Genomic DNA, 57,671 nt, shown 5'->3' with positions numbered 1-57,671 from the left:
CTTTTTTGAGCCGGTACAGGTTAAGGTAGGTCTGGCAGATGGCCAGGTCATCGGCGTGGTCGAAGCGGCGGCCGGGCTGCCAGTGCGTGCGCTCGCCCAGGGCGAGCAGCGAATCGAGCAAAAGCCGGGAGTGCGTGGCTTGATACGCCGCAAACACGCCCGAGTAAAACGCCGCGTTGGTCCAGTCGGTGGCGCCGTGGCGCGGGTGGGCCAGCTGCCATTGGGCAGCTTTAAGCAGCTGGCCCTTAATGCGCTTGGGCTTGAAATAAGCGGCATCGGCTGGCGCTACTTGCGCCCGGGCGGTAGGAATACAGGCCGCGGCCAGCAGCAGGCTGCCAAGCAGCCAGGTAGGGCGAAAGAAGCGAAACATGCCAGGGAAAAGGGTGGGAAAGATGGCTGCCCCAGACCCGTGCCGCCAGGCCCAGGTTGGAAATACAACTGCAATACTAGCACGACCAGCCGGCTTGGCTAGGGTATGCGCCGCCGCGCTAGGGCCCCTGGCCGCGCTACCGTTGGGCCAAAACAGCGGGGCGCCCGGCGTAAAAAAAGAATGGGCTAGCGGATTCTTTCGGCCCCAGGCGCGAACTTGCCGGCTCAACACAATCGATAATGTTGGCCAAGTGCCACCTTTACCTCCCCACCCAATGACTGTTTTTCGCTCCTTAGCTACGGCGCTGGCCGTGGCGGCCCCACTGCTAGGCCTCGGCCAAACGGTGCAGCTCACCGTGCAGCCTGGCAATCCTAAGCTGCTCATTAGCAAGCATATTCAGGGGCAGTTTGCCGAGCACCTGGGGCGCTGCATCTACGGTGGCTTTTGGGTAGACCCTAGCCTGCCCGTGGCCAAGCAAGGGCGCATCCGGCTCGACATTGTGGAGGCGCTCAAGAAAATCCACGTGCCCAACCTACGCTGGCCCGGCGGCTGCTTTGCCGATACCTACCACTGGCACGATGGCGTGGGCCCCGCCGCCCAGCGCCCCAAAATGCTGAACCTATGGTGGGGCAATACGCTGGAAGACAATAGCTTCGGCACGCACGAGTTTCTGGAACTGTGCGGCCTGCTGGGCACCGAGCCCTACCTGGCGGCCAACGTGGGCAGCGGCACGGTGCAGGAAATGAGCAACTGGATGGAGTACCTCAACTCGAACGAGGACACGCCGATGGTGCAGGAGCGCAAAAAGAATGGCCACCCCGAGCCGTACAAAGTGAGCTGGTGGGGCATCGGCAACGAAAGCTGGGGCTGCGGCGGCAACATGACGGCCGACTACTACACCAACGTGTACAAGCGCTACGCCACCTTCGCCCACGACTACCCCGGCACCCAGCTCAAGCGCATCGTGAGCGGCGCCAATGGCGACGACGCCAACTGGACCGAGACGTGCATGAAAAACATCGGCCCCGACAAAATGTGGGGCCTCACGCTGCACCAGTACACGCTGCCCACCGGCAGCTGGAGCGGCAGCAAAGGCAAAGCTACAGGCTTTGGCGAGGACCAATACTTCAGCACGGTGCGCAACTGCCTGAAAATGGACGCGATAGTGGCCAAGCACGCGGCCATTATGGACAAGTATGACAAGGACAAAAAGGTGGCGCTGCTCGTGGATGAGTGGGGCGTGTGGACCGACGTGGAGCCCGGCACCAACCCCGGCTTCCTGTATCAGCAAAACACGCTGCGCGATGCCCTGGTGGCCGGCACCACGCTCAACATCTTCAATAATCACTGCGACCGGGTGAAGGGCGCCAACCTGGCCCAGGCTATTAACGTGCTGCAAGCCTTGGTGTTGACGGATAAGGAGAAGATGCTGCTCACGCCGACCTACCACGTATTTGACCTCTACCAGGTGCACCAGGATGCCGAGTACCTGCCCGTGCAGTTTGCTAGCCCCGACTATACGTTTGGGGGCGAGAAAATCCCGGCGTTGAATGCCTCCGCCTCGCGCGACAAGAATGGCGCGGTACACATCTCGCTCGTCAACCTCGACCCCAAGCAAGCCCTGACTATTGAAACTGCCTTGCCCGGCGTGAGCTGGAAAACTGTGAGCGGCCGCATCCTGACCTCGGCCAGTGTAAGCGATTACAACACCTTCGACAAGCCTAATACCCTTAAGCTAGCTGCCTTTAGCGGGGCCAAAAAGCGCGGCGATAAGCTGGCCGTGGCCCTGCCGCCCAAGTCGGTGGTGGTGCTGGAGCTGAAATAAGCGCCTTGGCAAAGAGAGGAGGGACGGAGATTGCACAAACGTTTGCGCAATCTCCGTCCCTCCCCTTTTTAATAAGTAAAGGTTTCCATGAGCCGCCGCGAGCACTACAAGAGCGTGCCGCCCCCTAGCGGTACGCTCTCGGCCACGGCCGCAAATACCTTTTCGGCCGGCAGGTCTTCCATGCAGCTGGTGCCCAGGCGGCAGGTGCCCCGGTAAAAGCATACGCACTGCTTGTCGGGCCCCACAAGCTGGCCCCGGCCGTAGAGGTCAAATTCGTGGGGGTTAAAGATGTTGTTCATCAGGATGGTAGGCTTGCGCAGCGCAATGCTAATGTGCATGCCCATCGTCACCTGCGTCACGATGCCCTGCATCTGGTTCATCAGGTTGATGAACTGGGGCAGGGGGAAGGTGCCCAGGTAGGTGGCGCCGGTGGCAGCCTGCAGCTCCAGGTTGCGCGGGTGCTCGGCCTCGCCGCCCAGCAGCACGGGCGCGTAGCCGGCGGCTTGCAGCTGCTGTATCAGGGCTATCCACTTTTCGGTGCTCCAGAGGCGGGTGGTCCAGCGGTCGCCGCAGCCAGTGTTGAGACCAATACGCGGGCCGGCGCTGGGGGCGGGCAGGGCCGACCAGTTGTAGCCCTTGTCGTCGTGGGTGTCGAACACGTATTCTTCACCCCGAAAGTCGAAGCCGCAAAGCTCAAAAATCTCCTGCACGTAGGGCTTGGTATTGCCCAAGCTCAGCTGGTCGAACACGCCGGTGAGGTACTTGTGGTCGGCCAGCTCGTTGATGGGCCAGGGCACGCCGTCGTAGGGCCGCAGGGTGTAGCCCAGCTTGCTAGGGGCCTGCACGTTGAGCAGCAGCGCACAGGCTTCTTTCTCCTTGTCGAGGTTAATGGCGATGTCGAACTGCCGGGCTTGCAGCTGCAAGGCGCTGGCGTAGTCAAATTTCAGAATCTCCTCAATCTGGCCCTGCGGCAGAATGGCCGGCGTGAGCGTGAGCCACGTGATGTAGCAGCCCGGGTACTCCTGGCGCAGCCGGCGCAGCAGCGGCGTGGTGCGAATAACATCGCCAATGGCCCCGAGCTTGATGAGCAGAATGCGCTTGGTAACGGGCTCATACACTGGGCAGTCGCCGCACATATAGCCGTGCTCTTTGTTGGGGCGGCAGGGCAGGTCGCCGCGGTAAAAGCGGCAGTCGGGGCAAACGGGGATATCGTGGAGCAGCTGAGACACTAGGCAATCGAAAAGGGCAAGCGACAAAAATAGCCGGCCCCGGCCATAAGTCGGGTGCTCTTGCCGCCGGCGGCCGCCCGTCCGGCGCCGGCAAGTAAGCAGGCAGCCCGGGCGCTTGCCCCGGCTGCCTGCCCGCCCGGCAACGAGCGTCTTCATAGCTCAGAAAGCCCCTAGCAGTGCGGAAGGAGAGTAATAGGTTGGTGTTGGTAAAGGTGCCAGCCAGCCACCGCCGGTGAAATACCCAGAATCAGGTATTTTGCCAGTGCGCCGAAAAAAGCAATAGTGCCGGGCGCCGCCCGGGCCGCTGGGTCAGGCTATGAGCAAAGCTGAGCGGCTGGCCGGCAACTAAATCAGATAAGGTCGAAGGCGCGGGCGTATTGCCCTAGCTCAAACGCCGACTCGGCCTGGAGCTTGCGGCGCAGGTTGCGGCGGTGGGTTTCGGCCGTTTGGGGCGAGATGAACAGGCGCTCGGCAATCTCGGGCGCCGATTCGCCTAGCACCACGCCGCGCAGCACCTCGCGCTCGCGGGCCGTGAGGGTGGCAAAGCGCCCGTAGTGGGCCCGCAAAAACGTGTTTTCGTCGAGCAGCCGCTGCACCTTGTGGCTGATGTGGCTGGCCGGGTCGATGGCCTGCGCCAGGGTGAGCAGCAGCAGCGGCTGCCCCTCCACCGTGCGCCCGATGAGGCGCGAGGCACTCAAGTACCACTCAAAAGAGCGCCCCGGCCCGGTGCGCACCTGCTGAAAAAACGACACGGTATGAGCTAAGTCATTCAGCTCCAGTAGCTGAAATAGCTTGGGCACGTACTCGTGGGCTTCCTGCGGATTGAAAAAATACTCCAGGTAGGCCGGCCCCATCGCGTGCAGCTCGCCTTGGGTAACTTGCAGCAGGGCTAGCCCGCGCGCTGACATGTACTCGACCCGGTTCAAAACACAATTGTGCACGATAACGACGCCTGGGTAAAGGTCGGCGGAGGCAGCAATTTCCCGGACTTTCTGCGCTATAAGGTAGTCGTTGGTCATAAGCAGGGCGCCAGGCACTGTTTCACAAGCCATTAGTGCCTTGGCGCCCGCTAAATAGTGAAGAAAACGTGAATACTTTACCCGCTAGGCTACCTAGCGCCCCACGTAGCCGCCGGGCGTGAGCGCCCGCAGCTCAGCTTTCACGCTTTCGGGCACCGCCAGCTCGTTCACGAAGCGGGTCAGCGTGGCGGCCGAAATGGCTTCGCCGGTGCGCGTGAGCTGCTTGAGGGCGTTGTAGGGGTCGGGGTAGTTTTCGCGGCGCAGAATGGTCTGGATGGGCTCGGCCAGCACGGCCCAGTTCTGGTCGAGGTCGCGGGCCAGGGCGCTTTCATCGAGCGCCAGCTTGCCCAGGCCCCGGCTGATGGCCCCCAGCGCAATCAGGATGTGCCCGAGCGGCACGCCCAGGTTGCGTAGCACCGTCGAGTCGGTGAGGTCGCGCTGCAGGCGCGAAATGGGCAGCTTGGCCGCGAAGTGTTCGAGCAGCGCGTTGGCCACGCCCAGGTTGCCCTCGGCATTCTCAAAATCGATGGGGTTCACCTTGTGCGGCATCGCCGACGAGCCGACTTCCCCAGCTTTGAGCGTCTGCTTGAAATAGCCGAGTGAAATGTACTGCCACACGTCGCGGCACAGGTCCAGCAAAATGGTATTGAGCCGCTTCCAGCCATCGCAAAAGGCCGCCAGGTTGTCGTAGGGCTCGATTTGGGTGGTGGGGAAGGTGCGGGCCAGCCCCAGCGTGTCATTCACAAACTGGTCGGCAAAGCCGTGCCACTCAATGGCGGGGTAAGCCACAAAGTGCGCGTTGAAGCCGCCCGTGGCCCCGCCAAACTTGGCGGCGTAGGGCACCTGCTGCAGCAGGGCCAACTGCCCGGCCAGCCGCGCCAGAAATACCTCCAGCTCCTTGCCCAGGCGGGTGGGCGAGGCCGGCTGGCCGTGGGTGCGGGCCAGCATGGGCACGGTGGCCCAACTGGCAGCCAGGGTGGCTAGCTGCTGCTGCAAAGCCGTGAAGCGCGGCAACAGCACATCGGCCATGGCCTCCTTTAGGCTGAGCGGGATGGCCGTGTTGTTGACATCCTGCGAGGTCAGGCCAAAGTGAATAAACTCCAGGTACTCACTCAGGCCGAGCTTTTTAAACTCGTCGCGCAGGTAGTATTCCACGGCTTTTACGTCGTGGTTGGTTACGGCTTCGTGGGCTTTGATAGCCTGGGCCTCGGCCTCGCCAAACTGCTCGTAGAGGCCGCGCAGTGCCGGAAATACTGAGGCTGGCGCCCCTGCCAACTGCGGTAGCGGCACCTGGCAGAGGGCAATAAAATACTCGACCTCTACCCGCACCCGGTAGCGCATCAGCGCCAATTCGGAGAAATACGGACCTAGCGGGGCAGTTTGGCGCTGGTAGCGGCCGTCGAGGGGCGAAAGGGCAGAAAGCATAAGCGGAGCGCGGAACAGGTTTGCGCCCGCAAAACTAGCGGGCAGCCGGCCGGCGTTAGGCCGCCGCTACCCGGGCAACCCCGAATCAACCCTAGCCAGGCGCTAAAAACCGGGGTCAGGAAGCCAAAAGCCGGAACCAGAACCGGCTGGCCGGGTAACTTTGCGGGTATGCGCGTATCCGCCCTTGCTAAAAAACGAATTTCCTACGTCCTGGGCGGCCTGCTGGCGGCGCTGCTGCTGGCCCTCATTATCTTTCTGTGGAAGCGCCAGCAGCTGCTCAACTACGCGCTGGTGCAGGTAAAGGCCAAGGTCGAAGCCAAATATCCGGTGGTGCTTACGCTAGGCCGGGCGCGCTTCACGGGCCTCAAAACCGTGGAGATAGCCGGCCTGAGCCTCGTGCCCACCGCCGGGGCCGGCCCGGCCGCCGCCGGCGATACCCTGCTCACGGCCCGCCGCCTGCAAGCCGGCCTGAGCTTGCGCTCGTTGTTTGCCGGCCGGCCGGTGTTCAGCGAAGTGCAGATTGACCAGGCCCGCCTCACGGCCCGCAAGGATGCGCGCGGCGGCAATAATTTTTCCTTTTTACTAAAGAAAAAAACGCCCGCCCCGGTGGCGCGCGACACCGTGCACGGCCGCAACTACGGCCTGCTGCTGAACCAGGTGCTCGATGCGGGCTTCGACAATGTGCCGGGCGCCGCCGATTTCCGGCAGTTTGTGGTGAGCTACGCCAGCCCCCACCACCGCGTGCAGCTCACTATGCCGAGCCTCAGCATCGACGATGGCGAGGTGCAGGGCCGCCTCACGGCCAGCGTCGATTCGGTGGTGAACGAGCTAGGGGTGAGCGGCACCATCGAGCCCGGCGACGATGCCCTCAACCTGCGCCTGTTTGGCGTAGGTGCTTCGGTGCAAGTGCCTTACGTGGCGCGCAAGTTTGGCGCGCTCGTCTCGTTCGATACCATTCGGGTGCAGCTGACGGGCAAGGACTTTGTGGCCGATGACCAGACGGGCGGCAAGCTCACGGTGCGCGGCTCGGTGGCGGCCCGCAATTTCAGCTTCTTCCACAAGCGCCTCTCGTCCGAAGATATTGTGGTGCACCGCGGCCAGCTCGATTTCGTGGCCACGCTGGGCCGCGGCACGGTATCGCTCGACCCCGGCACGCGCGCCGTGCTCAACCAGCTCGTGTTTCACCCCGAAATCGCGGTGCGCCTCAAGCCCAAGCTGGCCGTAAACCTCAAGGTCGACTCGGACCCCACATCCACCAACGCCTTTTTCAACTCGCTGCCCGAAGGCATGTTCGACGTGGTGGCCGGCACGGCCGGCACCGGCACGCTGGCCTACCACCTAAAGGCCGATGTAGATTTGGCTAGGGTAGACAGCCTGCACCTAAGCTCGTCATTGCAGCCTAGCAAGGATTTCAGCATTACGCATTTCGGCGCCGAAGACCTGAGTATGCTGGAGCGGGAGTTTCCCTTTACGGCCTACAACGACAAGGGCGATTCGCTGCGCACGTTTATGGTGGGCCCCAGCAACCCCGATTTCACGCCCTTCAACGAGGTGTCGCCCTTCATGCCGGCCGTTATCCAAACTACCGAAGACCCGCAGTTCTTTCGGCACCACGGCTTTATGGAGAAGGCTTTCGTAAATGCCGCCATCGAGGACATTAAGGAGAAGCGCTTCGCCCGCGGCGGCAGCACGCTGAGCATGCAGCTGGTTAAAAACGTGTTTTTGAGCCGCGAAAAAACCGTAGGCCGCAAGGCCGAGGAAATGCTGATGGTGTGGCTGATTGAAAACTGGCTCGTGGCCCGCACCCACACCCTCACCAAGCAGCGCATGTTCGAGATTTACCTCAACATTGTGGAATGGGGCCCCACCGCCTACCGCTGGCCCAGCGGCAAGCGCGGTGTGTACGGCATCCACGAGGCGGCCCTGTTTTACTACGCCAAGCGGCCTAGCGAACTCAACCTGGGCGAGTGCATTTACCTGGCCAGCATTATTCCCAAGCCCAAGTACTACCGCGAGTCGTTCAACGTGTATGGCGAGTTGCGCGGGCCCACGCGCTGGTTTTTCCGCTTTATCGCCAACATCATGCAGGATAAGGGCCTGATAACGCCCGGCCAGCGCGATAACCTCAACTATTCAGTGAGCCTGAAGGGGCCGGCCAGCAAGTACATCGTGCGGGCGGTGCGCGACACGGTGCGCGCCGTGCAGCCCGGCGATACCGCCGAGCTAGCCCCCCTCAACCTGGTAGATTTGCTTAATACCGGCGCCGCGCCCGCCCCGGCGCCCGCCACGGGCAATACCCCCCCGGCCCCGGCGCCCGGCACGCGGCCCTAGCGGCGGCAAAACCTCCGGCCCGGTTATTGGTTATCAGCAGCTTTCACGCCTTTCCTACCCTCCTTTTTTATGAAATTTCCCGTTCTCGCTTTGGCCGCCGCGTCGCTCGGCCTGGCCTTCACCACCCACCGCCCCGCGCCCATGCACCCCACCGAAACTGCTGCCACCCCCGGCACGGTGTACGACTACACCGTGAAGACCATCGACGGCAAAGACGTGAAGCTGAGCAAGTACAAGGGTAAGAAAATCCTCATCGTGAACACCGCCTCCAAGTGCGGCTTCACCCCGCAGTACAAGGAGCTGGAGGAGCTATCGAAAAAGTATGCCGGCAAGGTGACCGTGCTGGGTTTCCCCAGCAACAGCTTCAACCAGGAGCTGGCTTCTAACGAGGAAGTTGCCTCGTTTTGCGAGAAGAACTACGGCGTGACGTTTCCGCTGTTCTCGACCGTGGCCGTGAAGGGCGACGATGCCACGCCGCTCTATAAGTTCTTGGCCGACAAGGAGAAGAACGGCGCAGTAGGGGAGGCGCCGACCTGGAATTTCTGCAAGTACCTCGTCGATGAGAAAGGCCACGTGGTAGCCTTCTACCCATCCAAGGTGAAGCCTAGCGACCCCGAGCTGGTGGCGGCCATCACGAAGTAGCATTTCGTTCTTAGCACACAAACCGTCATGCTGAGCTTGCCGGAGCATCTTGCCTGTACCGCTAGGGTTGCATCCTGGCGTTTCCTGCCAAGATGCTTCGGCAAGCTCAGCATGACGCGTTTTTTGTGAACTGTTCACTGATAACTGAACTCATGTCTCCCTGGATTTCCGCGTTTCGCCCGCGCACGCTGCCGCTGGCCCTGGCTAGCATTCTCACGGGCGGCTTTTTGGCCAAGGCTACCGGGCACTTCAATGGCCCGGTGGTGGCGCTGGCGGCGCTCACCACCATCCTGCTCCAGGTTTTGAGCAACCTGGCCAACGATTACGGCGACTCGCAAAACGGCGCCGACAGCGTGCACCGCCAGGGCCCGCTGCGCGCCGTGCAAAGCGGCGCCATCACCCCCGCCCAGATGAAGCGCGCCATGTGGGGCTTTAGCGCGGCGGCTTTGCTGAGCGGCATTGCCCTGCTGCTGCTGGCGCTGGGGCTGGCGGGCGCGTGGGTGCTGCTGGCGTTTTTTGGGCTGGGGCTGGCCGCCATTTGGGCGGCCGTGAACTACACGGCGGGCAGCAACCCCTACGGCTACGCGGGGCTGGGCGATGTGTCGGTATTCCTTTTTTTTGGCATTGTGGGCGTGTGCGGCACTTACTTTCTGCAGGCCTATTCGCACGAGCATGCCCTAGCCCAGGCCCTGCCCCCGGCGGTGCTACTGCCCGCCGCCGCGCTGGGCTGCTTTGCCACGGCCGTGCTGAATGTCAACAACATCCGCGATATTGTATCGGACAAGCTGGCTGGCAAAATCACGGTGCCGGTGCGGCTGGGGCCGCAGCACGCGCGCCGCTACCACTGGCTGCTGCTGCTGCTGGGCGTGGGCTGCGCGGTGCTCTACGTGGCGCTCACCTACCACTCGGCCTGGCAGTGGCTGTTTGTGCTGAGCCTACCGCTTTTTCTCTTCAATGGCCGGCAGGTATGGAGCCGCCAGGAGTCGATGCAACTCGACCCGCTACTCAAGCAAATGGCCCTGAGCACGCTCGTATTTACGCTGCTTTTTGGGCTGGGGCAGGTTATTTAAGAAAAAGCACACAGTTCTCGACCACCCGCCTGACGCGCTGCGTAAGTGCGCCAGGCGGGTGGTCGAGGACTGTTTCATATCAGGCAAGCGGGCTAAAAGTCAGCATCTAACCCTAGTCGCTGCTTCATTTCCTGCAGGGCAGGGTACTTTTCGGCCAGGTAGGCAAACTTGTCGTTGGAGGTATACAGCTTGCGGCCAGTGGGCGCGGCCGTAGCTACCTCGGTTTGGACCGTAAGGCCCGGGTGGCCGGTGCGCCGCCGCAGCTCGGCCATAAACTCGGCCCGAAAATCGTTGAACTGCACCACCTGCACCGGGTTGTCCACGGTGAGAGTGATAACGTGGTCGGCGCCGGCCACTACTGGTCGGTTCAGCACCATAAACTCGCTCATTTTCTCCTGGGCGCGGCGCTCTTCGGCCAGCTGCTGCCACACGCTTTGGAGAAGCTCGGGCGCAATGGGTGCCAGCGGGCCGGTGGGCGTGGGCGGTGCAAGCTCCGCAGTTGGCGCGGCAGGCCGGGCTACGGGCTCGGTGGGCGTGCCCACGTCGCGCAGGCCCGGCAGGCGGCTGCCCAGGCTCGGCAATTTGGGTATGGCCAGCGGCGGCGCGGCAGCCGAGGGCGCCGCAATGGTGCCGGGCCGCACGTCGGTAGGGCGCTGGGTAGGCTCGAGGCCCTGCATGCTGGGCCGGCCGGTTTCGACGTGCGGCAGCGTATCGCGCACCTGGTGGCGCGGCGTCACGGGCTCGCTGGGCTCGGGCTCGATGCTGGGCGTAGCGTGCAGCTCCCGCACGCCGTTCTCGACGGGCAGCGGCTCGGGGCCGTCGGCGGGGGCGTTGGTTTGGGGCGCCTCGTAGGCAGGAGTAGGCGCGGGCGGGGGGCTGGCGGGCGCCGGCCGCGAGCCGGCGGCAGGCGCGGCGGCTAGGGGACTAGTTTTTTTTTTAGCCTCGCCGTTAGAGCCAGGGGTCAGGTCGCGCACAAACTGCACGGCGCCATTAAGATACGCCAGCTTCATGAGCGTAAGCTCGACGTGCAGGCGCTGGTTTTTGGCTTGCTTAAACTCGCGGTCGCACTGGCTTACCAGGTTCAGGGCCGAAAGCAGGAAAGGTAGCGGCGCGGCCTGCGCCTGGCGCACGTACTGCTGCCGAATATTGTCCGACACCTCCAGCAGCTGCACCGTTACGGGGTCTTTGCACACCAGCAAGCCCCGCAGGTGCTCGGCGGTGCCCACCACAAAATTGTGAAGGTCAAAGCCTTGCTGCATCACCGAGTCGAGCAGCAGCAGCGCGCCCGACAGGTTCTCGCGCAGTAGTGCATCTACCAGCCGGAAGTAGTAGTCATAGTCGAGGATGTGCAGGTTTTGCACCACCTCCTTATAAGTCAGGTTGTTGCCGGCAAAGGTCACCTGCTGGTCAAACATCGACAAAGCATCGCGCAGGCCGCCGTCGGCTTTCTGGGCTAGCAGGTGCAGCGCGTCGTCGTCGGCCGTTACGCCTTCGCTCGTGGCCACGTAGCGCAGGTGCTCCCGAATGTCATCGACCCGGATGCGGTTGAAGTCAAAAATCTGGCAGCGCGACAGGATGGTGGGGATAATCTTGTGGCGCTCGGTAGTAGCCAGGATGAAAATGGCGTAGCTCGGGGGCTCTTCCAGCGTCTTCAAAAAGGCATTGAAGGCCGCATTCGAGAGCATGTGCACCTCGTCAATAATATAAATCTTGTAGCGTCCCTGTTGCGGCGCGTAGCGCACCTGCTCTACCAGCGAGCGAATGTCTTCTACCGAGTTGTTGGAAGCTGCATCCAGCTCATGCACGTTGAAGGAAGCGTTTTCCTGAAACGCCACGCACGAGCTGCACACGCCGCAGGCCTCGGCCTCGGGCGTGAGGTTGGTGCAGTTGATAGTCTTGGCCAGAATGCGGGCGCAGGTGGTTTTGCCCACCCCGCGCGGCCCGCAGAAGAGAAAGGCCTGCGCCAGGTGCTGGCTCTGAATGGCATTTTGCAGGGTGGTAGTGACGTGCTGCTGCCCCACCACGCTACGGAATGTGGCCGGACGATACTTGCGGGCCGAAACAACAAAATTTTCCATACGCGATACACTACAAAGATACCCTAGCCCCGCCGTCGGCTAAGCCCCGGCCCGCCGAAAATTGGTAGCCGGGCGGGCTAATCCCCTGCGGCGTAATCGGAACAAAAACCCGCCCCAAAACATTTACTACCCGAAGCGCGTATCTTTGCGCCCCGCCTTTCTTCGGAGCGGCGGACCTCGTTCTTTCTAAATTGGGGATGACCGGAATTGACAGCTTGCGCAAGTTGCGGGTAAGCGTGCCGGGAGTTGATGGAAGCTCTCCCGCCAAAAAATCTATCAAACAACAATCGGCGACTATTCGTACGCCATGGCTGCCTAGTTTAGAACTACGCACTGCCATCGTGCCGCCCGGGTAAGTTTTTACACCTGGGAGTTCGGCGCGTCGTAAGTAGAAACTAGCCTTCGAAGAGCTGTGATTCGGGGGCGAAAATCAACTGCAGCTAAGGGAGTTTCAAGGGCCTGATGTGCGCCTGGAACGCCTCGAAAATCCAAGCATAGATACGCACGTAGAAAGCACGTTGACTTCCTTGTCTGGACCAGGGTTCGAATCCCTGCATCTCCACTGAAAACCCGCTCAGAGTTATTCTGGGCGGGTTTTTTACTTTTTTTGGTGAAACAGCCGTAAGTATGACCATCTAAACCCGTGCCTACGTTGGCGAAACCTCCACGACTGTCCCGGCTTGTCTTTAGCCTTGAATAGGCGCCTGTGGATGGGCTTGTTTTTGCTCGCGGTCCAACCTACTATTGTGGGTTGGGTTATTGGCGTGTTTATCGCCCAGAAAAACCTACGCCGCCAGCGGCGGCGGCATCGTAACGCATCCGAACAGTAGGTAGCGATTAAGGGCTAGTATATGCCGACCTAGGTAGGAATCGTATGTGCGGAAGCAGAAATAAAGAAAGCCCGACTAGTTGGTCGGGCTTTCCGCTGCCTGAGTGAACTGCTAAGGTGGCTACAGAATAGGCTAAGAAGGGGGCAGCAGGTACACTCATTTGCTTAGCAACGGGTAGATAGTCTTTGTATGTCCCCTATCTTTGCCTTGTACAAGTCTTTCTATCTTAATACAAGCGTACTTAATACAAGCGTACGAGTTTATGCCTACCGTTCTCATTAGTCCTGTATTCAAGAAACCGATAGCTACTTATTTTCCTGCCCTGACAGGGTTACGTGCCTGTGCAGCCTATCTGGTATTTTTATTCCATTACAATCCTTTTCAATCAAACACTTGGCTAAATAGGTTTTTTAATGAGGGACATATAGGTGTGACATTATTCTTTGTTTTGAGTGGCTTACTTATTTGTCTTCGCTACATAGACCGTGTTGAACTGTCAGGTCAATGGCTAAGTAAGTATTTTAGGAACCGTATAGCTCGTATTTACCCGATGTACTTTTTGGTGACCTTACTCACCTTTTTTCTTACATGGTTACAGCCAGGAAGGGATATATCAGGTCATTGGCTGAAGTCTTCCTTGTTTGAAAAGGTGTTAACGGTATTTCTAAATATTACGCTCTTGCGTGGCTTTTTTCAGGATTTTATAGCAACAGGCGTCTTGCCTGGTTGGACACTGACAGTAGAAGAGACATTTTACTTCTTAGCCCCTTTGTTACTTGTCGGTTTAGTAAGAGTTAATAGCCTTAATAAATATGTTCTCCTTTTACTTTATGCACTTGCTATACTTGCCGTAGGTTTTACTTTAGTAAGAATAGCGCCTCACAAATTTGGCTTTTTTATTAGCAACGGATACATGCTAAATGTTACATTTTTTGGTAGATGCTTTGAGTTTATTTCTGGTATGGCACTTGCCATCTTTATGCGTAATTCATCAAGCGAACCAAGAACTGGTATTAGTTGGGCTACTTGGCTAGGATTAGCTTGGATAGGGGCTGCCATGTACGTTGCCATGCTTGGGCTAGCAGGAGAAACCCCTACAGACCAAGGAGCAGGTATTACTAGTTTTGGAAGAAATATTTTGAACAATTTCTTTGTGCCACCTGGAATTGTATTACTATACTGGGGCTTGATATATGAGAAAACTTGGCTCCGTTGGCTATTATCTTCAAAGCTATTCGACTTGCTGGGGAAAAGCTCGTATGTATTCTACTTGATACATATGGGTGTCTTTTCAATGGCTATCGGCCGCTACGTGTCACATAATCAATTAGTTATTTTTGTATTGTTAGTCCTTGCATCCATAATGATGCATAAGTTTATTGAAGAGCCGATGCACAAACTGATAGCACGCCGAAAATAGGCTGTAGTATATAATAGAAAGAGCTTCAGCCGCAAGGCTGGGGCTCTTTCAGGCTATCTAGACGAAATATTTTTCAGCTTGTTATGTGTTTGTGCTATAGACTGGTATCTGCACACTGAGATTGTATTTTCCGTGTTAGGTGAATATACGAGCAAGTTATTGGCATTGATTGGTCTTTACAGCTACAGTCTCTATCTTTTTCATCAGCCGCTACTGATGCCTTTAATCAGATTTCTGAGTTTAAATTTTTATAATACCCCCTTAGTAGCACTTGCTATGCTACTTGCCTTTATGGTCATCTTAGCACTAGCCTTCCTTTCTTACCACTTGCTAGAGCTGCCTTCTATTAAGTTTGGTACTCGGGTGTATGAAAAGCTTTTTGATAAGAGCGCCCGGAAATCTTCACTTAGGGGGTCTGTATAAAAGGGCCCGGTACTTAATAACCAGTTCTTATTCGCACTTATCTTTCTGGCTGCCGCACGGCGCTAACAAAAAGTTAAGCTTTACCCAGGCGACCCAGGCACACCGGAAATGATACTAAAGGGTAATACAAGCGCCGTTGCGCTTGCACATTCACCATAATTCGCCCAAGACTATGCTGGGCGGGTTTTATATATCATCTCTGCGTGGTGACTTTTGGCTGGTGAGCCTGCTAGCCTACCAGAAAGGGTCGGGGCAGGCGGGGCGCGGTCTCTTCTTAAGCTTGAGGCCCAGAATGACTTCGTGGCTGCCCCATTGGTAGGAGGCTATCTGGGAGGTGCTGGCGTCGTAGGAATAGCTGAGGCTGCCGAACTCGCTGAAATTGACGCCCACCATGCCGATGAAGGAATCGGTGGCCCGCCACGAGGCGCCCGCCCACAGCAGGTCGCGGAACTTAAGCTTGAGGTTGAGGTCGACGGAGGTGGGCGCCGGCGCCATGTATTTGACCAGCACCGAGGGCACCAGCGAGAGGTCTTCGGTGAGGGGCAGGCGCCCGCCGGCCGTGATAAAGTAGTGGCGCTCAAGCTTGTTGCTGTACACGAGCTGATTGACGGGCGAGTAGGCCAGGTCGAGCTGATTGCCCAGTATCTGGGCCGACGAGGCGCCAACGTAGAAATCGGGGCTATAAAGCCACAGGCCTACCGTGGCGTCGGGCACCCGCGAGGCCTGGTTGGCGGCAATGTAGCCGCTGTGAAACTGGAGCTGCGAGCCATCGACGGCAAACTGCTGCATACCCGCCGACACGCCCATGGCCAGGCGCAGCGTGCGCGAGAGGGCCAGGTTGTAGGTGTAGGAGCCGTAGATGCCGGTGCGGCTGGTGGGGCCCGTTACGTCGCTGTACACGATGCCGCCCACGGCGTGGAAGCCGCGCTGCCAGTCGTGCTTCGTGCGCCTGCTTTGCGAGCGCAGGCTGCCCAGCGACGAGTTGACGCTGGCGTAGTACGTTTTGGGTGCTCCATCGAGGCCGGCCCACTGCGCCCGGTAGCTGAACTTGAGGTCGATATAATCGTCGGTGCCCGCTACGGCCGGGTTCAGGATGTAGTTGTTGTTCATGTACTGGCTGTACTGTGCCAGTTGCTGGGCCTGCCCCGGCCGGCTGAAGCCCACTGCCAGCAGCAGCCCGAAAAGAACGCCCGGTAAGTTTTTTTTCACTGAAAATAGCGGCTAGGTAATCAGTTGGAGGGAAAGCCAGCCGCTGGGAGCGGCGCCCGTGCGGGCGCCGCCGCTCCCAGCGGCCATTGCGTAGAATTAATATACCACCGTGAGCGGCCCGCTGTACGAGTGGCCGTTGCCGAGCGTGATAACATAGTAGTAAGTGCCTATCGGGGCGGGCTGACCGCTGATGGTGCCGTTCCACTCGTTGCTGCGGCCGTAGCCCGAGGCATCAAAAATCTTGCTGCCCCAGCGGTTGAACACTAGCACATGGTTGCCGGTGTAGGCCCCGATATTGTCGATTTCCCAGGTGTCGTCCACCCCATCGCCATTGGGGCTGATGGCGGTAGGAATGCGCAGGCGCGGCGTCACGGTCACGGTTACGGGGCTGCTATCGGCGCAGTAGCCGGTGCCGGCCGAAAGGGTATAGGTGGTAGTAACGAGCGGGGCCGCCACGGGCCGCAGCGGGTCGCTACCAAAGGTCAGGCCCAGCGAGGGCGTCCAAGCTACCGGGTAGGTGCCATCGGCCTTGCCTTCGAGCGTCACCTGCTCGCCCGCCATTATTTCCTTGTTGGGGCCGGCATCCACATCCACGGGCGGGTTGATTATGGCGCGCACCGCATTGGACACCACGGTGAGCGAGCCGCAGACGGTGGCGGCTTGCAGGGCTACCGTCACGAGCTGGCCATTGCGCAGCGTAGTAGTGGTGAAGACTGGGGTGGTGGCGCCAGCCACGGCCACGCCATCAACCCGCCACTGGTACTGCGGGCTAGGGCCGGCATTCGTCACTTTATCAACACTAAAAGTGACCGGCGCGCCCGAGCAAACCGGCAAAACGGTCTGGGGGCTGATGGCCACCGTGGGCAAGTCGACGAAGGTGCGGGTTATCGTAACGGTAGCCGTGGCCGGGCCGCTGGTGCACAAATCGGGGCTGGGTAGCAGCTCCACGCGCACCTGGTCGCCGGTAGCTAGGGTGGCGCTAGTGTAGGTAGGGCCGGTGGCAACCTGGGTGCCATTCACAAACCAGCGGTAGGTGGGCGCCGAGCCGGCATTGGTTGGTACCGGGCTGAAGGTGAGCGCCGTGCCCGCGCACTGCGTAGGGGGCGTAGCCAGGGCCACCCCCGTTACGAGCGGCTTGAGCAGCTGCACGGCTACCACATTGGACGCGGCCGTGCCGCAGGTAGCTGCCGTGGCCTGGCGCCGGTAGTAGGTAGCAACCGCAACCGGGCCCGCAGCATACGTGGCATCGGTAGCACCCGGAATGGCGGTCCAGGTAGCGTTATCAGTTGATAGCTCCCACTGGTAGGTATACGTGCCGGGGCCGCCGCTAGCCCCGGCCGTGCTCGTGAAAGCGGCCGGGCTGGAGCCCGGGCACACCGTTTGGCTGGCGCTGATGGTGCCGCCCGCCACGACCGGGTTGACGGTAACGGCCACGGTGCCAGTGCCCACGCAGCCCGTAGCCGAGTTGGTTACCGTGAGGGTGTAGGTCTGGGTAGTAGAAGCGCTGCTGGTATTGGTAAGCGTGAGGGTAGGGTTAGCCACGGTGCTGCTGCTCAGGCCGGTGCTAGGGCTCCAGCTGTAGGTGTAGCCCGCCACCGGAGCATTGCCGAGCTGCACGGGGCTGCCCGAGCAGCTCGTTACGGCTGCGCCGGGCGTGGCCACGGGCAGCGGGTTCACCGTTACGGCCACGGTGCCCGTGCCGGTGCAGCCCGCGCTGTTCGTCACCGTGAGGGTATAGGTCTGGGTGATGGGAGCGCTGGTAGTATTGGTAAGCGTAACGGTAGGATTAGCCACGGTGGCGCTGCTCAGGCCCGTGCCAGGGCTCCAGCTATAAGTATAGCCCGCCACGGGGGCTGCCCCCAGCTGCGCCGAGCTGCCCGAGCAGATAGCCGCCGCCGCGCCCGGCACTGCTGCCAGCGGCGGGCTCACGGTAACGGTGACGGCGGCAGTAGCTACGCAACCGGCTGCGCTGGTAGTAGTCAGGGTATAGGTTTGGGTGATGGGAGCGCTGGTAGTATTGGTAAGCGTGGCGGTAGGGTTAGCCACGGTGGTGCTGCTCAGGCCCGTGCCAGGGCTCCAGCTATAAGTATAGCCCGCCACGGGGGCCGCCCCCAGCTGCGCCGAGCTGCCCGGGCAAATGGTAGCCGCCGCGCCGGCCACGGCCACGGGCAGCGGGTTCACCGTTACCGTCACCGTATTGGTGGTTTGGCAGCCGGTAGTATTGGTTTCGGTTAGGGTATAAGTGGCGGTGGTGGGGGCGCTGGTGGTATTGCTGAGCGTAAGGGTAGGATTAGCTACGGTGCTGCTGCTCAGGCCCGTGCCGGGGCTCCAGCTGTAGGTGCTGCCGCTTACTGGGGCCGCGCCGAGCGCGATGGCCACGCCCGAGCAGGTGCTAGGGGCAGCCGGACCCACATTGGCGGCGGGCGAGGGCAGTACGGTTACCGTTACCTGGCCGGTAGCCCCGCAGGTATTGGAGGCGGCGGCACCCGTAATAGTATAGGTAGTAGTGGCCGTAGGGCTGATGGTGAACGGGCCCGCGCCGGTAATAACGCTGGGGCCGCCACTCACGGTGTAGGGCGCTGTGCCCCCCGCCACGGTAAGCGTAGTGCTGCTGCCGCGGCAAATGCTGAGGTTGCCCGTAGCGGTGAGGGTAGCGGTTTGCGAGATGGTTATCGTGCGCGTCACGGAGTCGGAGGGGCAGCCGTACTGGCTGCGGCCGCGGGCCACGAGAGTGCCGGTGCCGGCGGCGCCCCACTGCACCTGCACCGGGTTGGCGGTGGGGCTGCCCACGATGGTGCCACCCACCACGCGCCAGCTCACGGTGGGGGTGGTGCCCCCGCTGGCAGTGTAGCTGCGCGTAGCGTTCAGCCCGCACACCAGCAGGTCGCCGCTGATGGCCGTCGGCCCTTTAGGCTTCACTACCGTGATGTGCAGCACATCGGCCACGGTTTTGCCGGCGCAGCCATTATCCTTCACCGTAAAAGCTACGTCGTAGGGCGTGGCGCGGGCATCGGCGCAACTGGTAGCGAATACGAAGTTGCCGGTAACCACCCCGGTGGCCCCCGATACCACGGCCGTGCCGGTGGGGTTGCCGGGGGCCACGGTGCCGGGGTCGCCGTCGAGGGTGGCATTATAGCCCCCCGCGCCGTCGAGCAGCACGCTGTTCAGCGTCATGGCCAGCGGGTGGCCATCGGCCTGCGTGGCCGTGATGGGAATGGTGAGCGTGCTGCCGGCCTCTATGGTGTAGTCGCGCGGGGTTACGGCAATGGGCGGCAGCACCGGCGCCTTGGTAGTGGGGCACGAGGCCACTACCAGCTGCAAGTCGCGCCGGGTGGTGCCAATGAGCACTTCCTGCCCGGCTATGGTGCGGTATTCCTGCACATCAACGGCCACGGCGTACTTGCGCCCCACCGTAGCGGCCCCGTACTTCGCTAGCCCCGTTGAGGGGTTGAGCAGCGCAAAATTGCCCGCCGAAGTGCCAAAAGGCGTGGTGGGGGTGTACCCGGCCCCCGAGCTATAGTTGGCCAGGGGCGGGGGCGGGTAAAAGAACGTAGTGGGCAGGATGGCTAGCCCCCCGGTGGCCGCGTAGGGCTGCCCAAACGAGTACACGAGCCGGTCGCCATCGGCGTCCACGGCGTTGTTGAGCAGAAAGGTGGTGTCGTTGGCGCAGATAATGGCCACGGCGATATCCGAAAAAACCGGCGAGTGGTTGGGTATCTGCGGCGGGCTCAGGGCCACGTACAGCGTCATGGCCTGCGCGCCGGGGTCGTAGAGGTTGGTCACGTCCACGTTGCGGCTACCGTCGGTAAACAAGGCAAAGTAGCCTTTCGAGGTATTGGGCAGGTTTACAACGGCGATAAACTTTTGCAGCCGGTAGGGCTGCGACACCCCGCTGATGAGGCAGCCCGGCGGGATGGGCGGCGAGATGCATTCCGAAAGCGACGTCTGCGGAATGCTCATCATGCCAGTCTGGCCCACAAACGTGGTAGTAAAGGCATAATTGGTAGCCGTCAGAATAATCCGCGCCCCGGTGGCCTGGTCATAAATACCCACGCTGGCCGACGCCCGCGGCGCTGTAATACCCGTGCTGCCGCAGTTGTTATACACCGTCACCGTTAGCTCATAGCGCAGCGGCGCGGCGGCCGGCCCGTTGTTATCGAGGTAGCGGTACGTCATTTCCCCCCCCAGCAAGTGCGTAGCCAGCGCCGGCCGCCCGGCCGCCAGCAGCAGCAAAAAAAGTACTAGCCCGGGTAGCAAGCCTGCACGACGAAGTAAAGTTGAAAGCATAGCCAAATGAAAGGGGGCCAAAAAAACGCCGGCCGGCGGCCAGCTGGCCAGCCATGCTGGGTAAAAATATCGCCGGGTGGGTAAGCGACTTGACTGCTGAAAAAATAGCGAAAGAAGGCGGTACTGCGGCGGCCGAAAATCTGCGGAAGTAGCAAAAGAGCCAGCCGCTGCAAACTATACCATCCACTCGCCCGAAAGCCAGCGCTAGCCCCGGCCGGCTAACTCAGCCCGGCAAGCAAAAAAAGCCTGTAGAAAGAGCGGCAAAAGCAGTGTGAAAATACATGTTTCCCAGGTAGTTTATAGTCTTCCCAACTTGAGGCAGCAAGAAACTTACTAAACTACCAGAAATGAAAGCTTTTCAATAAAAATTAGGAAGTATTTACTTGAAGAGTGCAAATTATAATGGGTGAGCCTGCGCGCATGATTATTGGCAAATGCCTGTTTTTCTGTGCTATAGCTGCTGGCCCATACCAGGGCTATCCAGCGCCGCTGACCAGGGTATGAGAAGCCTGCGCAGGCCATTTTTCACTAAAAATTTAGAAGGAGCACCTACTTCCCCAAGGTGGTAGCACTGAGCGCGTGAGCCTGCGGTAATGTTGGGCTTAAGCCCGGAGGAGTAAGAAATAGACTGATAATCAGGCAACAATAATAGGTAAGGGGCCCGTATAAGTCCCTGAAGGCGCCACCACCATACGGGTAGTGTTCCACCCATCTTCACTTATACTCATATGAAATCCACGTCCCTTTTCCTCGCCGCTGCTTTTGCTCTCTGCACTACTGCCGCTTTCGCTCAGACTACGCCGGGCAGCACCACGTCGGGTACTACCACGTCGGGCACCATGAACCAGACGCCCAGCACGGGTACCATGAATAATGGCACCATGAACAACGGCAGCATGAATGGCACCGGCACGATGGGCAGCGACCGCAGCACCATGCGTAGCAACCGCCGCGCCGCCAAAGGCAGCAAAATGAAGTCGAAAACCTCGACCGACGGTACTACCAAAACCACCATGTAGTAGCCTTTTGGCTGCTGCCTGCGTAAGGCTTCAAAACTGGCTGGTCTGTATAGGCTGGCCAGTTTTTTGGTTACAAACCTTTGCCATCGATTACCATGAAACGCGTTTACTTGTTGCTAGGCAGCGTGTTGGCCCTCCAGGTGGCCCATGCCCAAACCGTGCCCTTTGATGCGACGACCCCCATGCGCGGCGGCTCGCAAAACCAGACTTCTGTGCCGCCGGTAAACCCGGCCCTGAACCAGAGCACCATTCAGGGGCCCTCGCAGGTGCAGCGCACCACCACGGGCTACGATGCCCAGCCCAGCCGCCTGCCGGTGGGCACCGCGCCAGTGGCCGGCACACCCGAGCAGTCGCCCACCTCCCTGCCCGATGTGCGCGAGCAGCCACTCATTCCGCAGCAGCGGCGGCGGCAGTCGAGCGATGTGGTGCCCAACCGCAGCTCCAGCTCCAGCAATGCCCTGCAGCGGCGCAACCCGCAGCCCCTGGGCACGCCGGCCACTACCCCGCCCCAGCCATAACCCCGGCCGGCCTTTTGCAGTAAAAGCCTGACCAATTCGCCCTATTTTTTCTCTTGTATGAAAGCCTCTCTTTTTTCTATTGCTCTTTGCCTGCTTACGCTAGGGGCCGCCTCGGCCCAAACTGCCCCTACCCGCCCGGCCCCGCCCGCTACCACGGCCGCACCCAACACGGCGCGCAGCGACGAAAGCGAAGCTTCGCGCGGCGTAGGCACGCTCGTAACCGACCGCTCGGAGTCTGACAAGCAGCGGATGCGCAACGGGCAGCCGAAGATGAAAACCAAGAAAATGAAGTCGACGATGCCCGATGGCAGCGGCAAAATGAAAACCAAGATGTAATCACGGGCCAGGGTGCTTCGCACCTGAGTCCTTAGCCTTGTCTCAGCCATGTCTTTTTCGAAATTACTGCTTGCCGCTTGCCTGCTAGGCAGCAGCGCGGCTTTTGCCCAAACTACCCCGACTTCTAACCCCAGTACCACCCGCAGCACCAATACGGTGGGCCTGGGCGGCACGGTAAGCGGCACGCCTACGGGCGGCAATGCCACCAATGGCGCACCCGTGCGCTACGACGACCCTAATTCGGGTATGCCCTCGCAGGTGCAGGTAAAAACCAAAGGCACGAAAACCAAAAGTGAGAAGCGCAGCCACAAAATGAAGAGCACGATGTAGCTTTTCGCGTTGGCACTGCCTTCCAGCAAAAGAGCTGGCTTCCTGCCTGGAAGCCAGCTCTTTTGCTTTTACTAGGGTGCTAAGCCAGCCTGTGGGCTACTTGGCCGCGTGCTCCAGCAGCTCGTGGCCGTGGCGGCGCAGGGTATCGGCCAGTTTCAGCAGGTCGGCTTTGAGGTCAGCGGGCGCGCTGTGGCTGATTTGGCTGGTCTGGTCGCCGAGCATGTTCAGCGAATTGCCGATGGCGGTGGCGCTCAGGCTGCCGCTGCTGAGCAGCGATTGCAGGTTGCCCATCTCGCGGGCAATGTCTTGCAGCTCGGGCAGGCCGCTCTGCAAAAATTGCTGCTGCCAGGTTTCCGTATTATCCATGGCGGAGCCGAGCGGTAAGCTGGTCAGGCCGTTTTGCAACCCCGACAGGGTGGCGTTCAGAAGGTCATTCATCGGTAAAAAGGGAAAAGGAAAAACGGGTCAGGTCGCCGCCGGGGCCTTGGGCTTGGGCGTGCGCTTTTTGGGCGGGGCGGGGGCGGGCCGGTCGGCAAATACCGGCGGCTCGTAGCCAGCGGGCGCGGGCGGCAGCAGGCCCGCTGCCCGCAGCAGTTGCGCGCCGCGCACGGCGCTAGCCTCTTTGTCTTTGATTTCGAGCATCATATCTACATCTAGCCCATCGAGGTCGGCTAGGAAAGCCTGAAAATACTCGGGTACCAGCGTATCGGTGTGCTTGCCCTTGCGCTCGCCGGGGGCCTGCGAGCTGTAGTCCATCATCAGCACGCCGTCGTGGGTGGGATGCCAGGTGGCGGCGGCCAGGCGCAGCGCCTCGCGCATGGGCTCGCCGTGGTTGAGGCACTCGTGGTGAAAATTATCAAACAAAATAGGCACGCCCGTGCGCCCGTGCAGGCCCAGGCATTCGCGCAGGCTGTAGAGGCGGTCGTCGTTTTCGACCACCAGCCGGGCCTTCACGGCGTCGGGCAGCATGGTGTGGAAGGTATGAGTCCAGCGGGCCAGCGCTGCGTCTTTGTCGCCGTAGGCCCCGCCGGCGTGGATTTGCAGCTTGGCCGTCGAGTCCAGCTCCATCAAATCCAGCATCGAGCCTTGGTACACCAACTCGGCAATGCTGCGCTGCACAATGGCCGGGTCGGGCGAGTTCAGCACCACAAACTGGTCGGGGTGAAACGAGATGCGCAGGTTGTGCTGCCTGATGTAAGCGCCTAGCGCCTGAAAATCAGCCTTGAAGTGCGCCTGCCAGGGAAAGGTATTAACCTCGTGCGAGCCAAACGGCACAATGCCCGAGCCCATGCGGAAAAAAAGCAGGCCCTGGGCCACATTCCACTCCAGAATTTGCCGCAGGCAGGCCAGGTTGCCGGCTACCGTAGCCACCAGCCGCTCCTCCGAGTAGGAGGCTAGCCGAAAGGTGCCGGCCGCGCTGCAAGGCAGCGTTTCGTTCACGCAGGGATATCCAATTTTCATCTTCTGAGCTTACGCCAGAAGCACGCTCCGCGTTTTAGTTTGGAGTTGAGAAGGGGGCATGAGCAACTACCGGTCTGCTCGCCAGCTCATGCCTCCTGCCTGCTGCTGTCGCCAACTTGAAACTCACTCGTAGCCCCGATTGTCGCGGAAAGCCTTATTGTATTCGGCGCGGCGCTGGCGGGCTTTTTCGGCCGCATCGCGGGCTTTCAGCTCTTCTACCTTGCGGCGCTCCTTGCCCTGGCGCGAAAACTGGTCGTAGAGCCAGTCCACGTTGGAGCCGCTGATGGTGGGCGCCTCCGCCTTCGGGGCTGTAGAATCGACGGCGAACAGGGGCTTGGGCTTGGGGGCGCGCTTGGGTACTTTCACCACGGGCGGCGTGGGCCGCTTCATGTTGCGCAGCGCCCGGTTGATGAGGGCACGGTCGGGGCGGTCGGCCACTACGCGCACCTCGCCCAGCTGAATAGAATCGCGCACCAGCCGTATTTGCAGTACCAATTGCGAAATGGTGGTGCCGCTGAGGGCCAGCCGGTGCTGCTTATAGCCCACGGCCCGAAAAACCAGCGTATCGGTGGGCAGGGCAATGATGAAAAAATCGCCCTCGGCGCCGGCCGCTACGCCCTGGCGGGTGCGCCGAATCTGGACGGTAGCCCCTGGAATGGGCTGCTTGTTTTCGGCTGCCGATACCCGGCCGCTTATCCGCACCGTGGGTGAGGGGCTACCGGCCTGCGCCCGAGCCTGCCTGGCTGCCCCGGCAGCCAAGAGCAGCAAGCCGATAACCAGCCAGCTGCGCTTGAAAAAGAAAGGAACTGCCGGCAATAACACGAATCGTATAACGCAACTTTTCTGTAAAGCTGCCACTAAATGAGCCAAAAAAAACCCGCGCCGTTGCAGACGCGGGTCTTTTGCAGATAAACAGGCTGCTTTCGCCGCCCAAGTGCCTACATTTTGGATTTGTTGCCGGCAGCATCCTTCACTTTTACGGTGCCGTCGTTTTTCACTTTCACTTTTGAGCCATCAGTCATTTTCGACTTGCCCTTGGCCACATCGGCCCCGCTCATGGTGCTAGGGGCTTCCTCGGTGGTGGTAGTCGTGGTTTCGGTCGTGGTGCTGCTGCTCATCGAGCTGCTGTCCGAAGGCATGGTAGCGCTCGAAGCGGCGGCCGACTGGTCGTTGATATCCAGGTTGTTGGACTCGTCGTAGTCCGGCCGCGACGACTCGTAGGCGCTGTACTGCGCGGGCACCACCAGAATGGTGCGGAATTCCTTATCGGTATCGGCGTAGTACTGGCGGCGGGCGGCGCCGAAGCCAGCCGTATCGGCCTTATACTGGGCCATTAGGGCATCGTAGCGCTTGGCGCGGTTGTAATAGGCCTGGCGCAGCTTTTCGCGGGTAGCGGCATCGCTGATTTTCATTTTCGTCGCAAAGCGGTCGGCCATACGGTTGCCACGGGTGTGGTAGGCCGCATCCGTCATGGGGCCGGTCGAGGCCGTGCTGGTAGTAGTTGTAGTGGCCGTCGAGTCCGACGGCGTGCCGGTGGTAGTCGTGGTAGAAGTAGAGTTCGACGAGCACGAGCCCAGCGAGAAGGCAGCGGCGCTGGCCAGCAGCAACAAGGCATTTTTCATGGGAAAGGGAAGATTTAAGGAGAACAGGTATTTTGGTTCCGCGCTTTAACGAAAATGCTCGGCCAGGGGTTACTGCTAGCCCCTGGCACTCAGCCCACGCCGGCTAGGCCCGGCGCAGCTCCAGCACCGTTATTTCGGGCAGGAAGCCCGCCCGCATGGGCACGCCCAGGTAGCCCAGGCCCACGTTTACGTACAGTTTCTGGCGGCCTTGCTCGTACAGGCCGGCCCACTGCGGGTACGAGTACTGCACCGGGCTCCACTTGAAGAAGGGTAGGTTGATGCCGAACTGCATACCGTGCGTGTGGCCGCTGAGGGTCAGGTCAATATCCTTATAATCGAGCACCTGCGCTTCCCAGTGCGAGGGGTCGTGCGAGAGCAGCAGCTTGAAGGGCGCGCTGCCGCTCGCGGCGTGGGCCTGCGCCAGCTTGCCGTGCTTCGGAAACTGCGGGTGGCTGCTCCAGTTCTGTACCCCTAGCACGGCCAGCTCGTCGGCGCCCCGCCGAATGGTGTGGCTCTCATCAAGCAGCAGCCGCCAACCAATTTTGGCGTGGTTCTGGGCCAGGCGCTGCAGGTTGGCGCGCTTGGCCGCCGGGCTTTCCCACTGCACGTAATCGCCGTAGTCGTGGTTGCCGAGAATAGAGAAAATCGGCAGCTCCGAGGTAATGCCCGCCAGCGCCGCAATGTGCGGCTCTACCTCGGTGGCAATGTTGTTGACGAGGTCGCCGGTCATCACGATAAGGTCGGCTTTTTGCGCGTTTATCAGGGCCACGGCCCGCTCCATGGGCTCGGTGTTGCCATTGAAGGAGCCCGTGTGCAGGTCGGATATTTGCAGAATCTTAAAGCCCTCGAACGAGGCCGGCAGGTTGGGGTAGCGCAGCACCACGCGGCGCACCGTGTAGTCGGTTTTGCCGCGCACCATGCCCCACAGCATGGCTAGCAGCGGCACCAGGCCCAGGCCCAGCGCCAGCCGGCTGATAAACTGGCTGCGCGTGAGCGCCTGCCCGCTCGCCGCCGGCACCGGGCTGCTGAAGCCCCGCGCTGCCCACCGCCCCAGGCGCATCGCATCCTCCAGCAGCAGCGGCAGAATAACAACAAACTTGGCCACCAGCAGCGCCAGCGGCAGCACAAACAAGTAGCTTTTCAGCTCGCTTTCGCCCTTGTGGCGCGTGGCAATAGCCCAGATGCCCACCGCCCAAATACCCAGCGTGAGTACCCAGTAGCTGAGGGCAAAGCCCCGTCGGCCATCGGGCGTGGTGGGGGCAAAAGCAGTGCGAACGGCCACGTAGCCATACACTTCGGCCACCAGAATGGCCAGTAACAAACTCCAGAGAACAACAGGATTGCGCATACGAACAGCCAAACGGCCAGCCGCGCGTTTAGTTTGCCAGCGGCCCGGGCCGGGCGGGCTGACGTGCGAGCGGCGGCTTTACTTTACCTTGCGTTGCTATAATTTAGCCTCCCTATGCTGCCTAGCTCCTCTTTGCCTGCCGATTCCGACGATGACTTTCTGCCCGCCGCGCCCTACGCGGCCCCGGCCAGCTTCGGCATCAAAAGCTGGGCCGAGGAAGACCGCCCCCGCGAGAAAATGGTGCAAAAAGGCCGCGCCGCCCTTTCCGATGCCGAGCTGATTGCCATTCTGCTGGGTTCGGGCACCACCAAGCTCACGGCCGTCGATGTGGGCATGCTAATGCTGCAAGCCGTTGATAATGATTTGAATGAGCTAGCCCGGCTCAGCATCAAGCAGCTGTGCCGGCACCCCGGCGTGGGGCCGGCCAAGGCCATTTCGGTAGTGGCGGCGCTGGAGCTGGGCCGCCGCCGCAAGGAGGCCGGCGCGGGCCGCCGCACCACCATCGGCAGCTCGCGCGACATCTACCAACTGGTGCGGCCGGCCCTGCAGGATTTGCCGCACGAGGAGTTCTGGGTTATCCTGCTCAACCGCGCCAACGTGGTGATGCGCCAGGAAAAAATCAGCAGCGGCGGCGTGGCTGGTACCGTGGCCGACCCCAAGCTTATTTTCAAGCACGCCCTCGAAAACCTGGCCAGCAGTATTATTCTGGTGCACAACCACCCGAGTGGCAACCGCCAGCCTAGCAGCGCCGACATCAGCCTGACCAAGAAGCTGAAAGAGGCCGGCAATTTTCTGGACCTGCCCATCCTCGACCACCTTATTTATACCGACAACGGCTACTTCAGCTTCGCCGACGAGGGCTTGCTATAAGTAGCGCGAACTTTGTAGTTCGCTGCCCCGCGCCAGTCGCATCTCTCCGGGGCGCGAACTACAAAATTGGCGCTACTGCTATGCGTAAAATTCTTTTGCTAATGGGCCTGCTAGCCCTGGTGGGGCTGTTGGTCTACAGCTTCTCGGGCAGCCCGGCTAGCCCTCCCGCCGAAACCACGGCCGCCTACGCCGCCCAGGTGCGCCAGGCCCGGGCGCAGAAAGACGCGGCCTTTCGCACCGCGCCTACTTCGCCCATCCCGGTAGCCCAGCGCCCCGCATTTGGCGGCCTGCGCTACTTCAAGCCCGCTGCGGCCTACCGCGTGGTGGCGCGCCTCACGCGGGCCGCCGGGCTGGCGCCGCTGCCGCTAGCCCTCACCGGCGGCGCGGCCGATGCCTACGTGCGCTGGGGCACGGCCGAGTTTGCGCTGAGCGGCCAGCCCCAAAAGCTGATTTTATTGCAAAAGCAGGGCGAAAGCAAAGAGTTGTTCCTGCCCTTCACCGACCCCACCAACGGCCAGCAGACCTACGGCGGCGGCCGTTACCTCGACTTGCCCGTGCCCGCCCCCGAGGCCACCGAGATGACGCTGGATTTCAACGCGTCCTACAGTCCGTTTTGCGCTTATAATCACGACTATAGCTGCCCCAAGCCGCCCGCCGACAACCGCCTCACGGTGCCCGTGCTGGCCGGCGAGCAGCTAGCCCCGCAGTAGCTCCGCGGCCGGGGCTAGCTGCTAAATGTGTCGGGGCATTTCCTAAATAACCTAACTACTTGTGAACAGCCGGTAACTTTGCAGCCAGCGGCCGGCCCATCCAGCGCCGCCGCTTTTCCGCATGACTATCTCTTTCGACTGGCTTAAAACGCTCTTCCCCACCACGCTGCCCGCCGACCAGGTGGCTGCCCTGCTCACCGGCTCCGGCCTCGAAGTAGAAAGCCTGGAAGACCTGGAAAGCATTCCGGGCGGCCTGCGCGGCGTGGTGCTAGGTACCGTGCTCACCTGCGAGCGCCACCCCGACGCCGACAAGCTGAGCCTCACCACCGTGGCCGTGGGCGACGATACCCCGCGCCAGATTGTGTGCGGAGCCCCCAACGTGGCCGCCGGCCAGCGCGTGGTGGTGGCCCTGGAAGGCGCCACGCTGCACCCTAGCCAGGGCGAGCCGTTCAAAATCAAGAAGTCGAAAATTCGGGGCGCGGCCTCTGAGGGCATGATTTGCGCCGAGGATGAAATTGGCCTGGGCCAGTCGCACGCCGGCATTATGGTGCTCGATACCGACCTGCCCGATGGCACGCCGGCCGCCGAGTACTTCGGGCTGGGCTCGGATACGATTATTGAAATCGGCCTCACGCCCAACCGCGCCGATGCCGCCTCGCACTACGGCGTGGCCCGCGAGCTGCGCGCCCTGCTGGGCCAGCCCGCGCACCTGCCCGACGTGAGCGCTTTTGCGGCATTGGAAAAAAACAGCTTTCTGGATGAAACCATGAAGTCCTTGAATGAGGAAGCTGGTTCGTTCCCTACCGTAAGCGTAACCATCGAGGACGACCAGGCGTGCCCGCGCTACGCCGGCTTGCTGCTTGATAACGTGCGGGTTGGTCCCTCGCCCGAGTGGCTGCAGCGCCGCCTGCGCAGCATCGGCCTCTCGCCGATAAACAACGTGGTGGACGTCACCAACTTCGTGCTGCACGAGCTGGGCCAGCCGCTGCACGCCTTCGATGCCGACCAGATTACGGGCGCCGCCATTCGGGTAAAGCGCGCCGCGGCCGGTGAGAAATTCGTGACCCTCGACGGCGTAGAGCGCACGCTGCTGGCCGACGACCTCGTGATTGCCGATGCCCACGGCGCGCCCATGGCTTTGGCCGGCGTATTCGGCGGCAAGACCTCGGGCGTGCACGACACGACCACCCGCGTGTTTTTGGAAAGTGCCTACTTTGCGCCGGCCGTGGTGCGCCGCACCAGCCAGGCCCACGGTCTCAAAACCGACGCCTCGTTCCGCTTCGAGCGCGGCACCGATCCGTATATGGTGCCCACGGCCTTGCAGCGCGCCGCTTTGCTGCTGCAAGAAGTGGCCGGCGCCTGCATTGCCGCGCCGGTGGTCGATGTATTTCCGCACGCCATTCCCAACAACCAGGTGCGCCTGCGCCTCGACCGCGTGGCTAGGCTCATCGGCCAAGAAATAGGGGAGGAGCGCATCCGCGAAATTCTGACCGGGCTTGGTATCCAAATTGAGCAGCAAACCGGCCAGGAGTGGCTGCTGGCCGTGCCGCCCTACAAGGTGGACGTGACCCGCGAGGCCGACGTAATTGAGGAAATCCTGCGCATCTACGGCTTCAACAATGTGGCCTTGCGGCCCCACAATTCGGCCTCGTTTCTCTCGCCCTTCCCCAACCCCGACCCCGAGGTAATTCGCCAGAAGGTGGCTAGCCTGCTCAGCGGCCAGGGCTTTTCGGAAATCATCACCAACTCGCTCACCAACTCGCAGTATTTCGAGAAGGCCGACGCGCCGGTAGAGTCCTTGGTGCGCATTCTCAACTACAACAGCCAGGACCTGAACGTGATGCGCCCCGCATTGCTGCACTCGGGCCTCGAAGTGGTGCGCCATAACCTCAACCGCCGCCAACGCGACCTCAAGCTCTACGAGTTTGGCCGCACCTACCAGCGTACCGCCGCCGGCAAGTATCAGGAAAAGACGGTACTTGGCCTGTGGCTAACCGGCGCTGCCACCGCCGAAACCTGGCAGCACCCTAGCCAGAAGGCTACTTTCCACGATGCGGCCGGGGCCGTGCAGCAGGTGCTGGCCGCGCTGGGCCACGCCCAGCCCGCGCCGCAGCCCACCCAGCACTCCTACCTGGCCGGCGGGCTGGCCCTGCTGGTGCAAAACCAGCCCGTGGGCAACGTGGGTGCCGTTTCGCCGCAGGTGCTCAAGCGCCTCGACGTGAGCCAGCCGGTGTGGTACGCCGAACTGGACTGGGACTGGCTGCTCAAAAAATATAAGGCCAGCCTCGTGGCCCGCGAGCTGCCCAAGTTCCCGGAAGTACGCCGCGACTTGTCGCTGGTGGTTGATAAGGCCGTGACCTTCGAGCAGTTGCGCACCATTGCGCAAAAAACAGAGAAGAAGCTGCTGCAAGGCCTCAACGTGTTTGATGTGTATGAAGGCGACCGCCTCGAAGCCGGCAAGAAGTCGTATTCGGTCAGCTTCACGCTGCAAGACCCTAGCCAGACGCTCACCGACCAAGCCATCGACCAGGTGATGCAACGGCTTATTCAGCAGTTTGAAAAGCAGGCGGGCGCGCTTATTCGGAAATAAGTATAGAAAATGAGGGCTTGGTGTAATGCCGAGTGCCTGGGCGCGAGTAACATTGTAGGCCAGTTGGACCCGATAAGGCATTGCCTTTTGGGCTGACTGGCCTTCTCACCTTTATTGCTGTTATGAAATCAACTTTTGCCTATCCTTTGCTACTGAGCCTAGCAGTAGTTGCGGCCCCGGCGGCGGCGCAGAAAAAACCCGCCACCACGAAGCCCGCTACCATAAAGGCAGCCCCCACGGCTACTGCGGGCAGCGCCCGCCTAGTCGAAAAAGTGACGGCCAAGCCCGGCGAACTCGTCATTCCGTACGAGAAATACGTGTTGCCTAATGGCTTGACTGTCATCGTAACCGAAGACCATTCTGACCCGCTGGTGCACGTAGATGTGACCTACCATGTGGGCTCGGCCCGCGAGCAGATTGGCAAGTCGGGCTTTGCCCACTTCTTCGAGCACATGATGTTTGAGGGCTCCGACCACGCCCCGAAGGGCACCTTCGACAAGCTGGTGCTCGGCTCGGGCGGCACCAACAACGGCAGCACCAACCAGGACCGCACCAACTACTACGAAACCGTTCCGAACAACCAGCTCGAAACGGCCCTTTGGCTCGAAGCCGACCGCATGGGCTTCCTGCTCGATGCCGTAACGCAGGAGCGCTTCGAGATTCAGCGCGCCACGGTGAAGAACGAGCGCGGCCAGCGCGTGGATAACGCTCCTTATGGCCAGGCCAACGAGTACGTAGTCAAAACGTTGTATCCGTATGGCCACCCGTACTCGTGGTCGACCATTGGCTACCTCAAAGACCTCGACAACTCGAACGTTAACGACCTCAAGAACTTCTTTCTGCGCTGGTACGGGCCCAACAACGCGACGCTTACCGTGGGTGGCGACGTGACGGCCGCTCAGGTGCTGAAGTACGCCGAGAAGTACTTCGGCCCCATCAAGCGTGGGCCGGCCGTGCCGGTGCAGAAGCTGCCCGAGCCCGTGCTTACCGCCGACCGCTACGTGAGCTACGAAGACAACGTGCGCTTCCCGATGCTGCAAATGGTGTTTCCGACGGTGCCCAACGGCCACCCCGACGACATCGCCCTTACGGCCCTGGCCGATATTGTGGGCAGTGGCAAAACCTCCTTGCTCTACAAAAACCTGGTGAAGCCCCAGAAAGCGGTGCAGGCCCAGGCCTACCAGCGCAGCTCGGAGCTAGCCGGCGAGTTCACGATGGTGGCGCTGAGCCTGCCAGGCAAAGGCCTGGACAGCACGGAGGTTATCATGCGCAATACCCTCAAAGAGCTGGCTGGAAATGGTATTACCGATGAGCAGGTGGCGCGCTTCAAGTCAAGCACCGAGGCGCAGATTATCAACAGCCTGAGCAGCGTAAGCGGCAAGGTGAGCCAGCTGGCCTCCAACCAAACGTACTTCAACAATCCCAACCGCTTGGCGCTGGACCTGAAGGAGTTGCGCGCCCTCACGAAGGCCGATGTGCAGCGCGTCTTCAATAAATACATCCAAGGCAAGCACGCCGTTATCCTGAGCGTAGTGCCCAAGGGCAAAGCCGAGGAAGTGGCGGCTAAAGACAATTACACGGTGTCGCCGGCCGGCTACGTGGCCCCCAACTACGGCTACGATGGCTTGAAATACGTGAAGGCCACCGACACCTTCGACCGCAGCCAGTATCCCAAGCCCGGGCCCAACCCGGTGGTGAAAGTGCCCGCCATCTGGCAGGACAAGCTAGCTAATGGTCTGAAGGTCATTGGCACGAAGAATACTGAGCTGCCCACCACTACCATGCAGCTCACCATTGAAGGCGGGCGCCGCCTCGAGCAGGCCAACCCCGGCAAGGCTGGGCTAGCCTCGCTCACGGCGCTGATGCTGAACGAGGGCTCGGAGAAATACACCGGCGAGCAGTTTGCCGCGGCGCTCGACCGCCTGGGCAGCGTTATTCAGGTAATACCCGGCGACGACAACACCCTGGTGTACGTGCAGACGCTCACCAAGAACCTGCCCGCCACGCTAGCCCTGCTCGACCAGCGCCTGCTGCACCCGCGCTTCGACGCGGCCGATTTCGACCGGGTGAAAAAGCAGACGCTGCAAAATATTGCCAACCAGGTAACGCAGCCCGTCGCTATCGCCAACAACGCGTATAGCCGCCTGCTGTACGGCGCCAACGATATCATGGGCGTGCCGGCGCGCGGCACCACGGCCAGCGTTACGAGCCTCACGCTCGACGACGTGAAGCAGTTTTACCAGCAGTACTATTCGCCCAGCGTGAGCTTTCTCACCGTAGTGAGCGACCAGGACCAGGCGGCCCTCAAGCCCGCGCTAGCCCCGCTCAATGCCTGGGCGGCCAAGCCCGTGACCCTGCCCGTGGCCAGCGCCCCCGTGCAGCCCGATAAAACCAAGATTTACTTCATCGACAAGCCCGGCGCGGCGCAGTCTGAGATTCGGGTGGGCTACCTCTCGCCGCTGGCCTACGACGCTACCGGCGACTACTACCGCGCCTACCTCTCCAACTACCTGCTGGGTGGCGGCTTCAACTCGCGCATCAACCAGAACCTGCGCGAGAAGAAGGGCTACACCTACGGCGCCAATTCGAGCTACCGGGCCACCCGCTACGCCGGCCCCTACACGGCCCAGGCCGGCGTGCGCGCCGATGCCACTGCCGCCTCGGTGAAGGAGTTTATGAGTGAAATCCAGAATTACCGCAACGGTATTTCGGATGAGGAGCTAGGCTTTCTGCAAACGTCGGTGGGCCAGAGCGATGCCCTGCGCTACGAAACCGGCCAGCAAAAAGCCGGTTTCCTCTCGCGCCTCGTCGAGTATAACCTCCAGCCCGACTATGTAAACCAGCAGGCCGCCATTCTGAAAACCCTGAAGAAGGAAGACGTGCAAGCCTCGGCCCAGAAATACCTGCCCGCCGACAAGATGTACATCGTGGTGGTGGGCGACCGCGCCAAGACCTACGGCGACCTGGCCCAGCTTGGCTACGAGATGCAGGAGCTGGACATGAATGGCCAGCCCGTGGCGGCGGCCCCCGCCAGCCAGGTCGGCACGGCTAGCCCCACCAACGCCATGCCGGCCATGCCCGACGGCAAAACCAAAACCGAAACGCCGGACGGCACCAAGGTAAAAACCAAGAAAAAGCGCGGCGAATAACCGCGTGGAATGAATTTTGCCCGGAAAGCCCGCCGCTTCGGTGGGCTTTTTTGCAGCCCCTTGGGCCGGCGTGCGTTCCCGCCCTACCTTCGCGGGCTAAATCACCTTTTATTGTGGCTTCGTCTCAACAACTTGCTCAGCTCGACCGCCTGGAGCGGCAGGTAACCACCTTAGTGGCTGCCTATCAGCAGCTGCGCGAGGAGCTGGCCGACGCCCATACCACGATTGAACACCTGCGGGCCGACGAGCGCGAGCGAGAAAAACAGCTCCGTGAGTACCAAAACCAGGAAAACATTGTTAAACTTGTCCAGACTATAGCCGGCGGGGAACCCACCCAGGCCAACGAGCTGAAACAACGCCTCAACGAATACATCCGCGAACTAGATAAGTGCCTTGCCTATTTGAGGGAATAATGCCCCTTCTCATGCGAATCTCTTACCTGCTCTCTAAATGAACGACTTAGCCATCAAAATTCGCATTGCCGAGCGCGATTACCCCATGCGGGTAGCCGTGGCCGACGAGGAGCGCCTCCGCCTGGCGGGCCGGCAGCTCAGCGAAAAGCTGCGTGAGTTTCGGGAACAGTATGGTATTCAGGACAAACAAGACCTGCTGGCGATGGTAGCCCTCGCCACAATGGCTGACTCGCTGAAAGTCAGCAAAGAAAAGGATGGAACCGATGCAGCCCTCACCGAGCGCCTGGCGCGCCTCGACAAGCTGCTGACTGGCGTGGTGCTGGCGGCCTAGCGGGCCACCGGGTAGCACCCGTGAACGTTTCGTTGGCCCGGCCGGGCGCACCGAAGGCGAGCGGCCTTCGTGAGCGTTTCGGTTCCGGGTTTTTCGTGTTGCTATGGTTTTGATTCACTTCACTTCCATAACTCCATGTCATCTACTATTTTATACGTCGTGCTTGCGGCTGTCCTCGCCTTAGTGGTGGGGATAGTGGTGGGCCGGCAACTGGCCGGAAAAGCCCGCCAGGACCACGAAGGCGAGGCCAAGGCCAAAGCCCAGCAGCTACTTGAAGAAGCCGAGCTGCAAGCCAACCGCACCCGCGACGAACGCATTCAGCAGTCGAAAGACAAGTTTCGCAACCTCAAAAATGAGTACGAGCAGGAGCAGAAGCGCCTGCGCCGCGAGTTTGATACCGAGAGCCAGCGCCTCAAGGCTGCCCTCGACCAGGAGCTGACCGAGCGCCGCCAGGGCGTGCTAGCGCAGGAGCAGAGCATCAAGCACCTCACCGAAACGACCCAGAAGCAGCTCGAAACCATCCAGCACAAGGAAAAGGAGCTGGAAACTACCCGCGAAAAGATTCAGGCCGACGCCGAGCACCAGCGCACCCGCTTCGAGCAGCAGGAAGAAAAGCGCCAGGCCAAGCACGAAACAGCCCTGGCCGACCTGCAAGCCAAGCAGCAGGAAGCCGAAGCCCAGCTGCACGAGGTGCAGAGCCAGCTCGAAAAAGTAGCCGGCCTTACCGCTGCCGAAGCCCGCGAGCAGCTCGTGGAAAGCCTGCGCAATGAAGCTCAGCTGCAGGCTAGCTCTTACATCAAGGATACCGTGGCGCAGGCCAAGCTCACGGCCACCAAAGACGCCAAGAAAGTAGTGCTTGAAACCATTCAGCGCACTGCTTCGGAGCACGCCATCGAGAACTGCGTGTCGGTATTCAACATCGAGAGCGACGACGTGAAGGGCAAAATCATCGGCCGCGAGGGCCGTAACATTCGGGCGCTCGAAGCTGCCACGGGCGTCGAAGTCATCGTAGACGATACGCCTGAGGCCATCATCATCTCGGGCTTCGACCCGGTGCGCCGCGAAATTGCGCGCCTCTCGCTGCACTTGCTGGTGAAAGACGGCCGCATTCACCCCGCTAGGGTGGAGGAAATTGTGGCCAAGACGACCAAGAAAATCGAGGAGGAAATCATCGAGATTGGTGAGCGCACGGTTATCGACCTTGGTATTCACGGCCTGCACCCCGAGCTGATTCGGATGGTGGGCCGCATGCGCTTCCGCTCCAGCTACGGCCAGAACCTGCTCCAGCACAGCCGCGAAGTAGCCAACCTCTGCGCCACCATGGCCGCCGAGCTAGGCCTCAACGTGAAGCACGCCCGCCGTGCTGGCCTGCTCCACGACATTGGCAAGGTGACCACCGAGGAGCCCGAGCTGCCCCACGCCATCTTGGGCATGGAGATGGCCAAAAAATACAAAGAGCACCCCGACGTAGTGAACGCCATCGGTGCCCACCACGACGAAATTGAGATGACGGCGCTCATTTCGCCCATCGTGCAGGCTTGCGACGCTATTTCGGGCTCGCGCCCCGGTGCCCGCCGCGAAATGATGGAGAGCTACATCAAGCGCCTCAAACAGCTGGAAGAAACGGCCAGCGCCTTCAAAGGCGTCAACCAGACCTATGCCATCCAGGCCGGCCGCGAGCTGCGCGTGATTGTGGATGCCGAAAATGTGAGCGACGAGCGCGCCGGCGAGCTAAGCTTCGAGATTTCGCAAAAAATTGAGAAGGAAATGCAATACCCCGGCCAGATTAAGGTAACGGTTATCCGCGAGATGCGCTCGGTAGCCTACGCCAAGTAATTAGCTGGCTTTTAATCCGTAATAAAGCCCCGCTGGCAACTGCCAGCGGGGCTTTATTTTTGCCGCTTCCTTATGAAAGATAACTTCCGCCATGCAGGAAAATCCTGGCTAGCCGCCACTGGTGCTGGGTTGGCTTTGCTGCTGCTAGCCGCTGCCTGCGTTCGCAACCCGTATGCGGCTACCAATAAAGTATATCGCCGCCAGGCGAAGGCATTGGCCCGGCAGCTATTGGCGCCACCTGCCTTATTGGCTGATAGCCTGCCTGCTACGCCTTACTGGGTTGGAACTGTGAATTTTAATTTGCGCAAGCCCAGCTACGTTATCATTCACCACACGGCGCAGCACAGTACCGAGCAGACGCTCAAGACGTTTACTCTCACTAAAACGCAGGTGAGCGCCCACTATGTGATAGGTCGCGACGGCCAGGTTTATCATATGCTGAATGACTACCTGCGGGCGTGGCACGGCGGCGTGGCGCGCTGGGGTGGCATCACCGATATAAATTCGGTTTCTATTGGTATTGAATTAGATAATGACGGCACCGAACCTTTTCAGGAGGCGCAGCTAGGGAGCCTGATAAAAGTGCTGGCGAGCCTGAAACGGACGTACAACATTCCGACGGCTAACTTTATCGGGCACGGCGACATTGCTCCCACCCGTAAGAATGACCCTAGCGCGCTGTTTCCGTGGCAGCGCTTGGCGGCGCGCGGCTTCGGCCTCTGGTACGATGCCAGCGTGCTCACCGATACCACTGCCGCCCCCTTCGCCGCCGACTCGCTGGGCCAGCCGTTGCCTGGCCTCACGCCCCGCGAGGCCCTGCGCATCGTGGGCTACGACACGCAGGACCTGAATGCGGCCATCCTGGCCTTCAAGCGCCATTTTGCGCCTGCTAGCCTCACGCCGGTACTAACCGAGCAAGACCGCCGCATTCTCTGCAATATCTACCGCAAGAGTCTGTAAAGCAATCTATTGATTGCCCTTTAGCTTGTCCTCCCCACCATAAGGCGCTCCGGCGGTGATATCGCCGCGCAGCCCGCCAGCGCTTTGGCCGGGGCCAAACCCAGGCTGCTGCGCGGTTGTATCGTTTTCCCGGCCAGTGGGCAGCGGAGCATCAGGAGCCATTGGGGCGTTGGTGAGCGCATCGGTAGGTACGCTACCGGCCTCGGTGCCATCCGGGCTGGTGCCGCCCGTTATCGCTGCTACTTTGGCAACGTACTGGCGCTTGGCATCTTCTTCGGCAGTGCCTTTGTACTTGTCCCACGAGTCCCACTGCGCCTGCGATAAGCCTGCGGGGCCGTTGGCCTGGTCGGCACCGTCAGGGGCAACCTCCCCGTCCTTCATATTTACATCGCCCTCCGTAGCCTGTTTGTACAAGCCGTAAAGCTCCGTCATGTAGCGCGCGGCAGTATCGCTGGGTAAGTCGTTGACTTTCTGAACGGCAGCATCAAAATCCTGTTGTAAGCTCATGGGTAGGTAGGGGAGAGGTGGCGAGTTAGCAAAATGCAGCATGGGTACTGCTAAGCAGTAGGCTTTACTAGCAGAAGTAGCCCCGGGTTGCGTACTTAGCCGGGCAACCAGGGGGAGAAGGCGCCGACTTTCTAACCACGAGGCTTACTTGGCCCCTATCTTTGCTGCCTAGCTATGTGTGGAATAACCGGCGCTTACGCCTTCTCCGATTCCGGCCGCTTGGCCCTGACCCGCCTGCAAGCGGCCACCGATGCCATTGTGCGTCGGGGTCCCGATTCGCAAGGACATTTTGTATATGACCAGTGCGGTCTGGGTTTCCGTCGGCTGGCCATCCTGGACCTCTCGGCCGACGGCAACCAGCCCATGACCGATGCCTCGGGCCGGTACACAATTGTCTTCAACGGGGAAATATTCAACTTTCGCGAGCTGCGTGAGAAGCTAGTCAGGAAGGGCTATCAGTTTCATTCGCAGACCGATACGGAAGTTATTCTGAATCTGTACATCAGCGAGGGCCGGAGCTTTATCAAAAAACTCAACGGGTTTTTTGGCTTCGCTATCTATGACAAAGAGGAAAACTCGCTCTTCATCGCCCGCGACCGCTTTGGGGTGAAGCCCCTGCACGTGTACCGCGACGAAGACCAGCTGCTATTCGGCTCCGAACTGAAGTCGCTGCTAGCCCTTGGGGTACCCCGCAAGCTCGACTACGTGGCGCTGAGCCAGTATTTGCAGCTCAACTATATTCCGGGGCCGGCTACCATCTTCAAAGGCATTAAGAAGGTGCTGCCCGGCTATTACCTGTTCATTCAGGGCGATAAGGTAGTGCGCAAGCGCTGGTATAAAGTGCCTTACGACCCCAAGAAAGTTGCCAAAAATAAGCTCACCTACGACGAGCAGCAGCAAAAGCTGGTGTCGCTCATGGATGAAGCCGTGGAGCGCCGCCTCGTGGCCGACGTGCCGCTAGGCTCTTTTCTGAGCGGGGGCATCGACTCGAGCGTGATTACGGCCCTGGCGGCCCGCCACACGCCGCACCTCAACACGTTCAGCATTGGCTTCCGCGACGAGCCCTTCTTCGACGAAACCAAGTATGCCAACCTGGTGGCGAAGATGCACAACACCAATCACACGGTGTTCTCGCTGAGCAACAACGACTTGTACGAGCATATTTTTCAGATGCTCGACTACTTCGATGAGCCCTTTGCCGACTCGTCGGCACTGGCGGTGCATATTCTCAGCCAGCGCACGCGCCAGCACGTAACCGTGGCCCTGAGCGGCGATGGCGCTGATGAGTTGTTTGGCGGCTATAACAAGCACATGGGCGACTACCGGGTGCGGCAAGGCGGCTTTAAGGCCGAAGCCGTAACTGGTTTAAACCTGCTCTGGGATATCTTGCCCAAATCGCGCAATTCCTATTTTGGCAATAAGGTGCGGCAGTTTCAGCGTTTTTCGCGCGGTATGCTCAGTGGCCCCAAAGACCGGTACTGGGACTGGGCCAGCTTCGCTTCCGAAAAAGAAGCTACCGACCTGCTCAGCCCGGCCAGCCGCCGCAAAGTAGACAAGAAGGTTGCCGCCAAGCGCCGCAAGGATATTCTCGAGAATATTCACGCCGATGGCGACCTGAACGAGGTACTCCTTACCGATACCCAACTGGTGCTGCCATACGACATGCTCACGAAGGTAGACCTTATGAGCATGGCTAACTCGTTGGAAGTCAGAACTCCCTTCCTGGATTATAAAGTTGTCAACTTTGCTTTCTCGCTACCCGTGAGCAGTAAAGTAGACGGCACTATGAAGAAAAAAATTGTGCAGGATGCCTTCCGGCCCATGCTGCCCCCCGAGCTGTACGACCGGCCGAAGCATGGCTTTGAAGTGCCCTTGCTCAAGTGGATGCGTGGCGAGCTGCGCCCCTTAATCGAGCAGGACCTGCTAGCCGATGGGTTCGTGGAAAGCCAGGGTATCTTCGACGTGGCTACCGTTCAAAAACTGAAAAAACAGCTTTTCTCGAATAATCCTGGTGATGCGCACGCGCGGATTTGGGCACTCATAGTATTTCAATACTGGTGGAAACATTACATGGCAGGTTAATCGCTAGCGATTTTAAACCAGGTTGCCCATTATAATTCCGACAGGTTAGTTACTACTAAGTTCAGTAAAAGGTGAAGCTTTCCATCATAATTCCTGCTTATAATGAAGGCAAAACCATTCACAAGATACTCGATTTAATTGCGCAGGTTGAGCTGATTAATAATATCGGCAAGGAAATAATTATTATTAATGATTTCTCTGTCGATGACACAGAAGCTGCCGTAAAAAAGTACATGCGTGAAAATCCTCACCTGGAGATAATGTACTATGCTCACGCAAGCAATATGGGTAAAGGAGCCGCCCTGCATACGGGCATTCAAAAGGCTACTGGCGATTACGTTATCATTCAAGATGCCGACCTCGAATACGACCCTGCTGAGTATAATATTTTATTAGCGCCCGTAGTAAAAGGATTTGCCGATGTTGTTTTTGGCTCACGTTTCATCGGTGGTAATCCTCATCGCATTTTATTCTTTTGGCACAGCATCGGTAATAAATGGTTGACTCAGCTATCTAACGCTTTGAACAACTTGAATTTGACCGATATGGAAACGTGTTATAAGCTGTTTCGGCGAAATATCATCCAGAATATACCTTTACGCGAGAAGCGCTTCGGATTTGAGCCCGAGATAACCGCTAAAGTAGCTAAAATACCGAACATCCGTATTTATGAAGTTGGTATCAGCTACTATGGTCGTACTTATGCCGAAGGAAAGAAAATTGGCTGGCGCGATGGCTTTCGGGCTATCTATTGCATTCTAAAATATGGTTTTGGAAAATAAGGCATTAGTCAACGGCTAATAAATAATTTATTGTAAATTTTTTCTTCTGCAAAGATGAATTAATCTTTCGGCAGGAATTGGTGAAACGGATTGAAATATTTTTTTAAATCCTTTGTTTAAAAACTCAATATGAAAATTGCTGTTGTAGGTACCGGCTACGTCGGGTTGGTAACGGGTACGTGCTTTGCTGAAGTAGGCATTAATGTAACCTGCATCGATATTGACGAGAAGAAAATTGCTAATCTGCGCAATGGCATTCTGCCCATCTACGAGCCTGGGCTGGAGGAGATGGTGAGCCGCAATGTGAAAGCTGAGCGCCTGCATTTCTCGACTAACCTGAGCGAAGCTATTAAGGGCACCGATGTCGCATTTATTGCCGTGGGCACGCCTCCCGGCGAGGATGGCTCGGCCGACCTGAAATATGTGCTGGCGGTAGCACGAGGCATTGGCGAAAGTATCGACAATTACTGCGTGGTAGTGACCAAAAGTACCGTGCCGGTTGGCACGGCCGCAAAGGTGCGTACCGAGCTGCAGAATGCCCTGGCAAAACGGGGCGCTGACGTGGAATTTGATGTGGCGTCCAATCCGGAATTCCTGAAAGAAGGCGCGGCCATCGATGACTTCCTCAAGCCCGACCGCATTGTGGTGGGTATCAGCTCTGAGCGGGCCGAGGAAGTGATGCGCCGCCTTTACAAGCCCTTCCTGCTGAACGGCCACCCGATTATCTTCATGGATATCCCGTCGGCCGAAATGACGAAATACGCCGCCAATTCTATGTTGGCGACTAAAATTTCGTTTATGAATGACATTGCTAACCTATGCGAAATCATGGGAGCCGATGTAAATAAAGTGCGCCAGGGTATTGGCTCCGATGCCCGCATTGGTACCAAATTTATCTACCCGGGTATTGGCTATGGCGGCTCCTGCTTCCCGAAGGATGTGAAGGCGCTCATAAAGACGGCCCAGGAAAACGGCTACCAGATGCAGGTGCTGCAAGCGGTGGAGGGCGTGAACGAAGCCCAAAAGGAGGTTTTGTTCAGCAAGGTGAAAAAGCACTTTGGAGGCGACCTGAAGGGCCGCAAGTTTGCCATCTGGGGTTTGTCGTTCAAGCCTAAAACTGATGACATGCGCGAGGCTCCTTCGCTGGTCATCATCGAGAAGCTGCTTGCCGAGGGCGCTACCGTTTCGGCCTACGACCCGGTGGCTATTGCCGAGGCCAAGCATACGCTGCACGATACCATTACGTACGCCAAGGACCAGTTTGAAGCCCTGGTAGACGCCGATGCCCTGCTGGTAGTGACGGAATGGCCGGAGTTCCGGTCGCCTTCTTTTGAGGTGGTTGGGCGCCTGCTTAAGCAAAAAGTAATCTTTGACGGACGCAACATCTACGACCCGGCCGAGATGAAGGAGGCGGGCTTTGCCTACCATTGCATCGGTATTCGCACGGCGCATACCGAGCCGGTAGCCTAGCTGACCTAGTTAACAGACTCATAATTAAACCACTACATGGATAATAGCTCCGAAAAAAAACGCATTCTCATTACCGGCGGCGCTGGCTTCCTGGGCTCGCACCTCTGCGACAGGTTCCTGGCCGAGGGTTACCACGTGATTGCAATGGACAACCTCGTGACGGGCAACCTAGCCAATATCGAGCACCTGTTTAAGCGGGAAGATTTCGAGTTTCACCACCACGACGTCAGCAAGTTTGTGTTCGTGCCCGGTAAGCTCGATTACATTCTGCACTTCGCCTCGCCGGCCTCGCCGATTGACTACCTCAAAATTCCGATTCAAACCCTGAAGGTGGGTTCGCTCGGTACGCATAACTTGCTGGGCCTGGCCCGCGTGAAAGGGGCCCGCGTACTGATTGCCAGCACGTCGGAAGTTTACGGCGACCCCGAGGTGCACCCGCAGGTAGAAGAGTACTGGGGCAACGTGAACCCGGTGGGGCCGCGCGGCTGCTACGACGAGGCCAAGCGCTTTCAGGAAGCCATTACCATGGCCTACCACAACCACCACGGGCTGGAAACGCGCATTATTCGCATTTTCAATACCTACGGCCCGCGTATGCGCCTCGATGATGGCCGCGTGCTCCCGGCCTTCCTGTCGCAGGCCTTGCGGGGCGAAAACCTCACGGTATTTGGCGATGGCTCGCAAACGCGCTCGTTTTGCTACGTCGACGACCTAGTGGATGGTATTTATCGGTTGCTGCTCAGCGACTACCACATGCCGGTGAACATTGGTAACCCGGCCGAGATTACCATCAAGGAGTTTGGGGAAGAAATTGCCAAGCTGACGGGGGTTGAGTTTAAGCCCACCTACCAGGCGCTGCCCGAAAACGACCCGATGAAGCGCCGGCCCGACATTACCAAAGCCAAGGAGATTCTGGGCTGGGAGCCGAAAGTAGACCGCGCCGAAGGCTTGCGCCGCACGCTGGAATACTTCAAGGAACACGTAAAATAAGCTGGCAGTTAGCCACCCGGATAACGCAGCAGAAGCGGCTGAGCTGATGGGAATTTCCCGGGGCTCAGCCGTTTTTGTACGAATACCCAGCCGGGTTTCATCACTTAAGCCAAGCTGCCGGCCGCATGTCTGCACCAGTCATTCCCTTCTTTTCGATGCACGCCATGCACGCAGCAGTGCGTGCGGAAACGCTGGCTACTATGGCGCGCGTGTACGATGCCGAATGGTACGTGCTAGGGGAGGAGCTGGCCTTATTTGAGCAGGAGTACAGTGCCTTCAGCCAGGTTGCCCACACAGTGGGGGTAGGAAATGGCCTGGAAGCCTTGACCCTAGCGTTGCGAGCCCTGGATATCGGGCCGGGCGACGAAGTGCTCGTGCCGTCCAATACCTACATCGCGACGTGGCTGGCCGTCTCCCACGCGGGCGCAGTGCCAGTACCAGTGGAGCCCGACCCTGCCACAAGCAACCTGGACCCTAGCCGCTTGGAGGCCGCCATTACCGCGCGCACGCGCGCTGTGCTGCCGGTGCATCTATACGGCCAGCCCTGCCGCATGACCGAAATTATGGCCCTGGCCCGGCGGTACCACCTGACGGTGATAGAGGATAATGCGCAAGCCCAGGGTGCGGCGTTTGAGGGGCAGCTAACGGGAAGCTTTGGTATCGCCAGTGGCACAAGCTTTTACCCTACCAAAAACCTGGGCGCGCTGGGCGATGCCGGCGCTATCACTACCAGCGACCCCGGCCTGGCCCAGCGCTTACGCCAGCTGCGTAACTATGGCTCTGACCAGAAAAACCACCATCAGCTGCCGGGATATAATTCGCGGCTCGACGAGCTGCAGGCTGCCGTGCTGCGCATTAAACTGCGCCACCTACCCACCTGGACCGCGCAACGCCGGCAGCTGGCGGTGTGGTATAGCCAGTACCTGGCCGGCTTGCCTGGCCTGCGCCTGCCGGCAGTAGCGCCGGGGGCCGAGCCGGTCTGGCACCTGTACGTAGTGCATTGCCCGCAGCGCGATGCTCTTCAGCGCCACCTGGCGGCTGGCGGCATCGGTACGCTCATTCATTACCCGGTGCCCCCGCACCGGCAGCCGGCCTACGCATCGCTGGGCCTGGCCGCCGGCTCGCTGCCCATTGCCGAGACGCTGGCAGCCACCTGCCTTAGCCTGCCCCTGTGGCCTGGTATGCAAGAAGAAACAGTTGCGACAATAGCAGCAAGTATTCGGCGCTTTTTTGCCGGGGCTAGCTAGTCACGGCAGCCCTTGTTAATGAGGTGTTAAGCTTTGTGAACGCCTAAGACGAATTGGGCAGAGGCGTAGCAGCTTCAAAAAGAGGTTCTCATGCACCGCTAAGAACAAAAAATGGCGGAATGAGTAGCTGTGGCAGAGTAGTTTTTGAAAAGCCCCATTTTGTGAGCCGCCCCGGCGGGCGCAGGATTTTGGTTACCTTTGCGCCTACTTACTGCTGCTTTTAGTAGAGACTCACTTAAAAAATCCTCGTGAAAGTCGTCATTCTCGCGGGCGGGCTCGGTACCCGCCTCTCAGAAGAAACTGTCCTTAAACCCAAGCCAATGGTAGAGATTGGTGATATGCCCATCCTGTGGCACATTATGAAAATCTACTCGGCTCATGGCTTCAATGACTTTGTCATTTGCCTGGGCTATAAAGGCTACGTTATTAAGGAGTATTTTGCTAATTATTTCCTTCACAAGTCCGATGTGACCATCAACCTGAAGGAAAACAAGCTGCAGGTGCACGATTCTTACGCCGAGCCGTGGAATATTACGCTCGTCGATACAGGCCTCGAAACCATGACGGGCGGACGTATTAAGCGTATTGCGCAGCATCTCAACAACGAGCCGTTCCTGCTGACTTATGGTGACGGTGTATCAAACATCAACATCACCGAAGAAGTAGCCTTTCACAAAGCGCATGGCCGCCTCTGTACCGTAACTGCGGTGCAGCCAAGCGGGCGCTTTGGGGCGCTTGATTTAGGTCCGGACGATGCTATTCATTCATTTGCGGAGAAGCCTAAAGGCGACGGCGCTTGGATTAACGGAGGATTTTTGGTCTGCGAGCCCGGGGTATTGGACTACATTACCGAAGGCGACGCTACCATCTGGGAGCGGACGCCAATGGAAAGCATTGCCCGCGATGGGCAAATGAAGGCTTACAAGCATCATGGCTTTTGGAAGCCAATGGATACGCTACGCGATAAGTTTGAATTGGACCAGGCATGGCGCGAAAATCAAGCCGCATGGAAGATATGGTAAATTCTACTGCGCCAGCCGCCTCGCCCCTGAGCATAGAGCTGCTACAGGCTACCTATAAAGGCAAAAAAGTGCTCCTTACTGGCCACACTGGCTTTAAAGGTGCGTGGCTTTTGTACTGGCTCCATTTGCTAGGGGCCGATGTTACCGGGTATGCCCTGGCGCCAGACAGTCAGCCCAGCTTATATGAGCTGTTGGCGGGAGATTCCCTTTGCCATTCCATTATCGGGGACCTCAGCGACCGGGCCGCGCTTGAGCAGGCAGTAGCGGAGTGCCAACCCGATTTTGTCTTTCACCTGGCTGCTCAGCCTCTGGTGCGGTTGTCTTACGATATACCGGTCGAGACTTTTGCCACCAACGCGCTAGGGACCGCAAACCTGCTCGATGCCCTACGGCGGCTGGCCAAGCCCTGCACCATAGTCGCAATCACTACTGATAAGGTTTACGAGAATAAGGAGTGGGTGTACCCCTACCGCGAAAATGACCGGCTGGGTGGCTACGACCCCTACAGCGCCAGCAAAGCGTGTGCTGAATTGGTAATTAACTGTTACGCCCAATCTTTTTTTAATTCTGCTGATTACGAACACCATCAGAAATCGCTGGCAGTAGGCCGGGCTGGCAATGTGATTGGTGGCGGCGACTGGGCCAAAGACCGAATTATTCCCGATATAGTGCGGGCATTAGCATCCGGGCAGCCCGTGCAGGTCCGGAATCCGCAGGCTGTGCGCCCTTGGCAGCATGTACTGGAGCCCTTGGGCGGCTATCTGCTGCTAGGTGCACGATTGGCTGCTGAGCCGACCCGTTATACCGGGGCCTGGAATTTTGGTCCCCATCTGCAGGATACATTACCCGTAAGCGCCCTGGCCGATACAGCATTGCACGCCTGGGGAGCAGGGCACTACGAAACTCCTGCGCTTGCCAATCAGCCTCACGAAGCCGGCTTACTAAAGCTTGACATCAGCAAATCTGTAAACGAATTGAGATGGCAGCCGCGCTACGACGCGGCAAGCTCAATCCGTCGAACCATTGCCTGGTATAAAGCCTTGGCAAGCGGGCAGCTGGCTGCTGAGCTAGTGCGGTCAGATATAGAAGCTTACAGCAGCTTGGTATGAGTGCGGGCCGAGTAGTTTTAACCGGGGCTACTGGTTTTATCGGCTCCTATCTGGCCGAAGAACTAGTAGCTAAAGGCTATGAGGTACTAGCGCTGCGCCGAACCCAATCAAGCCTTTGGCGAGTAGCCTCCGTAGCCGGCCATATTACCTGGGTAACCATTGATGAGCCAGATTGGCAGCAGCAAGTAGTTGCCTGGCAGGCAGAATACCTGGTACATGCTGCCTGGCTGGGAGTAGGCGTAGGGCAGCGCGATGATTGGAATAGCCAGCTGAGTAACTTAACGTTTACGATGGAGCTATTGCAAACTTTATTGCCGGGTGGGCTCAAAAAAGTGGTAGTACTAGGCTCCCAGGCAGAGTATGGTGCTTTTCACGGGCGCGTCGATGAAGGCCAGCCTACCCAGCCTGTCATGGCCTACGGGGCTGTGAAGCTGGCTACCTTGGAACTGGTACGCGCTTACTGTTCGGCTCAAAGCCTGGAGTGGTATTGGCTGCGGGTGTTTGCCGTATTTGGTCCGAGGGAAGACGCCCACTGGTTTGTGTCATTCGTTGCTGCCAATTTCTTGAAGTACCAATCTCCGGCGCTAACTAATTGTGAGCAGCAGTACGATTACCTGTTTGCGCCCGATTTGGCCCGTGCTATTGTCCAAACTCTTCCTGCCGCGCCGGGTTTTAGTGGGGTGTATAACGTTGGAGCCAACCGTGCTATCAGCCTGCGCACTATGGTCGATACTATCCGCGACCTGACCGGGACGGCCACAAGTGTGCAGTATGGCGCTTTGCCCTATAGGCCGGGTCAGGTTATGCATATGGAAAGTAGCACCAGCCGCTTCGAGCATACTTTCGGCCCTATTACTCAAACGGCCTTGCCCACTGCGTTAGCTGCCACTGTTGAGTACGTTAAACAACACCAATAAACCTGCTATTTTACGCGCACTATGAAAGCATCTGACTATATCGCCCGGTTTCTGGAAGCACAAGGTGTTGCGACTATCTATGAGATGTCGGGTGGCATGATTACCCACATGCTTGACTCGCTGCACCAACTCACTAAAATTAATATTGTGAGTATGCACCACGAGCAATCAGCATCTTTTGCGGCCGATGCAGATGCCCGCGTAACCGGGGTGCCTGGTGTGGCAATGGCAACCAGTGGCCCCGGCGCCACCAATCTGCTCACGGGCATCTCCTCCTGCTATTTCGATTCGGTACCTGCTGTTTTTATTACAGGCCAGGTTAATACGTTCGAACAAAAAGGTGACCGGCCCATTCGCCAGCTAGGGTTTCAGGAAACCGATATTGTGAGTATGGCTCAGCCGGTGTGCAAGGCTTGCTACGATGTAAAGGATGCCCTTGACCTGCCGCAAATACTTGAGGAGGCATTCCGCGTTGCGTTAGGCGACCGGCCCGGCCCGGTGCTGATTGATATTCCAATGAATATGCAGCGGGTAGACATACCTGCCCCGGCCACTGGCTTCGAGCGCGTTAAGCGCCAGGGTATATCATCTGCACTAGCCCCTGCGCAACTCGACGAGTTGGCCCAAGCCCTTGCTGCGGCTCAAAAGCCGTTAATTCTAGTGGGCCGGGGAGTGCGCTCTTCCTTCCAGATAGAAGCTTTTCGCCACTTCGTACACCTTACACAAGTGCCCGTGGTATCGTCGCTGCTAGCTATAGATGCCCTGCCATACACCGACCCGCTGCGCATAGGATACATTGGCTCATATGGTAATCGCTGGGCCAATATGGCCTTGGGCAATTGCGACTTTTTGCTAGTGCTGGGTGCCCGCCTGGATATCCGCCAGACGGGGGCTGATACGGCATATTTTGAAGAAGGCCGCACTATCTATCACGTTGACTGTGATGCCGGCGAAATTAATAATCGTATAACCGGCTGCCATCCGGTAGTAGCCGACCTGGCCGATTTTTTCACCCTGGCAAATAATTATTATCAGCCGAGTGACTTTACCCCCCGTACTGAATGGCTTTCTCACTTAACAGAGCTGCGGGCACAATGGCCTGATACCAACGAGCAGTATGGAATAGAAGGCATTAACCCGAATGATTTCATGCATGCCCTGTCGCAGGCTGGGCACGGGGCGGGCTATGTAGCCGATGTCGGCAACCATCAGCAATGGGCAGCGCAAAGCCTGGAGCTGGCACCTAGCCAGCTGTTTCTAACCTCGGCCGGCCTCGGTAGCATGGGCTACGCATTGCCTGCAGCCATTGGCATGTGCTTCGCCTCCCGCCAGCCGGTAGTAATGATAGCAGGCGATGGGGGCTTCCAAATGAATATGCAGGAGCTGCAAACAATTGCGCATCACAAGCTGCCGGTAAAGTTGGTGGTGCTCAATAATAATTGCTTAGGTATGATTAGGCAGTTCCAAGACTCTTATTTTGAGGGTCGCTATCAAAGTACTTACTGGGGCTATAGTGCCCCGGATTTTACCAAGATTGCCGCCGCCTACGGTATTGACTCCCTAACAGTAAGTGACCCCACCCAGTTAGCTGAAGCAGCAGCTTGGTTATGGCAGGATGAGAAAAAGCCGGCTTTGCTGCAGGTTATGATTGATACCCATGCAAATTGCTACCCCAAGCTAGCATTCGGACGCCCTATAACGGAAATGGAGCCTTTTGCCAAACCACTAGAGATGGAGGGCACCTAGGCAACCGCTTAACCTACCGTATCTTTGTTACCCTGACAACTTATAGTTCTGATGATGGCTGACGTAAATCAAAAATTCAAAAATATTAGTCCCGAATTGGTTGAGCAACTAAGCCAAGCAATTTTACCCAACGTCACTAAAACGTTTACCCCTGGGCAAGATTATATCCCAGTAACTGGTAAAGTACTAGATGTAGATGACCTGCTCTATGGCGTGGACGCTACAATGGATGGCTGGCTGACAACTGGTCGCTTTGGCCCCAAGTTCGAACAGAAATTAGCTCGTTATTTCGGTTCCAAATCATCACTAGTTGTCAACTCAGGCTCATCGGCCAATTTGGTTGCTTTCTACGCGCTCACGTCGCCTAAGCTTGGCGACCGTGCTATCAAGCCTGGCGATGAAATTATTACGGTAGCAGCTGGTTTCCCAACCACTGTTAATCCAATGATTCAGTTTGGATGCGTACCAGTGTTTATCGATATTGATATTCCCACCTACAACATAAAGGCCGAGCTGATTGAGCAGGCTGTGACGCCGAAGACGAAAGCCATTATGATGGCCCATACGCTAGGTAATCCATTTAATTTGGATGAGGTGATGCGGGTGGCCAAGAAGTATAACTTGTGGGTAATAGAAGATGATTGCGACTCACTAGGCGCTACCTACAATGGCCAAAAAACCGGCACATTCGGCGACCTTGCTACGCTCTCTTTCTATCCTGCTCACCACATTACGATGGGTGAAGGTGGGGCGGTGCTCATAAATAACATCAAGCTCAAAATGCTAGCCGAAAGCTTCCGTGATTGGGGACGCGATTGCTACTGTGAGCCTGGTAAGGATAATACCTGTAATAAGCGTTTCTGCTGGCAGTTGGGCGAATTGCCTTATGGTTATGACCATAAGTACACGTATTCTCATATCGGCTTCAACCTCAAGGTCACTGATATGCAGGCTGCAATTGGTTTAAGCCAGCTTTCGAAAGCTGACCATTTTGTGCAACGCCGTCGTGAGAATCATGCAACGCTTTATCAAAAGATGAAGCGATTTGAGGAGCACTTCATTTTGCCCGAAGCAACACCTAACTCAGACCCTAGCTGGTTTGGCTTTCTGCTGACAATACGTGATAACAGCCCCATTGTGAGGCAAGAGCTAATTCAGCATTTGGAAGACCATAAAATAGGCACTCGCCTGTTGTTTGCAGGCAATTTGCTGCGTCAACCGGCATATGCTGGTATTGAGCACCGCATAGTAGGTGACTTAACCAATACCGATACAGTAATGAATCGGTCATTCTGGCTGGGCGTATGGCCTGGCTTACAAGAAGAACATTACAATTATATGACAGAAGTTATTCATGACTTCTTGCATGCTAAAGCACTGCTTAATGTCTGAAGTTATTTTAACTATTGCTATTCCTACTTACAACCGGGCTCGGTTGCTTGAAACGTGTTTAACGCAACTGGCCCGGGAGTTTGGAAATAATTCAGCAGTAGAAATTCTGGTATCCAATAATGCCTCAACTGACGATACGGCCACTATAGTGAGGCAGTATCAGGCTAGCGTATTTCCAAAGCTGCATTATATCGAAAATGAAGTTAATTTAGGTCCCGACCGAAATATAGCTCAGTGTTTTCGCGAAGCAAAAGGAAAATATGTTTGGATATTTTCTGATGATGACATTTTGTTGCCGACCTATGGCGCTTCAATATTCAAATTGTTGACCGATGCCGAATGGGGGTTAATACACTTAAAAAGTATTTGGTTCAATCAGGAGGAAATTCCACAGCCAAGTCCCGAGGTAATGCAGCATAAGGCCTATAGTATAAGCCTTGATTTCTTGAATCAAATAAATTATTGGGTTACTTTTATTACAGGGAATATTATCAATAAAGGCTCACTGACTGAATCACATGTGACCTATGAGTTCCTCGATACTAACCTCGTTCAGTTAGGCTGGGTATTGCCAAGCATATTTATCGGTCTCCCCAATGCTTTAGTAACAACTCCGGTGCTAGCCTGTCGTGCAAATAATACAGGCGGCTATAAGCTATTCCAAACATTTGCCACAAATTTCAATATAATTATGAGTAAATTTGTGATGAATAATATTATGCCGTTAGATGCACAAAAAATTATTAATAACCATTTAATTTCAGGATTCTTTCCAGGTTTTATAACAAGTAATCAAGCTGCTTTTGGGCAAGAACGAGTAATTGCTACTTTATACAAAGAATTTAATAGCTACCCAACATTTTGGACCAAGTTGTTGCCTACTTATATTGAGGGAATAATTAAATCAAAGTTGCGCTTTGCAAAACGTAGCTTAAAGCGTGTGTTAGGTCGTCAATAAATAGCTCAACTTATTTATTTTAGTTATCATTTGTATTTTATGGCCTAGCGGTTGTAGTTTTTTTAACAATTTATTTTATTTTCATAAATTTTTTTTATATTTTAGTAATGCGTTTCATAAACAGTATTCGTTCACTCTGGAAAAAGGATACTCACTCACCGGCTTTGGGTAAGAATTTTAAGAAGTTTGGTATACATTCTACTTTGCCTTATCAGTCTATAATACATAATCCAAAATATATTTCTATTGGCACCTATTTTTGGTCTTTATATAATTTGCGATTAGAGGCATGGGATTCTTACGGGAATCAAAAATTTAATCCGGAAATTGTAATTGGTGATAATGTTAATATGAACACCGATTGTCACATTACCTGTATCAATAAAGTTATAATTGGGGACAATGTACTTATGGCAAGTAGGATTTATATCTCTGACCACTCGCATGGTGAGATTACCAGTTCCGCATTAAATGTTGTTCCATTACATCGACCACTATATTCAAAAGGTCCAGTAGTAATTGGAAGTAATGTTTGGATAGGGGAAGGAGTGTGTATTATGCCAGGTGTTACTATTGGTACTAATGCTATAATTGGTGCCAATGCAGTAGTCACAAAAGATGTGCCTGCTAATTCGGTGGTCGGTGGCATTCCAGCCCGAGTAATTCGTATGCTAGAATAATCAATGAAATTAAATACGCGTTTAATTTTTAAATTAAACACGTATTTTTATTTTTCTGTGTTTGTTTGATTAGATAAACGTGTGCTTGATTAGTATTTTGATACTTTTCTAGCCGGAATTTTAAAAATGGCGAAATGAACATGCCTACTTTATCCTCTGTCATTCATAGAGTTTCTCGACTTATACCGCAGCAAATAGAAAGTCAAAGCTGGGATGTTAAAAAAGAAGAAAATCCCATTACTTATACTTTGCCTAAAAATTATAATGAGCTGCCCGAAAATTTAAAGTATTATTACAAATTAACAACTAAGATAGATGCAACAAAGGCTTTTATTTTAAATAACGTCTTCGTTTATCAAGGAGGAATGGTATTTAAAGGCCTTAAATTCTTTGTTCCTAGCTTGCCTGAAAAATGGTTAATTGACCATGTTAAATATGATATCTTGGTTGCGCAGTGGGTTTCTAAAAAAAAATACATAGTAGAGAATGAGGTAGCGCTTATATTTGACCAGTGGTCTTCTGTTAATTATTATCATTGGATTATCGATTCTTTGCCAAGGTTATTACTTCTTCGTGACAGCTTTCCGAATTGCAAAGTAATTTTGCCGTACCCAACATCATCATATATTGTAAAAACAGCTTCATTACTTGGTTTTAAAGATTTCCTTTTTGTAAAAAACCAAGAACTTGTTCATTTCAAAAAATTAATACTGATAGGACATACTTCTCCTCCAAAATTTCATAGCACATTGATGATTCGGCGTTTAAGAGACGAGTTATTGCAGGCAGTGCATATTAACCAAGTTAGTAATAAAAGAAAGTTATATATTTCGCGCTCTAAACAGACTGTGCGTAGGTTGCTTAATGAAAGCGAAATTTTGCCTATCTTGAAGAAGTATAATTTCGAAATCATTACCTTTGAGGGGATGTCTTTTGAAGACCAGGTGCAAATTATAAATACTTCAGAAATAATAGTCAGTACTCATGGAGCTAATTTGACCAATATATTATTTGCAACACCAGGTGCTACTGTAATAGAAATGCATAATAAACGCACAGATAATTTCTTGTATTTTAGGTTGTGCACTAATCTGAACCTGAATTATTATTCAGTTCCTTGTGAGGCAAGCCAATACGTAGATAACGATGGAGACCTTGAGGTAAACATTGAGTATTTGGAAAGTGTAATTGTAAGAGCTATTGAAAATACCTCATCCACTTAGATTGGAATAGATAAGTCATATGAATATTGCTCTGGCATTCGATAAAACATACACAGCTCCCTTTTTTGCTGCTGTTGCTTCTATCATTGAGAATAACAAGACTGAATCCATTAGTTTTCATGTTATTGCTTCAGGTTTGACAACTATTGAGCATCAAGAAATTGAAAAGTTTATCCTTGATTCTAAAGCTAAAATTAAATTTTATACTATTGATGAAGACAATATAAAAAAGCTATTTATTCATAAAGATAGTCACTTTTCTTCCCCCGCTATTTTCTATCGCTTATTTTTTGCACATTTAATTCCCCAGGATATAGAAAAGATTCTTTATGTAGATGTTGATACTATAATTTTAAAAAGCTTGCATGAATTATTTGCGATAGATATGCAAGCCTTTCCAGTAGCTGCGGTAAAAGATGCTTGGCCGTATGACCATTCATCTTTAGGAATTAGCGAAGAAGATGGTTATTTCAATTCTGGCGTGCTTCTGATTAACACAGAAGAATGGAGAAAGCAAAAAATTGTTGAGCGTACATTAGAATTCATTAGTAATCATGAGCGTTTGTTATCTATGCCTGACCAAGATGCATTAAATAGCATTTTGGTTGGTAATTGGCTCAAATTAGATAAAAAATACAATTTGCAATTTAACTATATACCTAATCCCGTAAATAAATTTGAGCTTAATAAGTTGATTGCTCAGACAGTAATCGTGCATTATACCACGGCTAGTAAGCCTTGGATTCGAGGATGTGTAAACCGCATGCGAGATTTGTATTTTTACTATATAGATAAGACTCCTTACCGTGATAAGCCTCGCTTCTTTAATACTCAGTCTTCTGGTGCGGGTTTTTATAGGGCAAGTGTTGTATATATAAAAGAATATTATACTGACAGTGAATGGTTGATGCACATATGGCGCTCGGTAAAAAAGACAGTTAATGTATTCAAATAAATAATGCCTATTTTGTTTATGCAATCTCAGGCTTATACCTGAGTGGATAGGTTGGGTGAACGACAGGATTATGGAAACAACCGCTGGCTTAAGACGTTAATATGCTGCGTGAACGTTGTAGACGGATGCTTTGCATGCATAAATGCAGTGATGTAACATTTAGCACGCAGCTCTGAACCGCAAGTACTGGGCGTGGTGCGGAAAAGTAGCATTAGCCACATATTTCTGGCTGGCAGCTGGTCGGTCTGCGTGGTTTAGCTATTAGCAACAGCTTGTCAGACTAAATTTAGTGCATGACATGGCGCCTGCGCTCGCCTAATGGCAGCAGGCAGCTAGATTAAAAAGATGGGCGCAGCCTTTTAAAAAAGGCTGCGCCCATCTTTTTAATCTAGCGCGGGTTTTAGTGTACACACTTAATTTTGGCAAGTAAGTGCGCGATTTTTATTCTCTGCGCACTGCCTGAGTTTGGCAAAAACCTGATATTGCCAGCAGTTGCGTAATGCGAGCGATAGGAGCTAAGTGTAATTAAAAAAGTAAAAACCACGATAATTAGTATGTAGCTGCTAATTAATGTGCTTTTTAGTCCTAACTGTGTTTAGGCAATTGCAGAGCAGCCGGCTTTTGCTTCACATTATTAATACTGATTTTATTCTTAAGCTCTCCGCTTATTATTAATAATTGCTGTGCTTCGGCTATTTCAGGAATTTTGTAGGTTAACTTATTGCATCTAGCTCATCCATAATTTTACTGTCTTGGTCTTGGTCGAATTTACGGGCGTATAAACATGGGCTCATAACTAGCTCAGTTATATCAGATGCTACAAAAGTAGCGGGCCAGGGGCCAATAGGACGAGTAAAATTGACGTATGTTACCGGCGAAGCAATTTTTGTAAAATTATTGGCTACTACTGTTTGGAAAAAAATTTCGTCGGATAATAAGGTGAAGTCATTGAAGGTAAGGAAATAGGGGTTTCCCTTAACATATGTGTTTAAAAAAACGACCGTTTCGTGGGGCAGTGCCCACCATTGTGAGCCGCCATGCGGAATTAAATCGTTGGGAAACTTGCGCTTACTTAATAGCTTGCGGAACATGGCTGGTTGGCGCCTGAGTAATCCTAACGCATAGCGCATATGCCGCATAGTCAAAAAATCGCGCGAGAAGATGGGAGGAATACTCACATTATCTTCTCGTTTGGTTGAAAGAAAGAAAGTATAGTGATTCAACCTGTTCATGCCGCCGTTAAAGCCGTATTCAGGATGAATCCAACTTTCACGGGCCAAGCCACCGTGAATGCTAGGTGCAGTTTGCTTTGTAACAGGCAACGGAAAGCACTCAATAAAATTAGTGCCATAGTTGCTCTCATAAAACTGCTGGATATACGTATTATTCTTGAGCGGATAATCCTGCCCACTCATAAGAATAGTGTAGCCAGTGCGCTGGTCGGCTAAGATTTGGGCGATGCCCACTAGCGCTGCTTTTACGGCGTTTACATGGCCCCACATCGTATTTAGCCGTTGAGAGCCTGTGAAAAAGGAGCATCGCGGGTTATGGGCTAGTGCTGCTTGAAAGGGAGCTATCTCAACCGGGGCATCAATGTTAATGTAGAACCGGGCTTCAGGACAGTCAAGCCGCTGTATCATGCGGGCTAGCTGGCCGGGAGATTTGTGAGCTAGGACAATGTAATTCAGGTGCATTATAGATACGGCAGAGGAGAATTAAGCATTAAAGGTAAATAGAAACAACTAATGCTCTTGGTCTTGAGACTTGCAGTCAGGCAGCTTGGTGTTCGGCTAGGGTGTATCTTTGCTAGCTGTAAGCATCCTTTTGGAGGTTACTCAGGCTGCTCATGGAGCAGCTCATAAACCTTACCTGATGCTTACGAAAGTGCAGCTCGTTATCCTGCGTATATAGTGAGGTTTGCAAGCAAAAGTTTATAGCAATAGTCTTAAGACAGTATGAGTAAAGGTATAGTCTGGCGTTCTCTTGATAGTATTCGCTACTATCTATCGCCACAGGACAAGCGTAAGTCCATCGCCATGTTGTTTTGGCTGATATTGGTTTCGGTACTGGATGTATTCGGCCTGGCCTCACTGGTGCCAATTATTATGGCTGCATCACGCCCGGGCTCTATCTTAAAGAATAAGTATACTCATTGGCTTTACGAGATGCTGAATTTCACTTCAGAAAAGTATTTTTTGCTTTTTCTGATGGTCGGTATTTTCTTATTCTTCATCGTGAAGAATGTGTTCTCGACACTCATTAATTACCAACAAGTAAAATTTAGTGCCCGGTTGGCGGTGCAGGTTGTTTCCAGCCAGTTTCAGAAACATATTAATCTGCCTTACCTGAAGTTTAATGACGTTGGTTCGCCAAACTTCATGAACAGTACACTAAATATTTCCAATTCGTATGTTGCCGGCGTTATCCGGCAATTATTTATTCTTTTCTCGGAGATTATAATTGTCTTCCTGGTTATTTCAGGTATGCTGGTTTATCAGCCGGTACTGTTTTTTATCTTGGGGGCGATACTGGTACCGAGTATGATGCTGATATACCGCCTGCTACGCAACCGGGTGAACGTGGTGGGTATGAAGCTGAATGAGTTGCGTCCCTTGAGCTATTCGCCTATAATAGAGTCTTTTATAGGTTTTGTTGAGTTGCGGCTGGCTGGCAAGCAGCAGCAGTTCAAGCAGTACCTTATTGATAACCAGGAAGCAATTCAGGAGCTGGAAGCCGATTCGTATCTGTATTCGCTTATTCCGCAGCGCCTTATTGAGATGGTGGCTATTTCGGCCATCGTCCTCATATTTCTGTACTCCCTGTTATTTGCTAATAATGCTGCGGAGATGGTAACCATCATTGGCCTGTTTGCCGCCGCTGCCTACCGGCTAATGCCGTCGATGAACCGCATTCTAACGTCGGTTGTGTCGTTGCGGCAAA

The 57,671-nt window shown here is 56.5% G+C and carries 46 protein-coding genes and 1 other RNA gene (2 of these 47 running past the window's edge); 33 read left to right on the top strand and 14 right to left on the bottom strand.

All coding sequences use genetic code 11. The features are described 5' to 3' along the window. On the bottom strand, window positions 1–370 hold the 5' end (the start) of the coding sequence (locus Q5H89_RS03650) for a glycoside hydrolase family 88/105 protein (protein WP_305017935.1). It extends 755 nt beyond the left edge of the window; 370 of the gene's 1,125 nt are visible here — the first part of the coding sequence; its start codon is at window positions 368–370; its stop codon lies off the left edge, out of view. A gap of 274 nt (window positions 371–644) precedes the next feature. Between Q5H89_RS03650 and Q5H89_RS03645 the strand changes: the two genes are divergently transcribed. After that, window positions 645–2,195: an alpha-N-arabinofuranosidase gene (locus tag Q5H89_RS03645; RefSeq protein WP_305017934.1), complete on the top strand. Its 1,551-nt coding sequence runs from the start codon at window positions 645–647 to the stop codon at window positions 2,193–2,195. 104 nt (window positions 2,196–2,299) lie between these two features. Here the strand turns inward: Q5H89_RS03645 and Q5H89_RS03640 are convergent, their stop codons facing one another. From Q5H89_RS03640 to purB, 3 genes are all read right to left on the bottom strand, one after another. After that, window positions 2,300–3,424 carry a glycosyltransferase family 9 protein gene (locus Q5H89_RS03640; RefSeq protein WP_305017933.1) on the bottom strand — a complete coding sequence of 375 codons (1,125 nt, stop codon included), beginning with the start codon at window positions 3,422–3,424 and terminating at the stop codon, window positions 2,300–2,302. Window positions 3,425–3,774: 350 nt separating this feature from the next. Next, complete coding sequence (locus Q5H89_RS03635) at window positions 3,775–4,443, bottom strand: LuxR C-terminal-related transcriptional regulator (protein ID WP_305017932.1); 669 nt, start codon at window positions 4,441–4,443, stop codon at window positions 3,775–3,777. A gap of 93 nt (window positions 4,444–4,536) precedes the next feature. Further along, window positions 4,537–5,868 carry an adenylosuccinate lyase gene (gene purB / locus Q5H89_RS03630; protein WP_305017931.1) on the bottom strand — a complete coding sequence of 444 codons (1,332 nt, stop codon included), beginning with the start codon at window positions 5,866–5,868 and terminating at the stop codon, window positions 4,537–4,539. Between the two features lie 168 nt (window positions 5,869–6,036). On the opposite strand from purB, the gene Q5H89_RS03625 reads away from it, so the two are divergent. From Q5H89_RS03625 to Q5H89_RS03615, 3 genes are all read left to right on the top strand, one after another. Continuing rightward, the gene (locus Q5H89_RS03625) at window positions 6,037–8,199 is read left to right on the top strand and encodes a transglycosylase domain-containing protein (protein ID WP_305017930.1); all 2,163 of its coding nucleotides are present in this window, start codon (window positions 6,037–6,039) and stop codon (window positions 8,197–8,199) included. 69 nt (window positions 8,200–8,268) lie between these two features. Continuing rightward, complete coding sequence (locus tag Q5H89_RS03620; RefSeq protein ID WP_305017929.1) at window positions 8,269–8,841, top strand: glutathione peroxidase; 573 nt, start codon at window positions 8,269–8,271, stop codon at window positions 8,839–8,841. A 152-nt stretch (window positions 8,842–8,993) separates the two neighbouring features. Next, window positions 8,994–9,911: a 1,4-dihydroxy-2-naphthoate polyprenyltransferase gene (locus Q5H89_RS03615; protein WP_305017928.1), complete on the top strand. Its 918-nt coding sequence runs from the start codon at window positions 8,994–8,996 to the stop codon at window positions 9,909–9,911. 92 nt (window positions 9,912–10,003) lie between these two features. On the opposite strand, the gene Q5H89_RS03610 is transcribed toward Q5H89_RS03615, so the two are convergent. Further along, window positions 10,004–11,989 (bottom strand): DNA polymerase III subunit gamma/tau, encoded by a 1,986-nt coding sequence (locus Q5H89_RS03610; protein WP_305017927.1) that lies wholly within the window; start codon window positions 11,987–11,989, stop codon window positions 10,004–10,006. 193 nt (window positions 11,990–12,182) lie between these two features. Here Q5H89_RS03610 and ssrA point away from each other — a divergent pair. Both ssrA and Q5H89_RS03600 read left to right on the top strand, forming a co-directional pair. Continuing rightward, window positions 12,183–12,554: a transfer-messenger RNA gene (ssrA, locus tag Q5H89_RS03605) on the top strand. Window positions 12,555–13,081: 527 nt separating this feature from the next. Beyond that, window positions 13,082–14,239 carry an acyltransferase family protein gene (locus Q5H89_RS03600; RefSeq protein ID WP_305017926.1) on the top strand — a complete coding sequence of 386 codons (1,158 nt, stop codon included), beginning with the start codon at window positions 13,082–13,084 and terminating at the stop codon, window positions 14,237–14,239. A 657-nt stretch (window positions 14,240–14,896) separates the two neighbouring features. Here the strand turns inward: Q5H89_RS03600 and Q5H89_RS03595 are convergent. After that, window positions 14,897–15,871 (bottom strand): PorP/SprF family type IX secretion system membrane protein, encoded by a 975-nt coding sequence (locus Q5H89_RS03595; protein ID WP_305017925.1) that lies wholly within the window; start codon window positions 15,869–15,871, stop codon window positions 14,897–14,899. Between the two features lie 96 nt (window positions 15,872–15,967). Further along, window positions 15,968–20,158 (bottom strand): T9SS type B sorting domain-containing protein, encoded by a 4,191-nt coding sequence (locus tag Q5H89_RS03590; protein WP_305017924.1) that lies wholly within the window; start codon window positions 20,156–20,158, stop codon window positions 15,968–15,970. A gap of 728 nt (window positions 20,159–20,886) precedes the next feature. Between Q5H89_RS03590 and Q5H89_RS03585 the strand changes: the two genes are divergently transcribed. The 4 genes from Q5H89_RS03585 (at window position 20,887) to Q5H89_RS03570 (ending at window position 22,361) form a co-directional block, all read left to right on the top strand. Beyond that, window positions 20,887–21,177 (top strand): hypothetical protein, encoded by a 291-nt coding sequence (locus Q5H89_RS03585; protein WP_305017923.1) that lies wholly within the window; start codon window positions 20,887–20,889, stop codon window positions 21,175–21,177. Window positions 21,178–21,272: 95 nt separating this feature from the next. Continuing rightward, window positions 21,273–21,695 carry a hypothetical protein gene (locus Q5H89_RS03580; RefSeq protein ID WP_305017922.1) on the top strand — a complete coding sequence of 141 codons (423 nt, stop codon included), beginning with the start codon at window positions 21,273–21,275 and terminating at the stop codon, window positions 21,693–21,695. Between the two features lie 57 nt (window positions 21,696–21,752). Next, the gene (locus Q5H89_RS03575; RefSeq protein WP_305017921.1) at window positions 21,753–22,031 is read left to right on the top strand and encodes a hypothetical protein; all 279 of its coding nucleotides are present in this window, start codon (window positions 21,753–21,755) and stop codon (window positions 22,029–22,031) included. Window positions 22,032–22,079: 48 nt separating this feature from the next. Next, a complete protein-coding gene (locus Q5H89_RS03570) occupies window positions 22,080–22,361 on the top strand; it encodes a hypothetical protein (RefSeq protein ID WP_305017920.1) in 282 nt (93 codons plus the stop codon). Window positions 22,362–22,457: 96 nt separating this feature from the next. On the opposite strand, the gene Q5H89_RS03565 is transcribed toward Q5H89_RS03570, so the two are convergent. The 5 genes from Q5H89_RS03565 to Q5H89_RS03545 form a co-directional block, all read right to left on the bottom strand. Continuing rightward, window positions 22,458–22,799 (bottom strand): hypothetical protein, encoded by a 342-nt coding sequence (locus tag Q5H89_RS03565; protein ID WP_305017919.1) that lies wholly within the window; start codon window positions 22,797–22,799, stop codon window positions 22,458–22,460. A 27-nt stretch (window positions 22,800–22,826) separates the two neighbouring features. After that, window positions 22,827–23,822 carry a UV DNA damage repair endonuclease UvsE gene (uvsE, locus tag Q5H89_RS03560; protein ID WP_305017918.1) on the bottom strand — a complete coding sequence of 332 codons (996 nt, stop codon included), beginning with the start codon at window positions 23,820–23,822 and terminating at the stop codon, window positions 22,827–22,829. Between the two features lie 123 nt (window positions 23,823–23,945). Further along, on the bottom strand, window positions 23,946–24,638 hold the full coding sequence (locus tag Q5H89_RS03555; RefSeq protein ID WP_305017917.1) for a carboxypeptidase-like regulatory domain-containing protein: 693 nt from the start codon (window positions 24,636–24,638) through the stop codon (window positions 23,946–23,948). A gap of 122 nt (window positions 24,639–24,760) precedes the next feature. Continuing rightward, window positions 24,761–25,444, bottom strand: coding sequence for a hypothetical protein (locus tag Q5H89_RS03550; RefSeq protein ID WP_305017916.1), 684 nt, complete (start codon window positions 25,442–25,444; stop codon window positions 24,761–24,763). 103 nt (window positions 25,445–25,547) lie between these two features. Beyond that, window positions 25,548–26,792, bottom strand: a complete 1,245-nt coding sequence (locus tag Q5H89_RS03545) for a metallophosphoesterase (RefSeq protein WP_305017915.1) — start codon at window positions 26,790–26,792, stop codon at window positions 25,548–25,550. Between the two features lie 114 nt (window positions 26,793–26,906). On the opposite strand from Q5H89_RS03545, the gene radC reads away from it, so the two are divergent. The 8 genes from radC to Q5H89_RS03505 all read left to right on the top strand — a co-directional run bounded on the left by radC (window position 26,907) and on the right by Q5H89_RS03505 (window position 37,651). Beyond that, entirely contained in the window at window positions 26,907–27,662 is a 756-nt protein-coding gene (radC, locus tag Q5H89_RS03540; RefSeq protein ID WP_305017914.1) for a RadC family protein, read from the top strand. Between the two features lie 80 nt (window positions 27,663–27,742). Then, a complete protein-coding gene (locus Q5H89_RS03535; protein ID WP_305017913.1) occupies window positions 27,743–28,372 on the top strand; it encodes a DUF1684 domain-containing protein in 630 nt (209 codons plus the stop codon). A gap of 121 nt (window positions 28,373–28,493) precedes the next feature. Continuing rightward, the gene (pheT, locus tag Q5H89_RS03530; protein ID WP_305017912.1) at window positions 28,494–30,962 is read left to right on the top strand and encodes a phenylalanine--tRNA ligase subunit beta; all 2,469 of its coding nucleotides are present in this window, start codon (window positions 28,494–28,496) and stop codon (window positions 30,960–30,962) included. A gap of 122 nt (window positions 30,963–31,084) precedes the next feature. Next, window positions 31,085–34,111: a M16 family metallopeptidase gene (locus tag Q5H89_RS03525; RefSeq protein WP_305017911.1), complete on the top strand. Its 3,027-nt coding sequence runs from the start codon at window positions 31,085–31,087 to the stop codon at window positions 34,109–34,111. Between the two features lie 113 nt (window positions 34,112–34,224). Continuing rightward, the gene (locus Q5H89_RS03520; RefSeq protein WP_151087640.1) at window positions 34,225–34,524 is read left to right on the top strand and encodes a hypothetical protein; all 300 of its coding nucleotides are present in this window, start codon (window positions 34,225–34,227) and stop codon (window positions 34,522–34,524) included. Between the two features lie 37 nt (window positions 34,525–34,561). Beyond that, complete coding sequence (locus tag Q5H89_RS03515) at window positions 34,562–34,855, top strand: cell division protein ZapA (RefSeq protein ID WP_305017910.1); 294 nt, start codon at window positions 34,562–34,564, stop codon at window positions 34,853–34,855. Between the two features lie 135 nt (window positions 34,856–34,990). Beyond that, window positions 34,991–36,691: a ribonuclease Y gene (gene rny, locus Q5H89_RS03510; protein WP_305017909.1), complete on the top strand. Its 1,701-nt coding sequence runs from the start codon at window positions 34,991–34,993 to the stop codon at window positions 36,689–36,691. 72 nt (window positions 36,692–36,763) lie between these two features. Beyond that, complete coding sequence (locus tag Q5H89_RS03505; protein ID WP_305017908.1) at window positions 36,764–37,651, top strand: N-acetylmuramoyl-L-alanine amidase; 888 nt, start codon at window positions 36,764–36,766, stop codon at window positions 37,649–37,651. 6 nt (window positions 37,652–37,657) lie between these two features. Here Q5H89_RS03505 and Q5H89_RS03500 read toward each other — a convergent pair whose 3' ends face one another. Next, complete coding sequence (locus tag Q5H89_RS03500) at window positions 37,658–38,158, bottom strand: acyl-CoA-binding protein (protein WP_305017907.1); 501 nt, start codon at window positions 38,156–38,158, stop codon at window positions 37,658–37,660. Window positions 38,159–38,332: 174 nt separating this feature from the next. Between Q5H89_RS03500 and asnB the strand changes: the two genes are divergently transcribed. The 14 genes from asnB (at window position 38,333) to Q5H89_RS03430 (ending at window position 54,731) form a co-directional block, all read left to right on the top strand. Further along, a complete protein-coding gene (asnB, locus tag Q5H89_RS03495; protein ID WP_305017906.1) occupies window positions 38,333–40,240 on the top strand; it encodes an asparagine synthase (glutamine-hydrolyzing) in 1,908 nt (635 codons plus the stop codon). Window positions 40,241–40,311: 71 nt separating this feature from the next. Then, window positions 40,312–41,022 (top strand): glycosyltransferase family 2 protein, encoded by a 711-nt coding sequence (locus tag Q5H89_RS03490; protein WP_305017905.1) that lies wholly within the window; start codon window positions 40,312–40,314, stop codon window positions 41,020–41,022. A 129-nt stretch (window positions 41,023–41,151) separates the two neighbouring features. Further along, window positions 41,152–42,492, top strand: coding sequence for a UDP-glucose dehydrogenase family protein (locus Q5H89_RS03485; protein WP_305017904.1), 1,341 nt, complete (start codon window positions 41,152–41,154; stop codon window positions 42,490–42,492). 36 nt (window positions 42,493–42,528) lie between these two features. Then, complete coding sequence (locus Q5H89_RS03480) at window positions 42,529–43,482, top strand: UDP-glucuronic acid decarboxylase family protein (RefSeq protein ID WP_305017903.1); 954 nt, start codon at window positions 42,529–42,531, stop codon at window positions 43,480–43,482. Window positions 43,483–43,607: 125 nt separating this feature from the next. Beyond that, window positions 43,608–44,729: a DegT/DnrJ/EryC1/StrS family aminotransferase gene (locus tag Q5H89_RS03475; RefSeq protein WP_305017902.1), complete on the top strand. Its 1,122-nt coding sequence runs from the start codon at window positions 43,608–43,610 to the stop codon at window positions 44,727–44,729. 248 nt (window positions 44,730–44,977) lie between these two features. Continuing rightward, window positions 44,978–45,751: a glucose-1-phosphate cytidylyltransferase gene (gene rfbF, locus Q5H89_RS03470; RefSeq protein WP_305017901.1), complete on the top strand. Its 774-nt coding sequence runs from the start codon at window positions 44,978–44,980 to the stop codon at window positions 45,749–45,751. Continuing rightward, window positions 45,736–46,860 (top strand): CDP-glucose 4,6-dehydratase, encoded by a 1,125-nt coding sequence (gene rfbG / locus Q5H89_RS03465; protein ID WP_305017900.1) that lies wholly within the window; start codon window positions 45,736–45,738, stop codon window positions 46,858–46,860. Before rfbF ends, rfbG begins: the two co-directional genes overlap by 16 nt. Then, entirely contained in the window at window positions 46,857–47,777 is a 921-nt protein-coding gene (locus Q5H89_RS03460) for an NAD-dependent epimerase/dehydratase family protein (RefSeq protein ID WP_305017899.1), read from the top strand. Before rfbG ends, Q5H89_RS03460 begins: the two co-directional genes overlap by 4 nt. A gap of 21 nt (window positions 47,778–47,798) precedes the next feature. Further along, window positions 47,799–49,523, top strand: coding sequence for a thiamine pyrophosphate-binding protein (locus Q5H89_RS03455; protein WP_305017898.1), 1,725 nt, complete (start codon window positions 47,799–47,801; stop codon window positions 49,521–49,523). 54 nt (window positions 49,524–49,577) lie between these two features. Continuing rightward, window positions 49,578–50,915, top strand: a complete 1,338-nt coding sequence (gene rfbH, locus Q5H89_RS03450) for a lipopolysaccharide biosynthesis protein RfbH (protein ID WP_305017897.1) — start codon at window positions 49,578–49,580, stop codon at window positions 50,913–50,915. Next, the gene (locus tag Q5H89_RS03445) at window positions 50,908–51,873 is read left to right on the top strand and encodes a glycosyltransferase family 2 protein (protein ID WP_305017896.1); all 966 of its coding nucleotides are present in this window, start codon (window positions 50,908–50,910) and stop codon (window positions 51,871–51,873) included. Before rfbH ends, Q5H89_RS03445 begins: the two co-directional genes overlap by 8 nt. A 107-nt stretch (window positions 51,874–51,980) precedes the next feature. Continuing rightward, window positions 51,981–52,553, top strand: a complete 573-nt coding sequence (locus Q5H89_RS03440) for an acyltransferase (RefSeq protein WP_305017895.1) — start codon at window positions 51,981–51,983, stop codon at window positions 52,551–52,553. A 140-nt stretch (window positions 52,554–52,693) separates the two neighbouring features. Beyond that, window positions 52,694–53,776, top strand: coding sequence for a glycosyltransferase family 61 protein (locus tag Q5H89_RS03435; RefSeq protein ID WP_305017894.1), 1,083 nt, complete (start codon window positions 52,694–52,696; stop codon window positions 53,774–53,776). 19 nt (window positions 53,777–53,795) lie between these two features. Then, on the top strand, window positions 53,796–54,731 hold the full coding sequence (locus tag Q5H89_RS03430) for a glycosyltransferase family 8 protein (protein ID WP_305017893.1): 936 nt from the start codon (window positions 53,796–53,798) through the stop codon (window positions 54,729–54,731). A 713-nt stretch (window positions 54,732–55,444) separates the two neighbouring features. Here Q5H89_RS03430 and Q5H89_RS03425 read toward each other — a convergent pair. After that, window positions 55,445–56,425, bottom strand: coding sequence for a beta-1,6-N-acetylglucosaminyltransferase (locus Q5H89_RS03425; protein ID WP_305017892.1), 981 nt, complete (start codon window positions 56,423–56,425; stop codon window positions 55,445–55,447). 261 nt (window positions 56,426–56,686) lie between these two features. Between Q5H89_RS03425 and Q5H89_RS03420 the strand changes: the two genes are divergently transcribed. Beyond that, window positions 56,687–57,671, top strand: the 5' portion of a protein-coding gene (locus Q5H89_RS03420; RefSeq protein ID WP_305017891.1) for an ABC transporter ATP-binding protein. 779 nt of this gene lie beyond the right edge of the window; 985 of the gene's 1,764 nt are visible here — the first part of the coding sequence; its start codon is at window positions 56,687–56,689; its stop codon lies beyond the right edge, outside the window.

The organism is Hymenobacter cheonanensis (assembly GCF_030581075.1).
Classification (GTDB): Bacteria; Bacteroidota; Bacteroidia; order Cytophagales; family Hymenobacteraceae; genus Hymenobacter.
Note: the sequence above shows the minus strand (reverse complement) of the source record. Positions and strands in the feature narration are given on the sequence as shown.

Coding starts and splice junctions, on each gene's coding strand:
- Q5H89_RS03610 (WP_305017927.1), bottom strand. CDS start 11,989: ATGGAAAATTTTGTTGTTTCGGCCCGCAAGTATCGTCCGGCCACATTC.
- rfbH (WP_305017897.1), top strand. CDS start 49,578: ATGGCTGACGTAAATCAAAAATTCAAAAATATTAGTCCCGAATTGGTT.
- Q5H89_RS03585 (WP_305017923.1), top strand. CDS start 20,887: ATGAAATCCACGTCCCTTTTCCTCGCCGCTGCTTTTGCTCTCTGCACT.
- Q5H89_RS03445 (WP_305017896.1), top strand. CDS start 50,908: ATGTCTGAAGTTATTTTAACTATTGCTATTCCTACTTACAACCGGGCT.
- Q5H89_RS03570 (WP_305017920.1), top strand. CDS start 22,080: ATGTCTTTTTCGAAATTACTGCTTGCCGCTTGCCTGCTAGGCAGCAGC.
- Q5H89_RS03485 (WP_305017904.1), top strand. CDS start 41,152: ATGAAAATTGCTGTTGTAGGTACCGGCTACGTCGGGTTGGTAACGGGT.
- rny (WP_305017909.1), top strand. CDS start 34,991: ATGTCATCTACTATTTTATACGTCGTGCTTGCGGCTGTCCTCGCCTTA.
- Q5H89_RS03600 (WP_305017926.1), top strand. CDS start 13,082: ATGCCTACCGTTCTCATTAGTCCTGTATTCAAGAAACCGATAGCTACT.
- radC (WP_305017914.1), top strand. CDS start 26,907: ATGCTGCCTAGCTCCTCTTTGCCTGCCGATTCCGACGATGACTTTCTG.
- Q5H89_RS03620 (WP_305017929.1), top strand. CDS start 8,269: ATGAAATTTCCCGTTCTCGCTTTGGCCGCCGCGTCGCTCGGCCTGGCC.
- Q5H89_RS03430 (WP_305017893.1), top strand. CDS start 53,796: ATGAATATTGCTCTGGCATTCGATAAAACATACACAGCTCCCTTTTTT.
- Q5H89_RS03500 (WP_305017907.1), bottom strand. CDS start 38,158: ATGAGCTTACAACAGGATTTTGATGCTGCCGTTCAGAAAGTCAACGAC.
- Q5H89_RS03615 (WP_305017928.1), top strand. CDS start 8,994: ATGTCTCCCTGGATTTCCGCGTTTCGCCCGCGCACGCTGCCGCTGGCC.
- Q5H89_RS03440 (WP_305017895.1), top strand. CDS start 51,981: ATGCGTTTCATAAACAGTATTCGTTCACTCTGGAAAAAGGATACTCAC.
- Q5H89_RS03525 (WP_305017911.1), top strand. CDS start 31,085: ATGAAATCAACTTTTGCCTATCCTTTGCTACTGAGCCTAGCAGTAGTT.
- Q5H89_RS03550 (WP_305017916.1), bottom strand. CDS start 25,444: ATGAAAAATGCCTTGTTGCTGCTGGCCAGCGCCGCTGCCTTCTCGCTG.
- purB (WP_305017931.1), bottom strand. CDS start 5,868: ATGCTTTCTGCCCTTTCGCCCCTCGACGGCCGCTACCAGCGCCAAACT.
- rfbG (WP_305017900.1), top strand. CDS start 45,736: ATGGAAGATATGGTAAATTCTACTGCGCCAGCCGCCTCGCCCCTGAGC.
- Q5H89_RS03475 (WP_305017902.1), top strand. CDS start 43,608: ATGTCTGCACCAGTCATTCCCTTCTTTTCGATGCACGCCATGCACGCA.
- pheT (WP_305017912.1), top strand. CDS start 28,494: ATGACTATCTCTTTCGACTGGCTTAAAACGCTCTTCCCCACCACGCTG.
- Q5H89_RS03575 (WP_305017921.1), top strand. CDS start 21,753: ATGAAAGCCTCTCTTTTTTCTATTGCTCTTTGCCTGCTTACGCTAGGG.
- Q5H89_RS03590 (WP_305017924.1), bottom strand. CDS start 20,158: ATGCTTTCAACTTTACTTCGTCGTGCAGGCTTGCTACCCGGGCTAGTA.
- Q5H89_RS03625 (WP_305017930.1), top strand. CDS start 6,037: ATGCGCGTATCCGCCCTTGCTAAAAAACGAATTTCCTACGTCCTGGGC.
- Q5H89_RS03635 (WP_305017932.1), bottom strand. CDS start 4,443: ATGACCAACGACTACCTTATAGCGCAGAAAGTCCGGGAAATTGCTGCC.
- Q5H89_RS03580 (WP_305017922.1), top strand. CDS start 21,273: ATGAAACGCGTTTACTTGTTGCTAGGCAGCGTGTTGGCCCTCCAGGTG.
- Q5H89_RS03505 (WP_305017908.1), top strand. CDS start 36,764: ATGAAAGATAACTTCCGCCATGCAGGAAAATCCTGGCTAGCCGCCACT.
- Q5H89_RS03435 (WP_305017894.1), top strand. CDS start 52,694: ATGCCTACTTTATCCTCTGTCATTCATAGAGTTTCTCGACTTATACCG.
- Q5H89_RS03565 (WP_305017919.1), bottom strand. CDS start 22,799: ATGAATGACCTTCTGAACGCCACCCTGTCGGGGTTGCAAAACGGCCTG.
- Q5H89_RS03460 (WP_305017899.1), top strand. CDS start 46,857: ATGAGTGCGGGCCGAGTAGTTTTAACCGGGGCTACTGGTTTTATCGGC.
- Q5H89_RS03455 (WP_305017898.1), top strand. CDS start 47,799: ATGAAAGCATCTGACTATATCGCCCGGTTTCTGGAAGCACAAGGTGTT.
- Q5H89_RS03645 (WP_305017934.1), top strand. CDS start 645: ATGACTGTTTTTCGCTCCTTAGCTACGGCGCTGGCCGTGGCGGCCCCA.
- Q5H89_RS03515 (WP_305017910.1), top strand. CDS start 34,562: ATGAACGACTTAGCCATCAAAATTCGCATTGCCGAGCGCGATTACCCC.
- asnB (WP_305017906.1), top strand. CDS start 38,333: ATGTGTGGAATAACCGGCGCTTACGCCTTCTCCGATTCCGGCCGCTTG.
- Q5H89_RS03535 (WP_305017913.1), top strand. CDS start 27,743: ATGCGTAAAATTCTTTTGCTAATGGGCCTGCTAGCCCTGGTGGGGCTG.
- Q5H89_RS03545 (WP_305017915.1), bottom strand. CDS start 26,792: ATGCGCAATCCTGTTGTTCTCTGGAGTTTGTTACTGGCCATTCTGGTG.
- Q5H89_RS03425 (WP_305017892.1), bottom strand. CDS start 56,425: ATGCACCTGAATTACATTGTCCTAGCTCACAAATCTCCCGGCCAGCTA.
- uvsE (WP_305017918.1), bottom strand. CDS start 23,822: ATGAAAATTGGATATCCCTGCGTGAACGAAACGCTGCCTTGCAGCGCG.
- Q5H89_RS03480 (WP_305017903.1), top strand. CDS start 42,529: ATGGATAATAGCTCCGAAAAAAAACGCATTCTCATTACCGGCGGCGCT.